The sequence below is a fragment of the Neobacillus drentensis genome (assembly GCF_021560175.1).
In the GTDB taxonomy this organism is placed as follows: Bacteria; Bacillota; Bacilli; order Bacillales; family Cytobacillaceae; genus Neobacillus; species Neobacillus drentensis_A.
Window position 1 is genome coordinate 667,672 of record NZ_CP091110.1, and the last position, 57,671, is coordinate 725,342.

The 57,671-nt window shown below is 39.4% G+C and carries 44 protein-coding genes, 1 pseudogene and 2 riboswitches (2 of these 47 only partly in view); of the genes and pseudogenes, 38 read left to right on the top strand and 7 right to left on the bottom strand.

Annotated elements, in window-relative coordinates; all coding sequences use genetic code 11:
- The 8 genes from L1999_RS03235 to L1999_RS03270 form a co-directional block, all read left to right on the top strand.
- Positions 1 to 400, top strand: the end of a protein-coding gene (locus L1999_RS03235) for a multidrug effflux MFS transporter (protein ID WP_235742195.1). The gene continues 842 nt to the left of window position 1, outside the view; the window shows 400 of its 1,242 coding nt (coding positions 843–1,242); its start codon lies beyond the left edge, outside the window; it ends in the stop codon at positions 398 to 400.
- 485 nt (positions 401 to 885) lie between these two features.
- A complete protein-coding gene (locus L1999_RS03240; protein WP_235742196.1) occupies positions 886 to 2,343 on the top strand; it encodes an aryl-sulfate sulfotransferase in 1,458 nt (485 codons plus the stop codon).
- 13 nt (positions 2,344 to 2,356) lie between these two features.
- Positions 2,357 to 3,376, top strand: a complete 1,020-nt coding sequence (locus L1999_RS03245) for an ABC transporter substrate-binding protein (RefSeq protein ID WP_235742197.1) — start codon at positions 2,357 to 2,359, stop codon at positions 3,374 to 3,376.
- A gap of 18 nt (positions 3,377 to 3,394) precedes the next feature.
- Positions 3,395 to 4,168: an ABC transporter ATP-binding protein gene (locus L1999_RS03250; protein ID WP_235742198.1), complete on the top strand. Its 774-nt coding sequence runs from the start codon at positions 3,395 to 3,397 to the stop codon at positions 4,166 to 4,168.
- An 88-nt stretch (positions 4,169 to 4,256) separates the two neighbouring features.
- Positions 4,257 to 5,009, top strand: coding sequence for an ABC transporter permease (locus L1999_RS03255; RefSeq protein ID WP_235744235.1), 753 nt, complete (start codon positions 4,257 to 4,259; stop codon positions 5,007 to 5,009).
- 209 nt (positions 5,010 to 5,218) lie between these two features.
- Entirely contained in the window at positions 5,219 to 6,457 is a 1,239-nt protein-coding gene (gene fabF / locus L1999_RS03260; RefSeq protein ID WP_235742199.1) for a beta-ketoacyl-ACP synthase II, read from the top strand.
- A gap of 205 nt (positions 6,458 to 6,662) precedes the next feature.
- Positions 6,663 to 7,841 (top strand): tryptophan synthase subunit beta, encoded by a 1,179-nt coding sequence (gene trpB / locus L1999_RS03265; RefSeq protein ID WP_235742200.1) that lies wholly within the window; start codon positions 6,663 to 6,665, stop codon positions 7,839 to 7,841.
- Between the two features lie 114 nt (positions 7,842 to 7,955).
- Positions 7,956 to 8,034, top strand: a riboswitch (ZMP/ZTP riboswitch).
- A gap of 145 nt (positions 8,035 to 8,179) precedes the next feature.
- Entirely contained in the window at positions 8,180 to 9,379 is a 1,200-nt protein-coding gene (locus L1999_RS03270; protein ID WP_235742201.1) for a phosphoglycerate dehydrogenase, read from the top strand.
- A gap of 148 nt (positions 9,380 to 9,527) precedes the next feature.
- Here the strand turns inward: L1999_RS03270 and L1999_RS03275 are convergent, their stop codons facing one another.
- Positions 9,528 to 10,871, bottom strand: a complete 1,344-nt coding sequence (locus L1999_RS03275) for an MFS transporter (protein ID WP_235742202.1) — start codon at positions 10,869 to 10,871, stop codon at positions 9,528 to 9,530.
- Between the two features lie 298 nt (positions 10,872 to 11,169).
- On the bottom strand, positions 11,170 to 11,934 hold the full coding sequence (locus L1999_RS03280) for an IclR family transcriptional regulator (RefSeq protein ID WP_235742203.1): 765 nt from the start codon (positions 11,932 to 11,934) through the stop codon (positions 11,170 to 11,172).
- Between the two features lie 256 nt (positions 11,935 to 12,190).
- Between L1999_RS03280 and L1999_RS03285 the strand changes: the two genes are divergently transcribed.
- The 3 genes from L1999_RS03285 to L1999_RS03295 are packed head-to-tail and all read left to right on the top strand — an operon-like array spanning position 12,191 to position 14,760.
- A complete protein-coding gene (locus L1999_RS03285; protein ID WP_235742204.1) occupies positions 12,191 to 13,141 on the top strand; it encodes a fumarylacetoacetate hydrolase family protein in 951 nt (316 codons plus the stop codon).
- A complete protein-coding gene (locus L1999_RS03290; protein ID WP_235742205.1) occupies positions 13,141 to 13,629 on the top strand; it encodes a DinB family protein in 489 nt (162 codons plus the stop codon). Before L1999_RS03285 ends, L1999_RS03290 begins: the two co-directional genes overlap by 1 nt.
- An 18-nt stretch (positions 13,630 to 13,647) precedes the next feature.
- Positions 13,648 to 14,760, top strand: a complete 1,113-nt coding sequence (locus L1999_RS03295) for a cupin domain-containing protein (protein ID WP_235742206.1) — start codon at positions 13,648 to 13,650, stop codon at positions 14,758 to 14,760.
- Between the two features lie 122 nt (positions 14,761 to 14,882).
- On the opposite strand, the gene L1999_RS03300 is transcribed toward L1999_RS03295, so the two are convergent.
- Positions 14,883 to 16,031: an MFS transporter gene (locus L1999_RS03300; RefSeq protein WP_235742207.1), complete on the bottom strand. Its 1,149-nt coding sequence runs from the start codon at positions 16,029 to 16,031 to the stop codon at positions 14,883 to 14,885.
- A 47-nt stretch (positions 16,032 to 16,078) separates the two neighbouring features.
- Here L1999_RS03300 and L1999_RS03305 point away from each other — a divergent pair.
- The 3 genes and pseudogenes from L1999_RS03305 to L1999_RS03315 all read left to right on the top strand — a co-directional run.
- Positions 16,079 to 16,477, top strand: a pseudogene (locus L1999_RS03305) (malic enzyme-like NAD(P)-binding protein); the annotation flags it as partial.
- 320 nt (positions 16,478 to 16,797) lie between these two features.
- Entirely contained in the window at positions 16,798 to 17,244 is a 447-nt protein-coding gene (locus L1999_RS03310) for a YaiI/YqxD family protein (RefSeq protein WP_235742208.1), read from the top strand.
- Between the two features lie 101 nt (positions 17,245 to 17,345).
- Positions 17,346 to 17,434, top strand: a riboswitch (cyclic di-GMP riboswitch).
- Between the two features lie 43 nt (positions 17,435 to 17,477).
- Positions 17,478 to 18,350, top strand: a complete 873-nt coding sequence (locus L1999_RS03315) for an amidase (RefSeq protein ID WP_235742209.1) — start codon at positions 17,478 to 17,480, stop codon at positions 18,348 to 18,350.
- A gap of 103 nt (positions 18,351 to 18,453) precedes the next feature.
- Here L1999_RS03315 and L1999_RS03320 read toward each other — a convergent pair whose 3' ends face one another.
- Positions 18,454 to 19,674 (bottom strand): glycerophosphodiester phosphodiesterase family protein, encoded by a 1,221-nt coding sequence (locus L1999_RS03320; protein ID WP_235742210.1) that lies wholly within the window; start codon positions 19,672 to 19,674, stop codon positions 18,454 to 18,456.
- Between the two features lie 262 nt (positions 19,675 to 19,936).
- Between L1999_RS03320 and L1999_RS03325 the strand changes: the two genes are divergently transcribed.
- Positions 19,937 to 20,635, top strand: coding sequence for a DUF421 domain-containing protein (locus tag L1999_RS03325; RefSeq protein WP_235744236.1), 699 nt, complete (start codon positions 19,937 to 19,939; stop codon positions 20,633 to 20,635).
- Positions 20,636 to 20,833: 198 nt separating this feature from the next.
- On the opposite strand, the gene ahpF is transcribed toward L1999_RS03325, so the two are convergent.
- Complete coding sequence (gene ahpF, locus L1999_RS03330; RefSeq protein WP_235742211.1) at positions 20,834 to 22,363, bottom strand: alkyl hydroperoxide reductase subunit F; 1,530 nt, start codon at positions 22,361 to 22,363, stop codon at positions 20,834 to 20,836.
- A gap of 229 nt (positions 22,364 to 22,592) precedes the next feature.
- Positions 22,593 to 23,156 (bottom strand): alkyl hydroperoxide reductase subunit C, encoded by a 564-nt coding sequence (ahpC, locus tag L1999_RS03335; RefSeq protein WP_235742212.1) that lies wholly within the window; start codon positions 23,154 to 23,156, stop codon positions 22,593 to 22,595.
- 531 nt (positions 23,157 to 23,687) lie between these two features.
- Here ahpC and L1999_RS03340 point away from each other — a divergent pair.
- The 9 genes from L1999_RS03340 to L1999_RS03380 all read left to right on the top strand — a co-directional run bounded on the left by L1999_RS03340 (position 23,688) and on the right by L1999_RS03380 (position 33,756).
- Positions 23,688 to 25,574: a V4R domain-containing protein gene (locus tag L1999_RS03340; protein WP_235742213.1), complete on the top strand. Its 1,887-nt coding sequence runs from the start codon at positions 23,688 to 23,690 to the stop codon at positions 25,572 to 25,574.
- Positions 25,575 to 25,874: 300 nt separating this feature from the next.
- A complete protein-coding gene (locus L1999_RS03345) occupies positions 25,875 to 27,059 on the top strand; it encodes an acyl-CoA dehydrogenase family protein (RefSeq protein WP_235742214.1) in 1,185 nt (394 codons plus the stop codon).
- Positions 27,060 to 27,107: 48 nt separating this feature from the next.
- On the top strand, positions 27,108 to 27,587 hold the full coding sequence (locus tag L1999_RS03350; RefSeq protein WP_235742215.1) for a flavin reductase family protein: 480 nt from the start codon (positions 27,108 to 27,110) through the stop codon (positions 27,585 to 27,587).
- Positions 27,588 to 27,608: 21 nt separating this feature from the next.
- A complete protein-coding gene (locus L1999_RS03355; protein ID WP_235742216.1) occupies positions 27,609 to 28,424 on the top strand; it encodes an FAD synthetase family protein in 816 nt (271 codons plus the stop codon).
- Between the two features lie 30 nt (positions 28,425 to 28,454).
- The gene (locus L1999_RS03360) at positions 28,455 to 29,438 is read left to right on the top strand and encodes a DODA-type extradiol aromatic ring-opening family dioxygenase (RefSeq protein WP_235742217.1); all 984 of its coding nucleotides are present in this window, start codon (positions 28,455 to 28,457) and stop codon (positions 29,436 to 29,438) included.
- A 79-nt stretch (positions 29,439 to 29,517) separates the two neighbouring features.
- Positions 29,518 to 30,408 (top strand): alpha/beta fold hydrolase, encoded by an 891-nt coding sequence (locus tag L1999_RS03365; protein WP_235742218.1) that lies wholly within the window; start codon positions 29,518 to 29,520, stop codon positions 30,406 to 30,408.
- Positions 30,409 to 30,508: 100 nt separating this feature from the next.
- Positions 30,509 to 31,300, top strand: a complete 792-nt coding sequence (locus L1999_RS03370; protein ID WP_235742219.1) for a 2-keto-4-pentenoate hydratase — start codon at positions 30,509 to 30,511, stop codon at positions 31,298 to 31,300.
- An 82-nt stretch (positions 31,301 to 31,382) separates the two neighbouring features.
- On the top strand, positions 31,383 to 32,684 hold the full coding sequence (locus tag L1999_RS03375) for an MFS transporter (protein WP_235742220.1): 1,302 nt from the start codon (positions 31,383 to 31,385) through the stop codon (positions 32,682 to 32,684).
- A gap of 85 nt (positions 32,685 to 32,769) precedes the next feature.
- Complete coding sequence (locus tag L1999_RS03380; protein WP_235742221.1) at positions 32,770 to 33,756, top strand: fumarylacetoacetate hydrolase family protein; 987 nt, start codon at positions 32,770 to 32,772, stop codon at positions 33,754 to 33,756.
- Positions 33,757 to 34,085: 329 nt separating this feature from the next.
- Here the strand turns inward: L1999_RS03380 and L1999_RS03385 are convergent, their stop codons facing one another.
- The gene (locus L1999_RS03385; protein WP_235742222.1) at positions 34,086 to 36,344 is read right to left on the bottom strand and encodes a beta-glucosidase; all 2,259 of its coding nucleotides are present in this window, start codon (positions 36,342 to 36,344) and stop codon (positions 34,086 to 34,088) included.
- A 422-nt stretch (positions 36,345 to 36,766) separates the two neighbouring features.
- Between L1999_RS03385 and L1999_RS03390 the strand changes: the two genes are divergently transcribed.
- The 14 genes from L1999_RS03390 to L1999_RS03455 form a co-directional block, all read left to right on the top strand.
- Positions 36,767 to 37,423 carry a YesL family protein gene (locus L1999_RS03390; RefSeq protein ID WP_235742223.1) on the top strand — a complete coding sequence of 219 codons (657 nt, stop codon included), beginning with the start codon at positions 36,767 to 36,769 and terminating at the stop codon, positions 37,421 to 37,423.
- Between the two features lie 67 nt (positions 37,424 to 37,490).
- On the top strand, positions 37,491 to 38,396 hold the full coding sequence (locus L1999_RS03395) for a carbohydrate ABC transporter permease (RefSeq protein ID WP_430540022.1): 906 nt from the start codon (positions 37,491 to 37,493) through the stop codon (positions 38,394 to 38,396).
- A gap of 30 nt (positions 38,397 to 38,426) precedes the next feature.
- Complete coding sequence (locus L1999_RS03400) at positions 38,427 to 39,260, top strand: carbohydrate ABC transporter permease (RefSeq protein WP_235742225.1); 834 nt, start codon at positions 38,427 to 38,429, stop codon at positions 39,258 to 39,260.
- Positions 39,261 to 39,311: 51 nt separating this feature from the next.
- Positions 39,312 to 40,676 carry an ABC transporter substrate-binding protein gene (locus L1999_RS03405; RefSeq protein WP_235742227.1) on the top strand — a complete coding sequence of 455 codons (1,365 nt, stop codon included), beginning with the start codon at positions 39,312 to 39,314 and terminating at the stop codon, positions 40,674 to 40,676.
- 127 nt (positions 40,677 to 40,803) lie between these two features.
- Entirely contained in the window at positions 40,804 to 42,612 is a 1,809-nt protein-coding gene (locus L1999_RS03410) for a sensor histidine kinase (protein ID WP_235742228.1), read from the top strand.
- Between the two features lie 4 nt (positions 42,613 to 42,616).
- Complete coding sequence (locus tag L1999_RS03415; RefSeq protein ID WP_235742230.1) at positions 42,617 to 43,879, top strand: response regulator transcription factor; 1,263 nt, start codon at positions 42,617 to 42,619, stop codon at positions 43,877 to 43,879.
- 259 nt (positions 43,880 to 44,138) lie between these two features.
- Positions 44,139 to 46,922, top strand: a complete 2,784-nt coding sequence (locus L1999_RS03420; RefSeq protein WP_235742232.1) for a glycoside hydrolase family 3 C-terminal domain-containing protein — start codon at positions 44,139 to 44,141, stop codon at positions 46,920 to 46,922.
- 301 nt (positions 46,923 to 47,223) lie between these two features.
- Complete coding sequence (locus L1999_RS03425; RefSeq protein ID WP_235742233.1) at positions 47,224 to 49,017, top strand: cache domain-containing sensor histidine kinase; 1,794 nt, start codon at positions 47,224 to 47,226, stop codon at positions 49,015 to 49,017.
- Positions 49,010 to 50,575: a response regulator transcription factor gene (locus L1999_RS03430; RefSeq protein ID WP_235742235.1), complete on the top strand. Its 1,566-nt coding sequence runs from the start codon at positions 49,010 to 49,012 to the stop codon at positions 50,573 to 50,575. Before L1999_RS03425 ends, L1999_RS03430 begins: the two co-directional genes overlap by 8 nt.
- A gap of 247 nt (positions 50,576 to 50,822) precedes the next feature.
- Entirely contained in the window at positions 50,823 to 51,782 is a 960-nt protein-coding gene (locus L1999_RS03435; RefSeq protein WP_235742237.1) for an ABC transporter permease, read from the top strand.
- A 14-nt stretch (positions 51,783 to 51,796) separates the two neighbouring features.
- Positions 51,797 to 52,699 (top strand): carbohydrate ABC transporter permease, encoded by a 903-nt coding sequence (locus L1999_RS03440; protein ID WP_235742238.1) that lies wholly within the window; start codon positions 51,797 to 51,799, stop codon positions 52,697 to 52,699.
- Positions 52,700 to 52,747: 48 nt separating this feature from the next.
- A complete protein-coding gene (locus tag L1999_RS03445; protein ID WP_235742240.1) occupies positions 52,748 to 54,418 on the top strand; it encodes an ABC transporter substrate-binding protein in 1,671 nt (556 codons plus the stop codon).
- Positions 54,419 to 54,513: 95 nt separating this feature from the next.
- Entirely contained in the window at positions 54,514 to 55,149 is a 636-nt protein-coding gene (locus L1999_RS03450; RefSeq protein ID WP_235742241.1) for a YesL family protein, read from the top strand.
- A gap of 19 nt (positions 55,150 to 55,168) precedes the next feature.
- On the top strand, positions 55,169 to 57,671 hold the 5' portion of the coding sequence (locus tag L1999_RS03455) for a glycoside hydrolase family 3 C-terminal domain-containing protein (RefSeq protein WP_235742242.1). The gene runs 305 nt beyond the window's last position; the window shows 2,503 of its 2,808 coding nt (coding positions 1–2,503); it begins with the start codon at positions 55,169 to 55,171; the stop codon falls past the right edge of the window.

The window sequence follows — 57,671 nt, forward strand, 5'->3', positions numbered from 1 at the left end:
TTCTAAGCTATGTCAACGATACGGAGAAAAGAAGGTACTTGTCAGCGGGTTAATACTTGCTGGTCTAGGAAGCTTGCTTTTGCTAATAATGATTCAGGTTGAGGCAGGGCTAATCGGGTTGCTTCCTCCGCTTTTTATAGTTGTTTCGTGTGTAGGTCTCATTGGTCCTGCCAGTACATCTTTAGCAATGGAGAGACAGGGTAAACATGCAGGGAGCGCATCCGCACTAACAGGATTGGCACAGATGGGGCTTGGCGCAATAGCAACACCGATAGTTGGACTTGGGGGCAGCAACACAGCGACTCCCATGGGACTAGTCATTATAATTTGCACTGTTTGTGCGCTTCTCTGCTACCTATTGTTGGTTCGAAGTTATAAACGAAGTTATGAAAAGGCGTAGGAATGTGGCGGGTGGATGGGTAAATTCTTCCCGAAATCAAAAAAAATAAAGAAAGTTCATTAAACCTACTTGATTAATAGGATTAATTATATTAAACTGCAAATAGTAAAACATTTTGAAAATTTTAAAAGTAAGATCCGATTGGTCAACCAAAGGATACAGAAATGATTTTTTTCATTTCTGTATCCTTTTTTATTTTTAGGCTGTGTTAATCTTGAATGTTGATTTCCGCTCCAGGGCTTCGCTTTCCGCGGGCGTGCAGGGGAGCCTTCGCCGCCTTCCGCTCCAACCAACATGCTAAAAAATCAACAAATAACTTTTAATATAGCCTATTTTTAAAAAATAGGAGGAGTCTTGTAATAATTTAACTAGTTAAATAGCAAACTTATCCAATTGGTCAACCAAAGGATATAGAAATGTTAGTTTCCTAATCATTTCTATATCCTTTTTATTTATTAAACTTTAAAAAACAAGGAGTGTTTAATTTGGGTCATCCATCTATTTATCCAACAGGAGCAACAGTTTTTAATCCCCAAAAAGCTTGGAGTGGTTACACGATTTTTCAAGCAGCAGATCATGGTGCCTTATTAATTGATATGAATGGCAAGGAAGTTCACTTGTGGAAAGGACTTCGCGGCTTTCCGAATAAGATGCTGCCAGGCGGTTATGTTTTGGGGCATACAAAACAACGGGATCCTAAATTTAGTTTTCAAGATGAAGCGGATTTAGTTCAAGTTGATTGGGATGGTAATATTGTTTGGAAATTTGACCGGCTCGAATACATAGAAGACCCAGGTCATGAACCACAATGGATGGCGAGAGCCCATCATGATTACCAACGAGAAGGCAATCCAGTTGGCTACTATGTTCCAGGATTGGAATCGAAAGTAGAAAGCGGAAAGACGCTTATCTTGGCTCACAGAAACGTTCATAAGCCTGAAGTCTCTGACAAACCTCTGCTAGATGACGTCATTGTCGAGGTCGATTGGGAAGGAACTATCCTTTGGGAATGGTCCGTAAGTGATCATTTCGATGAGCTTGGATTTGATGAAAGTGCCAAAAATGTACTTTTCCGTGATCCGAATTTACGAGGCTTTGGAAACGATACAGACGGAGATTGGATGCATATTAACTCCATGTCCACAATAGGGCCAAATAAATTTTACGATCAAGGAGACGAGCGCTTCCATCCAGATAATATTATCTGGGATGCCAGAGAGTCGAATATTATTGCGATTATTGATAAGAAGACAGGAAAAATTGTTTGGAAACTAGGACCGGATTATTCAACTCCAGATGTGAAACATATCGGATGGATTATCGGTCAGCATCATGCCCATATTATTCCGCATGGTTTACCGGGCGAAGGCAATCTGCTTGTATTTGATAATGGAGGCTGGGGTGGTTATGGTCTTCCGAATCCTTCCTCACCTTATGGTATAAAAAATGCGGTTCGTGATCACTCAAGAATCTTAGAAATCAATCCAGTTACACTTGAAATTGAATGGCAATACACTCCTACGGAAGCTGGATTCCAAGCTCCATTAGATTCGTACCGGTTTTACAGCCCGTATATCAGTTCAGCCCAAAGACTTCCTAATGGAAATACGCTGATAACCGAAGGAGCGGATGGAAGAATTTTTGAGGTAACCCGTGATCATGAACTTGTTTGGGAATATATCTCCCCTTATAAAAACGGCCGAAACTCGAATATGGTCTACCGTGCTTACCGTCTCCCATATGAATGGGTGCCACAGCTTGAAAGACCAGATGAAAAAGAGATTGTTCCACTCGACGTGGCATCATTTAGAGTCCCTAATGCGGCAGGTATCGGCACCGATTCGGTCGCTCTGGTTGCAGGCACTGAAGAATCATATGAAGAAGGAGCACTTTGCGTCGCAAGAATAGATGAAGCCATTATACGCCAATCAGATAACAGCTAAGGGGATGATGATAATGAATAAGATAAAATTTTCTATTATACTATTTTCGCTAGTTAGTAGTTTACTAATAGCCGGATGCTCTAACTCCTCGAATGAAACATCGGGGAGCGCAAAAGCAGCCAAAGATGAAACAAATACCATTCGAATGGCAATTGATACAGCGGCAGGAGGCTCGCTTCAGTTTAGGCAGGCAGAGAAACAAGGATATTTTAAAGAACAAAAGGTTGATGCTAAGCTTTCAAATTTTGCGATGGGTGTAGATACGATCAATGCGGTTTTAACTGAACAAGCAGATACGGGGATTGCGGCTGATTATGTTGCCATTAATTCATTAGCAAAAGGAGATTTGGTCATAGTAGCTACCCTTACCCGCGGAAATGACAAGACATCGAAGGCCAATCAACTGCTTGCGAATGACAATATAAAGAGCGCGGCAGATTTAAAAGGAAAAAAAATAGGGGTTAATAAAGGCACCGTTAATGAATATGTTTGGGCACAGTATTTGAAAGCCCATGATTTAAGCCAAAAAGATGTCACCTCTGTTCCCTACAGCACACCGGATGAAGCGATTGTAGGGGTGAAAAAAGGAGATATTGACGCCGTATGGGTGAGCGGTGCACTTTTAGAAAAATTTAAAAGTATTGAAGGCGTCCATCAAATTGATGACTTAACCGGGGCAGGTATAACGATTGATAGTTACCTACTTGCCAAAAAATCATTGGTTGAAGAAAATCCTAAAGCGGTTGAAAATGCATTAAAGGCTCTTAACGAAGGGGTCCAGTATGTCCAAGGTCATAAAGAGGAAACAGCCAAGCTGGCCTTTGAACAGTTGAAATTGCCAGAGGATGGTGTGATGAAGGATCTTGATAGAAACAATTATGTTCTTGGCTTTACCAAGGAAGATGCTTCCCATCTGGAGAATATGAAAAAGTGGATGGATGATAAAGGAATATTAAGTAAATCTTTTAGTTTAAAAGATAAATTAAGTTTAGATCCGATTAAGAAGGCATTACCTGAGTCTGTTACCTATTAAGAAAAGGGAGGGGACCTTATGAACACAGCCCTAAAAGAACTCGAAAAAAACTCTGTAATCTCCATTTCTGGGTTATCTCAATCGTTTAATGGCAATTCTACTTATATTTTAGAGAACGTTCATTTAACAATTGAACGCGGTGAATTTTATATTCTGCTCGGTCCAAGCGGGTGCGGGAAGTCAACATTGCTTAACATCATTGCTGGTTTTATCAAAAATACCGCTGGAGAAGTTTTAGTAGATAATGAAAAAGTCTATAAGCCTGGAAGAAATCGAGGCGTTGTCTTTCAGCAAGCGGATTCTGCCCTTTTTCCGTGGTTAACTGTTAAAGAAAACGTTGAGTTCGGGCTAAAAATGGAGAAGGTTCCAAAATCGATCCGTGAGGTAAAGTCCTCCTCCTTTATCGAACTTGTTGGCTTAAAGGGACATGAAGGGAAATTTCCAAAGGAACTATCAGGAGGAATGAAACAACGCGTCCAATTAGCGAGGGTCTTAGCCAATGACCCTGATATTCTCCTAATGGATGAGCCCTTTGGCGCACTAGATGCGATGACCAGGCGAACCATGCAGCAAGAATTGGTAAGAATATGGAAAGAGACAAATAAAACGATTATCTTTGTCACCCATGACATTCAAGAAGCCCTTTTACTTGGTCAAAGAGTTGGCGTAATGTCTGTTGGTCCATCGTCCAATATTTCTACTATCTATGAAATTCCTTTAGCCTATCCAAGAAATTTCACAGATCAAGAATTTCACCATATTTATCAACAGATCCAATCACATTTTGATTAAAAGGAGGGAAAAGTAAGTGTATGCACAAAGAAATGAATTAAAAAGAGATCAAGCTTCCCTGCCGAAAATTCGATTACAGTTTTCCTTTATGAAAATGATCTTAAAGAGTGGCATGTTAGGCTGGATTTTGGTTGTTTTGATATGGAGCATTGCTGCGGCTTTTTCTGATCCCCAGTTTTTGCCCAGCCCATTCGTTGTTTGGCAAGGAGCGGTAGATCTAAGTAAGGATGGCTCGTTAGTTACTTACATGGGCGCGAGCTTCCTGAGGGTGATTATTGGTTGGACGCTCGGGAATTTGATTGCTATCCCGATTGGTTTATTAATTGGCCGCTTTACAGTGCTTAGAGTGTTGCTCGATCCGATTATCAATTTTGTTCGCTTTATTCCACCCCTTGCCTTTATTACCTTATTCATGCTTTGGTTCGGGATTGGAGAGCAATCCAAAATCTTTCTAATCATGTATGCAACCTTCTTTATTGTGATCATCAATACTATTACTGGTGTACTGTTTGTCGAGGAAGACAAAATTCGCTCTGCTAGAAGTATGGGGGCTTCAGAAGTCCAAATTATGTTTCATGTTATTATACCTGCATCACTTCCTTATATCTTTACAGGAGCTAAACTAGCCATGGGCTCCTCTTTCATGGCCATCGTCGGAGCTGAAATGGTGGCAGCGAATGAGGGAATTGGCTACATGATTTGGAATGCAAGACTCTACTTTAAAACGGATTGGATCTTCGTAGGCCTCGTCTTACTTGGCTTAATGGGATATTTTATGGATCGTGTCCTTACTTTATTTGGGAAAAATGTGCTAAAACGATATAATGTTGTAAAAAAATAATCACCTTTCGATAAGGTTTAAATTAAAGCCAGCAGTCACACAAGCAAACAAAGGGACGGTTCTTCTGCTTCGAGAAGCAATAGAACCGTCCCTTTGTTTGCTCCTTATTTGTCCAACACCCCTATTTTCGTTAGAATAGAAGGGATGGACGAAGGGAATAAAGGTATTTGTGATACTTTTTAATAAAAACGGGTGGGGGAGAACGTTTAATGAATAGAGTTGTGATTACAGGTATTGGAGCCGTCACTCCTTTGGGGAATGATGCTTTCACTACATGGGATAACATTAAAAATGGAATTTCAGGTGTTGGTCCTGCAACATTATTTGATATCGAAAAAGTGGATGTGAAAATTGCTGCTGAAGTAAAAGACTTTTCCCCAGAAGCATTTATGGATCGAAAAGAAGCTAGAAGAATGGGACGTTATAGTCAGTTTGCTGTGGCCGCAAGTAAAATGGCTGTCCAGGATGCGGGCATACAAATAGGTGAGGATATTCAGCCTGAACGAGTCGGGGTTTGGATTGGATCTGGAATTGGCGGTTTAGGTGAGTTTGAGGAACAACATAAGAAATTTATTGAAAAAGGCCAAAGAAGAGTTAATCCATTTACGATTCCAATGTTTATCCCGGATATGGCGGCAGGTCAAGTTTCCATCGAACTCGGTGCAAAGGGAATCAACAATTGTTCCGTTACCGCTTGTGCATCTGGTGCCAATTCAATCGGCGATGCCTTCCGGGTGATTCAAAAAGGCGATGTGGATATGATGATTGCCGGTGGAACAGAAGCAACGATTACAGAGATGACCGTTGCCGGCTTTTCTAACATGACTGCTCTTTCAAAAAATCCAGATCCAGCTACAGCAAGCCGGCCTTTTGATAAGAATCGTGATGGTTTTGTGATTGGTGAAGGCGCGGGGATTGTCGTGTTAGAGGAATTAGACCATGCTTTAGCCCGTGGTGCTCACATCTATGGAGAACTAATCGGCTACGGGGCTACAGGAGATGCACATCATATTACAACTCCTGCACCAGACGGCGAAGGGGCCCAGCGCGCAATGAATTTAGCCTTAGCGGATGCTGGAATAGAACCGAAACAAGTGGACTATATCAATGCCCATGGGACATCCACTTATTATAACGATTTATACGAAACATTAGCGATTAAAGAAGTGTTCAAGGACCATGCTTATAAGCTTTCGGTCAGTTCGACAAAATCAATGACAGGCCATTTATTGGGGGCAACGGGGGCAATTGAGGCGATTTTATCTCTTTTAGCGATTAAGGAAGGGATCATCCCACCAACCATTAACTATGAAACACCGGATGAACAACTAGACTTAGATTATGTCCCTAATGTGGCAAAGACGAAGGATGTACAAGTCGTTCTTTCAAATTCATTAGGTTTCGGCGGACATAATGCCACATTGATTTTTAAAAAATTCACGGCGTGACTAAATTAGTGCTTGATTATCTTTAGGCCAAATCATTTTATACTAAAGTACCTTTGGGAAATTTCCGAAGGTACTTTTCTTATTTAGGAGCTATGACCATCCTGATTAAAATAATTTGCTAGAATCGAGTAAAATGTTAAAATAGTAGTTAGAATATTCAGTATTAACTGAACTGAAACATAGATTAGAAGGAGACGAGGAGAGCATGGAAAAAGTTAGAGCAGAGAACAAAGGATATTTTGGTGAATTTGGAGGAAGCTTTGTTCCAGAGGATTTGCAAACCGTGATGAACGAGTTGGAACAACAGTTTTTGCGCTATAAGGATGATCCTGAATTTATTGAAGAATATAAATACTATTTAAGAGAGTATATTGGCAGAGAAAATCCTTTAACCTACGCTGAAAATTTAACGGAAAGAATCGGCGGAGCAAAAATATACTTAAAGCGAGAAGACCTGAACCATACAGGAGCGCATAAGATCAATAATGCGATCGGGCAAATTTTATTAGCCAAGCGAATGGGTGTTAAGCGGATTATCGCAGAAACAGGAGCAGGCCAGCATGGCGTTGCAACGGCAACAGCATGTGCAATGTTTGGAATGGAATGTGTCATTTATATGGGCAAGTTAGATACCGAACGGCAAGCACTTAATGTCTTTCGAATGGAATTACTTGGTGCCAAGGTCGTTCCTGTTTCAAAAGGACAAGGCCGCCTGAAGGATGCAGTTGATGAGGCTTTAGGCGATTTAGTCCAAAACTATAAAAATACGTTTTATTTATTGGGGTCTGCTGTTGGACCACATCCGTATCCAACGATGGTCAAACATTTTCAGGCGATTATTAGTGAAGAATCCAAACGTCAGATTCTGGAAAAGGAAGGAAAACTGCCAACTGCAGTCATTGCTTGTGCGGGCGGCGGAAGTAATGCTATTGGGGCATTTGCTCACTACATTGACGAAGAAGATGTCCGGCTGATCGGGGTAGAACCAGCGGAGGCTCCGACCCTAAGTGAAGGGGTACCAGCCGTCATCCATGGGTTTAAATGTTTAACGTTATTAGACGAAAAGGGAGATCCCAAACCAACCTACTCGATTGCCGCTGGGCTTGATTATCCTGGTGTGGGTCCAGAGCATAGCTATTTAAAGACAAGCGGCAGAGGTGAGTATGTAACGGTTACGGGACAGGTAGCCTTAGATGCATTTCTATTACTTAGTAAGACAGAAGGGATTATTCCAGCACTAGAGAGCTCTCATGCAGTAGCCTATGCAGTTAAACTCGCAAAAGAATTAACAGCGGATGACCTGCTGATTGTGAATTTATCGGGACGAGGCGATAAAGATGTGGAGCAGGTTTTTGGTATGTTGAAAAATAAAGAGAATAACTGATGCCCATAGATAGTCAACATTGCTAATCTTTAAAAAGTAAAAACATTGTTTTTAATATGTTTATTTTACAATTGAAAAGTATTAGAATATTTGTTAAAATACAAATAAATTAAAAAGACCTTGTGTAACTGGCGAAACACGGATAACCGTGAGGGAGCACATGGTGTCGGAGCCGTTCGCCTGGGCAGAGGTAAGGGAAGAATAGACTTCCCTTACCTCTTTCTATATACCAGGAGGCGGTCTTCCATAATATTATAATTGTGAAATTCTGTACAATGTAAAGTTGATTTAGATTTAATATTTTCATAAATTATCCTATCTAAAGAGAGGTATACCAAATGAGCACACTAGTAGTAGACAACGTGAAGACAATTAAAACATTAAATAGCATCGCGGAAAGCGGGCTAAAGGTATTTAATAAAGGGAATTTTACCATTGATAATGACAGTGAGAACCCGGATGCTATTGTTGTTCGCAGTTTTAATATGCATTCACTGGATTTCGGAGATAACTTAAAAGCAATTGCACGTGCTGGGGCTGGTGTCAATAATATTCCCGTCGACAAATGTACCGAGCAAGGAATCGTTGTTTTTAATACACCTGGTGCCAATGCGAATGCGGTAAAAGAGATGGTATTAACGTCATTGATTTCTTCATCTCGTAACCTTTTTGCAGGTGTATCTTGGACAAAGACATTAGAAGGCGAAGGAGACCAGGTGCCTAAGCTTGTTGAAGCAGGCAAGAAGCAATTTGTCGGGAAAGAAATCAAAGGAAAAACGCTGGGGATTATTGGGTTAGGTGCAATTGGTGCACTTGTAGCCAATGATGCGCTCGATTTAGATATGGATGTGATTGGTTTTGATCCGTTCATCTCTGTTGACACAGCTTGGAACTTGTCTCGTAATGTACAGCGTGCCATGACAATTGAACAATTATTTGCTGAGTCAGACTATATTACGGTTCACGTGCCTTTAACTAATGATACAAAAGGAATGTTCAATAAAGATTCCTTCGGCATTATGAAGCCTGGTGTTCATATTTTGAATTTCTCACGCGGTGAGTTAGTGAACGAAGTCGATATGGCGGTGGCATTGGAAGAAGGAGTTGTCGGTAAGTATATTACGGACTTCCCGAATGAAAATGTATTAAAAATGAAAAATACAATTTCCATTCCACACCTTGGTGCTTCTACAGCAGAATCTGAGGAAAATTGTGCCATCATGGCAGCTCGTCAGGTGAAGGAATTTTTAGAAACTGGAAACATCAAAAACTCTGTTAATTTTCCAAACGCTGAACTTCCTTACACAGGAAAACGTCGTGTGGCAGCTTTCCACCGAAACATTCCGAACATGGTTGGGCAGATTACTTCAGCTATTTCCAGCTATAATTTAAATATTGCTGACATGGTGAACAGAAGCCGCGGCGAATTTGCCTATACCATGATCGACATTGAAAATAAAGTCAATGGGGAAGTGATTCCTGGGTTGGTGGAAAAAATCAGCCAAATCGAGGGAATTGTCACAGCCCGAGTAATCTAAGGCTGCTTTTCAGATAAGTTTATCGAAATAGGATTGAAAAAGGCATGCAGGGATGATATTTCCCGGCATGCCTTTTTTGGTGAGGAGGCAAAGGGACGGTTCTCTTGCTTCGTAAGCAAGAGAACCGTCCCCGTGATTCCTCGTGATTCTAAGATACTACTTTTAAATTTTTTCTTGCCCTAATGGATTGCGAACTATACTTTTCACGTACCAGCAGGATGGCTATTGCAGAGATGATGCATGGAATGGCAAATGCTAAGAAATTTACTTGAAGGGGGAGCTGTGAATTTAACAGGAATCCTCCTAAGGTTGGACCAAGGATTCCGCCAATTCGGCCAATTCCAAGCTCCCAGCCTACTCCTGTTGATCTTATTTCATTAGGATAGTATTGGGACACATAGGCATTCATAATAATTTGTGTACCTGTTGTAGCTCCTCCTGCAATGAAGAGTAGCACATATAACAAGAACATGTTTGGCTTGAAGCTTAACAGGGTTAAGGCCAAAAATCCTGTAATGAAAAAGGATAGTAAGACAAGCCTTGAACCAAAGCGGTCGGCAAGTTTTCCTCCAAAGATCGCCCCAACAATAGCCCCGACATTTAATGTAATTAAGAAAGTCAAGCTTGACCCAATAGGGAAGCCAGAGGCTTGCATGAGCTTCGGAAGCCAAGTACTAAGGCCGTACATAACAAGTAAACACATAAATGCGGCAATCCAAAACATGATGGTACTAAACGCACGCTTTTCACTAAATAATTTTTGAACAGTAAAGGTAGAATCCTTACCAGGTATATCAGAAATAAACTCATCTGTAGAGCTATACTTGCTGTTGCCATCAATTCGATTAAGCAGCTGGGCTAATTTATCCTTTTTATTTTTCAAAATATAATATCCAAACGATTCCGGAAGTGTTTTATAAAGAACTGGGATAAATAAAACCGGAATGGCCGCAACCCATACGACTGCACGCCAGCTATATAGAGGTAAAAGATAGAGTGCTCCTAAAGAAGCTGCAACACCGCCGGCTGCATGTCCGCTGAACATGATAGAAACAAGCGTGCTTCGAAATTTCTTTGGGGCATATTCTGTCACTAGTGCAATCAGGTTTGGCATGACCCCTCCAAGTCCTAGTCCCGCAAGAAATCTTTGAAAACCAAAAGACGCAGGTCCATTTGAGAATCCCGAAGTGAAGGTGAAAATTGTAAATATAGCACAGCAAAATAAAATTACGTTCTTCCTGCCCATCCTGTCAGCGAGGGGACCAAAAACCAAGGCCCCAAGCATCATCCCAAATAAGGCATAACTACTCAATTTACCCGCTTCAACAGGATTAATTCCCCAATCCTGCATTAACGATGGCAAAATAGCCCCTAACATAAACATATCGTAACCATCACAGACAATGATAAACAAACAGCTAATGATTAAAACTAAATGAAAGCGGTTAAATTTTTGGTTATCAATAAAGGTATTGACATTAACCTTCCTCATTTGAAATTCCTCCCCTTTGTTTTTCCTCATTTTCCATCCCTAGTTGTTAAAAAAACAGCTTAATTAATTTAAACATGGTAGCAATAGTAATAATTAGTGATGCATCTCCTCCAATCTTTAAAAATCATCGTTAATGATTGCGTTTGCAAAATCCAGTTAATTATCCACCAATAGTTAACTTAGTTATCTAAAAGTGATTATAATCGTGATAGAATTATTTTTCAATAAAAAATTCTGAATAATGAATCATGGGGACGGTTCTCCTGCTTCCGAAGCAGGAGAACCGTCCCCATGATTTTTATGATTTGTAGCCGAAGCTTGCAGATATCTGCCGGCTGATTTCTAAAATAAACTCGCTGTGAGGATCTTGATCGTTTTTTGGTATCTGATCGGAAAAGCCGACAATGGCCACCGCACCTAAAAGATCTTTTTTGTAATTTAAAACGGGAAAAGAAACGGAGGAGACGGAAGGAACGAGAGGTTCTTTTGCAAATGCAATTTCTTTTTCCTTAATGGTCAAAATCTCTTTTTCCAATTGTTGAAGCTGTTCTTGGGGGATTCTTTGGCTTTCACTCTCTTTCCAGCTCTGGATAATATCCTCATTCGAGAATGCCATAAAGATTTTACCTGCAGCGGAAAAAAGCGGCAGCAGTGTTCCAATCGTTGCTCCAATATTAAAGCCTTGGCTTACATTAAACATTCTAATAACCATTGGACCATTATTCGTCCAAATAGAAAACAACACCGTACTGGAAGTTTTGCTATTGAGCAGTTCTAAGTATGGCGTTATCCGATCAAGGACATTTTCCTGGTCGACCGCCGCCATACCATATTCTACTAATTTGCTGCCAAGTAAGTAGGCACCAGATCCCTTATCTCGATAAAGAATTCCCAAATTAGTAAAGGTGTTCAGATATTTATAGAGGTTGCTCTTTGTTGTCTGAGAAAGCTCTTGAATTTCTGAAAATTTTATTGGCTTTCCATGTTTAGCAATTAAATCAATAATCCCCATTCCAATTTCTAAGGATTGAATGGTAGCCCCTTTTTTGACGACAGTTTCCATATTGCCCTCCAATACATCTTCCAATAGTTTATATGTTTTAAAATAACAAACTCCATCTTACTTTTAAAGAGACAGACTTAAGATTAACTCCAAAAATTATTTTTTTAAGTGTTAATATTGACAATTGTCAGAAATCTATTTTATCATAATAGTGACCATTGTATCTTAATGGTGGATATAGTGAATGCCAAGTTACACATACGTCATTTAGAAAACATTAAATCACACATAAAAAACAAAAGGGGAGAACCGACAAATGAAATTGATAACGTTTGCAAGAGAAGGGGTTTCACGGGTAGGAGTAGTAGAAGGAAATAATGTAATTGATTTAAATCTAGCTTACCAGTCGCTGCTAGAATCTGAGGGACAACTTCGCTATCAGCAAATTGCTGAAGCCTATGTACCTGCAGATATGAACGGTCTTCTTCAGGGGGGCAAGGACAGTTTAGGAAAAGCAGAGGAAGCAGTGCAATATGCTTTGAAAAACAAGGAGGACAAAGGCCGCAAACTTGTTCTTTCTATTGACGAAGTAAAAGTGGAAGCACCTGTTCCTAACCCAGGGAAAATGATCTGCGTAGGTCATAATTATCGGGAACATATTTTGGAAATGGGTCGTGAAATTCCACCATACCCTGTTGTATTTGCAAAGTTTGCCAATACTGTGATTGGTCCGCAAGACGATATTCCATTCTTCCCAGTTTCAGAGCAGCTAGATTATGAGGCGGAATTTGCGTTTGTTATCGGGAAAAGAGCACGGAATGTATCACAAGAAGATGCCTTAGACTATGTGGCAGGTTACACGATTGTAAATGATGTTACTTACCGAGACATTCAGCGCCGTACCCTTCAGTGGCTTCAAGGGAAAACAGTTGAAGGTAGTGCTCCAATGGGTCCATGGCTGATTACATCTGATGAATTGACAAACCCATCTGGTTTGGAAGTTGTTTTAACCGTGAATGGTGAAGAAAGACAACATACGAATACTGCTAACCTTGTATTCTCAGTTCAATACTTAGTTGAATTCTTATCCAACTTAATGACACTTGAACCAGGAGATGTCATTTTAACAGGTACCCCAGGCGGAGTAGGGTTTGCAATGAACCCGCAAACCTTCCTTAAAGATGGGGATGTCGTTAAAATCGAAATTGATCAAATTGGTTCACTAGAAAACACGGTCAAAAAAGTGGCTGTTGAGGTGAAATTATAATGTCAATGACCACGATTCAGCCATCTATCGAATCGGTTCAACAATCGTTAGAGCAAATGATTCAAACAACCAACAGCCTTTCAGAGGAGACCATTCGCTGGAAACCAAGCGAGGAAGAATGGTCCATCATGGAAATCTTATGTCATGTCTTAGAAGCTATTCCCTATTGGATTAGTGAAATAAACTATTTAAAAGCCAATCCTGGAGCGGAATGGGGAAGAAATCACCTGCAGCAAGCACGTCTAGATGCAGTTGCAGCTGCGGATCAGCGAAGTGTGGAAGAAATCGTTAACGAACTTACTAGATTAAAAGATCAAGTGGAAGTGGAATTTAGCAGCTTAGATAGCGCTGACCTAGCAGCGGAAGCGCCAAGCCGCAATCCTAATTTTGGAACAAAACCAATTTCGTTTATTGTGAACCACTTAATTGTGGAGCATGCGAGTAAGCATTTTGGACAAATTCAACGCAATCTATCGAAACTAGGTTAGTATAGGGAGGGTTTTTTTATGGCTGAGAAAACAGAATTTATGATTAGTAAACTAGTATTGGACTTTAATAAGGATCTTGAACAATATAATCTGGGACCTCTTTGGGAGGCAATTCCGGCTTTAATGCATAAACAGCCAGAACCACAGGCACAGGCTTATTTGTGGAAAGGCGAAGTGATTTATAAAAAATTAATGGAAGCTTCCACGATCTTCACTCCTGATCGCGGCGGAGAAAGAAGAGCGATTTATTTCCAAAACCCAGGCTTAACGTACCGTCAGCCTTGGGGCTGGGCTTCGACGACACAAACTCTTTATGCAGCAGCACAATTAATCTTACCAGGAGAGAAAGCTCCATCCCATCGTCATTCACAAGCCGCCCTGCGTTTTATTACACATGGTGAAGGGGCTTATACGATTGTCCAAGGTGAGCGGATTTTCATGGAAGAAGGAGACTTCTTGATTACCCCAAAGAATCTTTGGCATGGTCACGGTCATATAGGTGATAAGCCAATGATTTGGATGGATGTGCTGGATATCCCAGTAATTTATTCCATGGGTGGTACCTTCTTTGAGCCATATCCAGAAAAACTAGAAGAACCAAAAGTACCAGATAACATCTCTTCTCACCGCTATGAGGGTGGAATGGTTCGGCCAATCAGTGACCGCTATCCAAAGTCTGCTCCGCTTGGTGCATATAAATGGAACAAAACAGAAGATGCGATTATCGGTTTAAGCAGGTATGAGCCAGATCTTTATGATGGATATGCAGTAGAGTACATTAACCCATCAACGGGAGAAACGGCGAATAAAAATATTGCATCCTGGATGCAGAAGCTTCCGAAAGGATATCATTCTAAAGCACATCGCCACACCCATGCGACCATTTATAATGTATATAAAGGGTCAGGATACAGTGTTATCAACGGTGTCCGTTTTGACTGGTCAGCAGGAGACTATTTTGTCGTTCCAAACTGGGCATGGCATGAGCATGTAGCAGACGAAGATTCCTATCTATTCTCAGTCAGTGACCTGCCAATCATGGAACAATTTGACCTTGAGCAATCACAAGCATACGAACAAAATAAAGGCCATCAAACCATCATCGGAGAATTCAAACCAAAATTAGCCTAACATGAAAAGCCGTACCTTCCATTATATCGAAGGACGGCTTTTCTTTTAGGACAGGTGAAAGCACGGGGACGGTTCTCTTGCTCCAGAAGCATTAGAACCGTCCCTGTGCTTTTCCTGTGCTTTTATAGATTGGTGACTTTCATAACAGATTCTAAAGTGGTATCGCTTTCATGTTTGTGGGCATTCTTTGCTGGTACTAATGCAAGGGCCAATGCTGCTATTAATCCTGGAATGGCGAATGCAATGAAATTCATGTGTATAGGTAAAGTAATCGATAGGAGGAATCCCCCTAATAGTGGTCCAAGCATACCGCCAATTCTGCCAATACCAGATGCCATCCCTAAGGCAGTGGATCTGACGTATGGAGGGTAGTATTGGGATACATAGGCCTGTACAATATTTTGTGCACCAATTGTCGCAGCACCTGCAATCGCTACTAAGAGGTAAATCAAAAAGGAATTTCCTCCAAATCCCAGGATGGTCAATGCAATTGCACCTGAGGCATACATGGGAACAAGCATCTTTTTGGCACCGTATTTATCACAAAGTCGTCCGATTATCAGCGTTCCAATAATGGCTCCGCCTTGAAGAGCAATTAAGAAAGCTAAACTTGAATTTAGTCCATATCCAGCTTCAATCATTAATTTTGGAAGCCATGTATTTAAACCGTAAACCATCAATAAGCAGCTGAAAAAGGCCACCCAAAACATAAGGGTACTTAATCCCCTCTTATTTTTAAATAGATCAATAACTGGAAGGCTAGACTCTTTTGATTTCATTTCTACAAATTCATCATTCTGATTCAATTTCAATTCTGGATTTAACCTTGCAAGAGTGGAAAATAATTTTTCTTTTTTATCTTTTCGAATCAAGTAACTAGCCGTTTCCGGTAATTGCTTATGAATAAACGGCAATAGTAATAGAGGCAGGCCTGCAAACCAGAAGATAGATTGCCAGCCGAAATTAGGCATTAAAAGAATTCCTAATAAAGGAGCGAGGATTCCTCCGACCGAATAGCCGCACAGCACAATGGAGACGACCATACTTCTCATTGTTTTTGGGGCATAATCGGTCAGCAATGCGATGACATTCGGCATGATTCCTCCCAGTCCTAATCCTGCAAAGAAGCGTAAGGTTGAGAAAACAGTAGGTGTATTGGCAAAGCCGCATAAGAATGTAAATAAACTAAACAGAATTAACGTAATACTAATAACGCTTTTCCTTCCAATACGATCGGCTAGTGTTCCGAAGAGTATGGCACCGAACATCATCCCGTATAATCCATATGTTCCAATCGCACCTGCTTCGACAGGAGAAAGGTGCCATAACGAAAGAAATGGTTCGTACTATGAAGCGTAATCCGATTATCTTTGCCATGGCCAACCCGGTACCTGAGATTATGCCGGAAGAAGCAAAACAAGCGGGAGCCTTGGTAGTAGGCACAGGGCGGTCTGACTATCCAAATCAGATCAATAATGTTTTAGCGTTTCCGGGAATTTTCCGCGGGGCATTAGATGTTCGGGCAAAAGAAATCAATGAGGAAATGAAGATTGCAGCTGTCCATGCGATAGCTGGTTTAATTTTAGAGGAAGAACTAAATGCGGATTATATCATCCCAAATCCTTTTGATCAGAGGGTAGCAGCACATGTTGCAGAAGCCGTTGCTGCTGCTGCAATGAAAACAGGCGTTTCAAGAAGGATGGGTGTATTGATTTAGTGATACATAGTCTTGGGGGCTTTTTATATTAAAATATTCCTGAAATGTTAATGACAATATGAACAAAAAGAGGGACACCAATACATTGAATTCCCATAGGACAGGGACCGCGGCTCCACTCTTCTCTGGCGATCAAATGGATCTTTTACTTAGAAAAATCAAAGGCACAACTAGCTCATTAAACTAGTTGTGCCTTTTTGCGCGCAAAACTTCCGATTATCCGCTATGAGAACCGTCCCTTTACTTACATTGTTTGACAAAAGCTCAATTAATCAATAGTATCACTAGTATTCGAACTTCTTTAGGGGAGAGATATACAGATGAAAATTTATGTGGATGCCGATGCTTGTCCGGTAAAAGATGTTGTTATTTCTGAGGGTAGGAAGGTAAATATTCCTGTTATTCTTGTTACTAGCTTTTCTCATTTTTCTAATGCAGAGCAACCTTCAGGTGTGGAAACCATTTATGTTGATTCTGGAGCAGATGCGGCCGATTATCGGATCATGAAGCTGGCAGAAGCTGGGGATATAATTATTACGCAGGATTATGGTCTTGCTTCGCTAGGTTTAGCAAAAGGAAATATAGTCCTCCATCATAAAGGGTTTCGCTATACAAATGAAAACATTGACCAATTATTACAAACACGCTATTTTAGTGCAATGGCTCGAAAAAGCGGAAAACGAACAAAAGGACCAAAGCCCTTTACAGCAGAGGATCGCGAGCAATTTAGGATGCTTTTTAAAGAGGTTATCTCTAGTTTGCAATAACTAAGAGAAAGTTCATATTTATTTAAAAATCTTTATTTCGATAGATAGAAAATTATTATATAATTTAGACCTGAACACAAGATGTATGGTAGAAAAAATAATTCTGATAAAGGCAAACTTCTCCGAAAGGGAAGGACGCAAAGCTATGAGCCTAACCGCAATCTTAGCGTACGGTCGTCTGGCTGCCAGGTTCCATTCTGTGAGCCATGGGTGACAGAGTGGAGGGGAAAATAGTGAAAAAACTAGTAATCTCAGTAGTTGTCTTTTTCTCGATTTTTGCTGGCGGTTTAGGATGGAATGTCAAAGCATCGGATACAGAAACGCTGGCTACATGGCTTTGGAATCCATGGAAAGTGGTGAATGATGAATCAGGTACTCTCGCTTTCCTAGAAGGAAAGCACGTGAACAAAGTCTATTTGCAAATTGACCGTGATATCCCGCTAACCGTTTACCGAAGTTTTATCGAGAAGGCTTCTGCCAAAGGAATGAAGATATACGCCCTAGATGGCGGACCTAACTGGGTGGCGCCAAAAGGCGACAGAAACGTAGACCTATTAATGAATTGGCTAAAGACTTATCAAAATGGATCATCTTCTGATCAAAAATTTGCTGGTGTTCACTTAGATGTTGAACCTTATTTATACAGCGGCTGGTCAACCAATCAGGCTGCTACGGTAAAATCCTATCAATCATTATTAATAAAAGCGAACAGCAGTGCAGTTTCGTTAACACTTCCTTTAGAAGCAGACATCCCTTTCTGGTTTGATGAGACTTCCTATAAAAACATTTATGGAAAAGGAACACTTGCTGAATGGGTGATCGCCAATACAAATGGCGTCACTATTATGGCTTACCGTGATTCAGCACCCATGATTATTGACTTAGTCAAAAATGAAATAGCCCTTGCGGGAAAATACAATAAACAGCTTGTTATTGGTGTAGAAACAGGACAGACTGATGAAGGTGGAGCAATCTCCTTTTTTGAAGAAGGCGAAGCATACATGAACCAGGAATTGGCGAAAGTAAAAAGCTTCTATACCGGTACGCCTGGGTACAGCGGAGTAGCTGTTCACCATGTTGGCAGCTGGGAGACAATGAAACCATAAAAAAATAGCAGCGTCCGTCAATGTTGATGGGGCTGCTATTTTTTGTTTGTTTTTATATAAATTCAGCGTAATTAGAAAGCCGAATAGCAATTATCATACATCACTATTGGCCTTTTGCTGTTTTCTCAGGTTCTGTTTGAAACGAACCGGTCACATAATATTGGCTAGAGACCGCATGAGCCCGGTAATAATATTTTGTACCAGGCTTTAATCCGACAAATTCAACACTTACGATAAAATCATGCTGATCATCAGCATGGCTGGTTTTATCAAGAAGATTTGTTTTAAAATGGCTGTCAGTTGAAATTTCAAATTGTACTCTTGTATCTCCATTGGTACGAGCCCACAAAATAGCGGATGAGTTGGTAACTTGACCGTTGGCTGCTCCATGTGAGATAAATGGCTTTTCTAGTAAATCCACGAGTTGGTCGGTCGTATTGGTGAACTCACCGTCCACACCAAGCGAAAGCAATGAAACCATTTCATACTGAGAATTGACGGTCCACGGATGGACGAGAAGGTGATTCTGATGAGCGGCCTTCATCAACTTCCGAGACACAAACCCCTTATAGGGACCGATTCCAGCAGCATATTCCGAGATTCGCTTGAATTCTTGGTGCAAATTCTTACCTGCAAGCGTCCTTCCTTTATAAAGCTGAATCACTTTTACTTTAGGAGCGAGGCTAATCAATTTACGAAGACTTTGTTCACTGAATGATTCCAAAAAAAGATTCCGGTCATCGAGAACATCGGTCTTTTTTAAAGTTTCTATTACTTTCTCTTCCATACCAGGGTACACGCCCGGTGTTTTTGTTTCAATATAAATACCGACTCTTCCATTTCCATACTGTTTTACAAATTGGATGGCTTCCTCAAGGGTGGGGACATGCTGCCCAATGTATTCTGTTTTTGCCTGAGCGGGATATGCTCCATTAAACCAAGAGCCTGCATCCAAACGTCTGATTTCTTCGAGTGAAAAATCGTTTACCCGCCATGGAGAACGATTCGGAAAAAGTTTTTTGGCATTGGTCGTCCTTGCCAGTGCTTCATCATGCATGGCAATTAACTGGCCGTCCTTCGTCATTTGTAAATCTAATTCTATATAATCAGCCTTCATTAGTATTGCCTGCTTATAGGTTGCTAGTGTATTTTCCGGTCCGTAGGCAGACGCCCCTCGATGAGCAATAACAATAACATCCGTCGAAATAGGGCGCAAGTCCATTTGTCTATAGTTAATCTTTGTGCTTTGAAGTGACTGTGCTAAAACGAAGTAGGGAGAAGCTGTAATAAGACAAACTAGACCAGCAAGCAAGCTTTTTTTCAACCTCATTCAACTCCTAAAAAACAGCGTCTATTTCTATCATGAGCAGAATAATTTTCACAATGACAAAATAACTAAACAGTTAAGTATCTGGAATATTATCCTATCCAAGAAAGGATTACATTATTAGGTCAAGGGTTGTTAATTTAGCGGCCCTACAGATTATTTTGAGGCTAGCGTTTAATGGGAAATAAATAATAAGTAAGAAAAACAAGGATAGGATATGATTAACAATCGATAATCGGGGTGGGAAGATGCCTGAACAATCGAAGTAATTTTGAGGTCAATTACTTCTTTTAGTTTATTACTTATTGGAGCAAGAATATTAGGTAAACAAACGATATCGCAAATGACATTGTTTGATTTTGTTGCAGCAATTTCGTTAGGAGCCATTTCAGCAAATTTAGCCTTTAATACTTCTATAAAGGTACATCATACCATTATTGCATTTACTATATATGTAGCAATTATTTTTTTGATTGCTATTATTTCATTAAAAAATAGAAAAGGTAGAAAATTTCTAGCTGGTGATCCAACCATTGTGATACAAAATGGGAAAGTATTAGAAGGAAACATGAATAAAATGCGTTATACCTTGGATTATTTAAATCAACAGCTAAGGGAAAGAGAAGTTTTTAACATCGAAGAAGTTATCTTTGCAATCGTTGAAACGAATGGGACATTAACAGTGTTAAAAAAGCCGCAATTTAGAAATGTAACAAGACAGGATTTAATGATTGCGGTAATGCCTGAGCAAAAGTTACCTATTGAACTTATTATGGATGGCGAAATAATTAAAGAAAATTTAGAACAAAATAATTTAACGTTTTCATGGCTAGAATCGGAGTTAAAAAAGCGTAATTTAACAAAGCAAGATGTTGTTTATGCAGTAATGGCTGCAAATGGTAATAAGTATGTTGATACATTTAGGGATCATATCTATTCTCCGATCGATAAAGAATAGTGAATCCCGTAAACCGGTAAAACGGTAAAGTATAATAAATAATAGGGATGACGTAATCGCCCCACCATACAGCGTGATTTTATCCATCTGATGGTGCATGTCGAAATCTATCTTTGATTGTAAAAATAAAATTCTACAGTCACAAGGGAATTGGCGCCAGCCAATTCCCTTAATGTGTACGTATAGTAAATGCAAAAATTAATTTCTGATCAGATAATCGAATGCCCCTAAAGCGGCCGTAGCACCTGATCCCATTGAAATAATGATTTGCTTATACGGGCTATTTGTACAGTCTCCTGCCGCAAACACTCCAGGGACGCTTGTTGCGCCATGATTATCTACAACAATCTCACCCATGCGTGTACGTTCAAGTGTTCCTTCCAGCCAATCCGTATTTGGTACAAGACCAATCTGAACAAAAATCCCTTGCAATTCAATGTGGTGTTCAGCACCTGTTTCACGCTCAATATAAGAAATGCCATTTACCTTGTCAGTACCGGTAATTTCTTTTGTCTGAGCGTTCTTTATAACCGTTACATTAGGTAGGCTGTAAAGACGTTCCTGCAGGACCGAATCAGCTTTTAGTTCCGGCGCAAATTCAAGCACGGTTACGTGCTTCACAATACCTGCGAGGTCAATGGCTGCTTCAATACCGGAATTACCGCCGCCAATAACAGCAACATCTTTTCCTGCAAACAATGGACCATCACAGTGAGGGCAGTAGGCTACCCCTTTGTTCTTAAACTCTTTTTCACCAGGGACACCAACATTACGCCAGCGTGCACCAGTTGAAAGGATGACCGTTTTACTTCTTAAAACAGCACCGTTTTCGAGTTCAACGGCAATAAAGTCTTTCTTCTCTAAACGTTTAGCACGCTGTAGGTTCATGACATCGACAGTGTACTCTTTTACATGCTCTTCAAGACTTGCTGCTAGTTTAGGGCCTTCTGTATATTTTGTACCGATAAAGTTCTCGATTCCTAGAGTGTCCATAATCTGACCGCCAAAGCGTTCAGCGACAATACCAGTACGAATCCCTTTACGTGCCGCATAGATCGCTGCACTTGCACCAGCAGGGCCGCCCCCAATAACAAGGACATCAAATGGTTCTTTGTCAGAAAGCTCGGATGCATCTGAACCACTGCCCATCTTGGCGATGATTTCCTCCAGTGTCATACGGCCGCTGCCGAATGATTCCCCATTTAGGAATACAGTTGGTACAGCCATGATGTCTTTGCTTTCTACTTCTTCTTTAAACGCTGCTCCATCAATCATCGTATGCGTAATTCCAGGGTTTAGCGTACTCATGATGTTTAAAGCTTGGACAACATCTGGACAGTTGTGGCAGGTAAGACTGATGTAAGATTCGAAATGATATTCGCCTTTAATGTTTTTTACTTGGTCAATAAGCTTCTGATCAACCTTAGGAGCTCTGCCGCTGACTTGCAATAGAGCTAATACTAATGAAGTAAATTCGTGTCCAAGCGGCACACCAGCAAAAGTGACTCCAGTATCTTCACCGGCACGATTTACACTAAAGCTTGGTGTTCTTTGTAATTCGGTTTTCTCGACTTTAATATGGGATGACATGTTGGCCAATTCGTCTACCAAATCTAGCATGTCGCGAGACACCTCATCGGAACCTGCACTTACTTTAAGCAGCACGTCTCCCTCCATAAGTTGAAGATATTGGGCTAATTGAGCTTTTATTTCTTTATCTAGTATCATAATCTCACTCCTTAAATTTTTCCTGCGAGTCAGTTGAGTAGTAAGTAAATAATAATAATTCTAATTCAATAATTATTATCATATAAAAATTATTACCAGTCAAGAGAAAAATCCCAATATCACTAGGTTTTTAAAAGGTATGCTGTAAATCCAAAATAGTAGTTTTCATTATGTACTAAAAAAGGGAATTGGAAGCTTCCAATTCCCTTAGATTTTTTAAATGTACTGCTTAGATTTTACCTACAAGGTCAAGGCTAGGCTTTAATGTTGCAGAACCTTCTTGCCATTTAGCTGGGCAAACTTCTCCTGGATTGTTGCGAACATATTGGGCTGCTTTAATCTTGTTAATTAGTGTGCTTGCATCACGGCCAATGCCATCTGCATTAATTTCAATAGCTTGGATAATACCATCCGGGTCAATGATGAATGTTCCGCGGTCAGCTTGTCCTAGTTCTTCGATAAATACATCAAAGTTACGAGATAGAACATGTGCAGGGTCACCAATCATAGTATAGGTAATTTTACCAATTGCTTCTGATGAATCGTGCCATGCTTTATGTGTGAAATGAGAATCTCTTGAAACAGAGAATACTTCTACGCCAAGTTCCTGAAGTGTAGGATATTGATTTTGAAGATCCTCAAGCTCCGTTGGGCAAACAAAGGTAAAGTCCGCTGGATAGAAGCAAACGACACTCCATTGACCTTTTAAATCTTGATCGCTAACCTCGATAAATTCACCGTTTCTGTAAGCTTGTGCTTTGAATGGTTGTACTTCTTTGCCGATTAATGACATAATCAAATTCCTCCTAATATGGTTTAATAGTTGTTTGTTAACTATAATAATTCTAATTCAATAAGTATTATCATATACAATTTATTGTATTGTCAAGTAGAACGCACTCAACTTCTTAACTTTGTTGGTAATAGCTGTTTATTAAGTTAACTATAGTGGAATCACTAAGTTGATTTCATTGTTAAAGAAAATTACTTAATCCATAAGATTCTCTATTATACATTATAATTCTCATTTAGACTTTTGTCTGTTACTTTGAACTTTCATTCAAAGAAGCAAGGGGACGGTTCTCTTGCTTCTTGTGATGGAAGTGTATGATCTTTAAGAAAGCAAATGTTAAATTCCCCCAAGTTTTTAGATTATCAGAATAGGAAAGGACAGTCTTGCCAGTAAAAGGATTTGAAGTAATCGGATTTTTTTAATAGAATAATATGTGTGCGCTTACATTATAACTTAGCGGCTGAAGGCTTGATAAAGTACTGTTACAATTACATACCTTAATGTTAAATCTATCAAACAGGATGTGTTGGCATGACCGTTAAAATCTCAGAAGAAAGTTTTAGCCAAGATCATGTTACAGCTGATCGGAAAATAATCACATCTGCTTCCGTTTTTGGGATTCTGAGGGAACAGCTGGTTAAAAATATTGGCATCAAAAGGATAAAGGGATTTTTATTTCATTATGGCTGGGAAATGGGAGTTAAAGTGGCCAATGAATCACTAAGGACGGAAACCTCTTTAGAAAATCTCATCCGGTTTGGACCAATCCTCCACATTCAAAATGGCCATATTAGTGGGATTAAACATGATTGCACGTATAAACTAATGGAAAATAAAAAGATTCAATCTTTTTATTCATCTGGAACTTGGTACGATTCCTATGAGGCCGAGGAGCATCTTAAACGCTTAGGACAGTCAAAAGGACCCGTTTGTCATACGCTAATTGGTTTTGCGAGCGGTTTTATGTCTACCGTATTTGAGGAGCCGCTTTTGGCTAAGGAAATTGCTTGTGTTGGCAGAGGGGATTCGGAGTGCCGCTGGGTAATGAAGCCAAAAAACGAATGGGAAGAGGAATCTCAGGAAGAGGAATCTCAGGAAGAGGATGGACTTGATTTTTACAATGAAACACCGATTGTAAAGGAACTTGAGCTAACCTACGATCAATTACTTGACCAAAAAAATGTGGTTACCCGCTTGGCCCATTTCCAAAACCAATTAACAGAGGAGATTATCAATGGCAGCGACTTGCAGACAATCGCTGATATGGTTTATGAAATGGTGCAGATTCCTATTATCGTAGAAGATACGCTTCATCAAACGATTACCTATTCGGGGCTGGACCAGGAAAAATATATGGTTATCAAACCAGATATGGAAAGTTATCTTCAAAAATTACAATTAATCACAAAGCCGCCGCATTTACCTTTTAGAAAAAAAATCATCAAAACCTCCATACAAGAACGTCTGATTACCCCAATCCTTTTACAAAAGGAGGTAATCGGTTATTGCTCCTTTCTCTATGAAGATATGAAAAATCATTATCATGAAGAAGATTATTTATTTTTAGACCGATTTGCCAATGCGGCCTCTCTGATTCTATTAAATGAAAAAACAAGGTTTGAAACATTTGAAAGAATGAAAGGCAGTTTTCTTGAACAAATCCTAGAGGGCAGTCTGCCTGCAAGTGAAGTCATCAAGCGGGGGAAGTATACCGGTGTTAACCTGGAGCAGAAATATTATATAGCAGTGATGGAATATCGGAAAACTCAAGGCTCGATAGAAGATGACTTCCTTTTGCAAGAACAAATATTTGAAACGACATTCCGTTATTTTAAGGACAAAAAACATACTATTTTGGCTGGGCACCGTGAAGGCAGCATGGTGTTATTAATGACAATTGAAACATTTCAAAAGAAGACGATTCAAAATGTGATGCAGGAATACTTCGATTTTTTGAATCATACCTATCCCAAGGGTCTATTTAAACTGGGCATCAGCCGCTTAGGGGAGGATATAGGTCAAGCTTCTCGATGCTATGAGGAAGCAGCCATTGCGTTAAGATTAGCAGTCAAGCAGAAGATGGTTTCGTTTCAATCATTAGGGATCGTAGGGGTGTTAATCAATTCAAAGAATATTAGTGGAATCAAAATGATCGCCGCGCAGGAGCTGGGACCATTGAATAACATTCAGGATCCCAAAATGCTGGAACTGTTGAAAACGTTATATAGCTTTTTGCTGAACGGAGGCAAGCTTGAACAAACCATGATCGATCTAGCCTTATCGATGAGCGGGCTCCGGCATCGGATCAGCCGGATTGAAGGCTTGCTCGAAAAAGATCTTCGTGACCCAAATGAGATGCATCAATTGTTGTTAATCATTAAATCGTTAATTGCTATAGGGGAAATTACGTTTGACTAGACGCCATCCGGCTTAAGCCGGGTGGTTTTTTCTTAGTCCTTTTTCGCAAATCTAGGGGCACCGGAATGGGGCGCCGCAACAGTACTTTTGGGGTGATGAACAATAAGTGTCTATTTATTATAAAAACATGAACATTCTCTGCCCTAGATGGAATATTTCGAATTGTATTAAACTTTATTTACAAGTTACAAACAGTGGTTACTTTGATGAACCGCAAATGTAAGCGATGCCAAAGATTATTTATGCAACGGACATGGTCCATAACCTATTAGTTTTAATAAACAAGAAGGGGTGTAGAAAATGACAAATCAAGTATTAAACGAAACACCTGTCACTGTTGAAGATTTACTAGAAGGCGCAGAACGAATCGGTAAATTAGCTGAGCAGGAGACGGCTGAGGCAGAAAAAAATGCCACCATTTCGCAAAACGTGGTGGATCTCATTAAAGAAACTCAAATTTCACGAATGATGCTTCCAAAGAAATATGGCGGTCCGCAGGCAGATTTGAAAACGTTTGCTAAGGTCGTTCGCAAGGTAGCTAATTATAATATTTCAGCAGCATGGCTGACCTATCTCTATCCGCTTCACAACATGCTCCCGGCTTTTCTTCCTGAAAAAGGTGCAGATGAAATCATCAATCAGGGCGGATTGATTGCCGATATCTTTGCTGCGTTAGGCAAAGCAGAACAGGATGGCGATGGTTACCGCATTAGTGGAAAATGGAGCTTTGTCAGTGGCATCAACTATAGTGAATGGGTTGGTGTCGGGGTCATGATTCAATTCCCTAACAGTGAGAAACCTGTATATTGCCTGCCAATGTTGAAAACTTCTGAAGTAGAAATCGTTCGTAATTGGGACACATTCGGGTTAAGAGGATCAGGAAGCAATCAGATTATTGCTAATGATGTATATGTGCCAATGGAACGTATTCTACGGTTAGATCAAGCGGAACTAACAAGAAGACCGCCTTTAGATGAATATGATACGAATTATCCTTTCTATCATGTCCCATTCTTTCCTTCTTTCTATATTGGATTTCCATACATGGCCCTTGGCGGAGCAGAGCGGATGCTGAAAGAATTTAAAGCACTCACGGAAAAACGAGTACGCTTAATGGATGGGGTAAGGGAAAGTGAGTCACCAAGAAGCCAGCGGGTATTAGCCGAAATGACGACTGATTTCCAAATCGCCGAAGCATTAATGGATAAGTATATTGATTTGCTAGTGGACTATGAAAAGAATGATTGTCAAACACCGCCTTCTGAATTTTTTGCTCTTCGCACCAAAGCGATTAAGCTTTGTGTGGATATTGCCGTTAGATCGCTGTTGACGCTGGGCGGTGGTGCGTTGTATAAAGGCGGACCAATGGAATTGTTCTTAAGGGATATCATGGCAGTTGCTACACATAAAACGTCTTTATATGAAGATGCTGTTGCTGCATACGGGCAAGACTTATTTGGTTTTGAAAGCGGCGTCAGAGGATAAATTGAAAAAATCTTGATAGAGAAATTTTACTAAGGGAGGATTTTTATAATGGACGATCGTCAATTTCGCACAGCAATGGGCAGGTTTGCAACTGGGGTGACTGTTATTGCAACAGAGGTAGAGGGAAACATTCATGGAATGACTGCAAATGCGTTTATGTCGGTATCACTCGACCCAAAGCTGGTCGTCATATCTATCGGCGAAAAAGCAAAAATCTTAAACAAAATCAAAGAAAGCAAGATTTTTACAGTTAATATCTTAGCAGCTGAACAGAAAGAGCTTTCGATGATTTTCGCAGGCCAATTGAAAGAACATCAAGAAGTGGAGTTCGCACGTCTTGATGGGAAACCAGTATTGCCTGGCTCTGTGGTACAGGTTGCCTGCGAAGTATCTGCTGAGCATGTGGAAGGTGACCACACCTTGTTTATTGGCAGGGTAACCGATATTCATCTTGAAGACAAAGAGCCATTGCTATTCTACAGCGGCAAGTACCGTTCATTAGTGGAAGAACAGCCCGTTATGCTTTAAAAAACTTGAGAGGAGACCAGTATGAAAACCATTCATATAAACCAGCGTAATTTGGCATATTGGCAGAAAAAGAAGAGTCCGATTGTAATGGCACTTGGTTGTTTCGATGGTCTCCATCATGGACATTGTGCTGTTATCAGCACTGCATATCAAAAGGCAAAGGAAAGACAAGTGCCGTTAGCTGTCATGAGTTTTTTTCCTCATCCGAAGACCGTGGTATCAAAAGGAAAAGTTCAGGTGCATTATTTAATGCCGCTTGCGGAAAAAGAGGCAAAGCTTAGGGATATGGGCGTCGATACCTTCTTTATTGTTGAATTTAATCAAGAGATGGCCAGTTTATCGCCAGAGCAGTTTGTATCGGAATACCTGAATGGTCTTGGTGTAGTTCATGCAGTTGCTGGATTTGATTTTTCCTATGGTTCCCGCGGTGCCGGCAATCTGGAGCGTTTGAAGCAAGACTCAGGCGGCCGGATTGATGTAACAAAAGTAGCTAAAGTAGAAATAAGGGGCGAGAAAATCAGTTCTACTGGTATCCGTGAACGGCTGTTAAACGGAAAGGTGGCTGAACTGCCTGAGTTTCTCGGCCAATACTATGAAACGCTCTGCGAATGGAACGGAGAGGCATTGACACCCTATCCTTATTACACACTTCCGGGCCCCGGAAGCTACGAGGTCAGATTGAAAAATAACAATGGTTCCGTTCATCGGGACATCACAATCATGAACGATGGAACCACGATGAAGTGTGAGGATGAAATTCCTTTATTTTTAAAAGGAAAACTTTCGATTGTCTGGCAAAAGGAAATCGTTGATTCTAGGAAATTACGTATATCTTAAAAACGATTAAATAAGAAAGGTGTGAATTGAATGGCTAAAATTATTGCAGGTGTGGCAATGTCACATAGTCCGATGATCATGACAAATGAAGCCAGTGGCGGCGAAAAAGGGCAGCGGTTCCTTCAAACAGTGGCTGAAATGAGGAAATATCTCGAAGAGTCAGGCGCGGATGTCATTGTATTAGTGTCTGATGACCATTTTAACAGCTATTTTTATGACCATATGCCTTCCTTTACAATTGGAACAGGCGAATGTGAAGGCTGGGGAGATTGGCAGCTGCCAAAATACAACATTCCCGTACAACAAGAATTAGCAAAACATATTCTTCACACCAGTCTGGAAAATAATATTGATTTTGCTTTTACGCTAAAAATGAAGGTTGACCACGGTCACACACAAGGAATTTACTTTTTAAACCCGGATCTCCAAATTCCTGTGGTTCCGATTGCTGTTAATACCTCGGCACCGCCATTGCCATCGATGGACCGCTGTTTCCAAATCGGTGAAGTGATCCGTAAATCGATTGAATCTTGGGATCAAGATTTGAAGGTGGCAATTGTTGCTTCAGGTGGACTATCTCACTGGGTGCCAATTCCAAAGATTGAGAGTGAAAAACCGGAAGATCAATTCTTAATTAATGTTTTAAAAAATGGACGTCAGGAAATCGATCAGCTCGATGAATATCTAAAATTACGGGAAACGAATGTAACCCGAATTAAATCAGGTCCTGTTAACGAGCAGATTGACCGGGAATTTTTACGCCTGGTCACCGAAAAAGATTATACAACATTAAGAAACTGGAGTGCCGCTTATATTGAGGAGCATTTAGGCAACGGAGGTCAGGAAATTCGTAACTGGCTTGTCCTTCTTGGTGCCCTGAAGAACTTTGATGCAAGTGTTGCCTGCTATGAACCAATACCAGAATGGGTAACAGGTATGGCCATCGTTCAGTTTAGTCAGCCGGTTGGCCCAGAAAATCGCAAAGCATCATCTGAACAAGAAGTGAGCATTTAATTTTTATGTTGAGAGTAAGAAGTTCAATGGGGGATCAACCTCCATTTCTAAGGATGATTTATTAAAAGGGGGATTTTAAATGACAATTTGGACAGACTTAGCTGATTTGGAATATAAACTTTATTATTTAGATGCAAATGGTATTAAAACACGAGTACTGGAATCCGGAACGGGGGAGCCATTAATTTTGCTTCATGGTACCGGAGGTCATATTGAGGCGTATGCACGGAATATCCGAGGTTTGAGCGAGCATTTCCGCGTGATTTGCATCGATATGGTCGGACACGGCTACACAGCAAAGCCAGATCGTCAATATGGTATTGATTATTATAGCGAGCATTTATTAGGCGTGATTCAAGCATTAGGTTTAACAAACGTGTATCTTTCAGGGGAGTCGTTAGGCGGCTGGGTGGCTGCATGGTTTGCGGCTGAGCATCCGGAATATGTGAAGGCGATGGTGCTGAATACGCCTGGTAACGTTAATAATAAACCTGAAGTCATGCAGCGTTTGAAGGATTCTACGTTAAAAGCGGTTCTTGAAGCAAACTATGAAAATGTTAAAACAAGACTTGAGTGGTTAATGTACGATAAAAGCTTGGTAACAGATGAATTGATTGAATCCCGCTACAAAATTTATACTCAAGCCTCTTATCAAGAAGCGGTTCATCATATCGTCTGCTTGCAGGATATTGAAGTACGAAAGCTGTACAGCTGGGATCCGTCATGGTGTGGAAAAATCAATGTTCCAACATTGCTTGCTTGGACAGACCATGATCCAACTTCTACCGTTGAGGAAGCAAAGCCTATTCAGGATATGATTCCAAATAGCGAGCTGGTTGTAATTAAAGATGCAGGACACTGGCCGCAATGGGAAAAGCCGGAGGAGTTTAACACTATTTTAATTGACTTCCTATTGAAAAATGGGAAAGAAACAGCTAAACAAGAGAATCCTGCATTAGCATCTAAATAATAGAAACAGCCGTTGAGAGCGCAAATTGAATTGATTCATAGCTTACATATTTTTGAATCTATCAATTAGCGCTCTATTTTTTATAAAAGGAGTTATTACTATGAGTAACCAGGTCATTCATCGAGTTCAGCATGTATACGAATTGCTGCAACAGGCAGAAGTCTCGAAAGAATCCATTACACCACTAACTAAACAATATCCAGATTTGACCATTGATGAAGCTTATCAGGTCCAGCTCCGAATGATTGATCAAAAAGTGCAAAAGGGACAGAAAATTGTCGGGAAAAAGATTGGGTTAACCTCTGTTGCGATGCAGCAGCTGTTAGGTGTTGATCAGCCGGATTACGGGCATCTGTTAGACTCAATGGAAGCAAGTAATATGGGAACCATCCATTTAGATGAACTTTTTCAGCCAAAGGTAGAAGGTGAGATTGCGTTTGTGCTCAACAAGGATTTGACTGGACCAGATGTCACGGTTGAGGATGTGCTTGATGCAACTGAGTACATCTCACCCGCATTGGAAATCGTCGACAGCCGGATTACCGATTGGAACATAACCTTAGCAGATACAGTAGCTGATAATGCGTCAAGCGGTATGTTTGTCATTGGGGATGAACGGTATTCGGTAACAGATATTGATTTGCCATCGATTGAAATGAATTTGTTTAAAAATGGAGAACGGATAAATACCGGCTATGGTTATGATGTGTTAGGCCATCCTGCCAAATGTGTTGCCTGGCTGGCTAATAAATTATCCGAATACAATGTTGCTTTGAAGGCGGGAGAAGTTATTTTATCAGGTGCATTATCAGCAGCAATCGCCGCCGAAAAAGGGGATCGGTTTACGGCTGGATTTTCACATATTGGTAAAGTTGAAGTTATGTTTAAGTAAGGAAACAAGGACCTATCCATTGGGGAGTGGACAGGTCCTCATCTAATCATTAAATATGGGAGAAATTTGAGGAGGTCCTTATATGGAGCAAAAGAAACGTACGGTATCAAAAAAAGCATGGGTTATCATTTTCTTATTATTTTTATTGACTGTTATTAGTAATGCAGATAAGGCCATTATCGGGTTTGCTTCGGTGCCGATTATGAAAGAATTAGGATTAACTCCACAGCAATGGGGTGTTGTCGGAAGTGTTTTCTTCTTGCTTTATTCGCTTTCAGCTATTTTAGGGGGAAGCTTGGCGGATAAAATTGGCGCAAAAAAAGTTATTGCGATTATGGTTGCCGTTTGGTCGATCGTTCAATTTTCAACGATTTTTGTCAGCAGTTTTACTTATTTGTTAGTAACCCGAATTATCTTAGGGGCTGGCGAAGGACCTTCTTACTCCTTAGCAATGACTGCTGCCTCAAAGTACCTTCCAAAGGAAAAGTTGGGGATTGGATTAACACTCGTTTCAATTGGAGGACCGCTCGGTGTCGCTGTTTCAGCACCTGTTTTAATGCATCTTATCATGAATTTTGGCTGGCGTTCAGCGTTTATCACAACAGGGGCAGTTGGGTTTCTTTGGATTATAGCATGGTTATGGACAGCTAAAGAGAAAACGGTTACACAAGGAGGGCCTGCCCCGGTCAAAAATACATCAATTGAAGCCACTGTTGGAACAGAAACAAGATTCACCTCGGTTTTGTTTTCGAAAAATTTCATCTTCGTTGCTTTATGCGGTTTTGCCACTTATTGGTCGTTTACGATTGGATTGAACTGGCTGCCAAACTATCTGGAAAATGTCCGCAAACTGAGTGAAGAAACCTTAAGCATAGTCGTAGCATTGCCTTGGATTATGATTACTCTGTCACAGATTACCTTTTCATTCATTTCAGATCGGATTTATCATAAGACAAAGAGCGTGGTGAAGGGACGGATTTTTGTCCTGGGACCTGTCATGGCAGCAGGAGCCATCTGTTATTTCTTAGGAGCTATTGTCAGCTCGAATATTTTATCGATTGCTTTATTATCACTGGGGTTAACATTTGGATGCATCACCTTAGTGATGGGACCAGCTATTTTAGTTGATTTGGTTTCCCCTCGACATCAAGGGAAGATTCAAGGCTGGTTTATGGCTTTAACTTCATTGGGCGGTATTGCCGGTCCATATGTAACGGGGTGGTTGATTGGAAACTCAGCCAGCCAGGAGACAGGCTTCCAACACGCATTCCAATTATGCGGACTGATTCTACTTGTATTTGGCGGTTTGGTGTGGTTAACAGTTCGTCCGGAAAAATTTGAAGATTCTGCAATATTAAATGCGAAATCATCTAATGTCATGTAAAATAAAGTAAACAGGGTGAAAAGTGAGCAGCCCCAGGGCTGTTCACTTTTGGTCTTAATCTATTAAAAAGTGAGGGGTTTTGCTGATGGGTATGCAGGTGGTTCGTTTCAATCAGAATGGGAAAGAGCAGTGGGGCGTTGTAACAGAGGAAAGGATTCTCGTGTTACCAAATGCTTATCAGAGTTTAGCTGAATTCTTAGAACAGGGAATTGAAGAGGCACGAAAAGTAAAAGAAACAGGTACTGATGAGACCGTTTCATTGGCGGATGTGGAGCTCTTAAGCCCTGTCACCAAGCCGGCAAGAATTATCTGTCAGGGGACAAACTATGCCACTCACCGTTCAGAGGCAGGACTTGATGCCAAGAGAGCACCCTTTAATTTGTTTTTTAGCAAAGCGGACAGTGCGTTGTGCGGGGCGGACAGTGAAATTGTCCGTCCTGAACATGTAAAATTATTAGATTATGAGATTGAACTGGGATTGATTGTTGGCGGAAATATTACCGGACCCGTCGAAGTGACAGATGATAATCTCCATCAATATATTGCAGGTATTGTGATTGTGGATGATGTTTCCGCCCGTGATGTTCAGTTTACGGAAGGCCAGTGGTTAAAAGGAAAAAGCTATCGTACATTTGCTCCCACCGGTCCTTTCCTCTATTTGCTAGATCCAGAAGAAGTGCCACAGATCCATAACCTGGAGTTAAACCTATGGGTGAACGATGAACTGCGCCAATCAGCCAACTCCTGCCAGTTGTTGTATAAACCTGCTGAAACTTTGACCGAGCTCTCTGAAATCATGGATCTATCAAAAGGTGATTTGATTCTAACCGGGACAACCGGCGGCGTTGCCCTAAATATCACACCAGAGGTCAACAATCGTCTAGCTGACTCCACTCTAACTGCGCAGCAAAGAGCGGATATTATTATAGAAAGCCAGCAAAAGAATAACGAACGATACCTCAAAGAAGGCGATATCATCCGCTGCCAGATCAAAAGCCCAGATGGAGCCATTGATTTAGGCCAGCAGAGAAATAAAGTTGTCGCAGCAAGCAAGGAGCCTGTGGGGCTATAAAGAAGCAGAGGGACGGTTCTCTTGCTTCCTTTTGTGGAGGAAGAGAATATCTATTTATCGTTGGTTAACAAATTAGTGGATTTAAAATGGGTAACTAGAGGCGATCAATTCAAGGTGAGATTATCTTGAATTGATCGCCTCTTATACTTTTTGAATTTAAGGAGGAAGCTCAGTCAACTGGAATCTATTTAATCTAAATTTTTTTCTAGCTCATCCACTCAAAACAAGACATTCCATTATGGTTTGAGTTATAACTTAATGAATTAAAAATAGGACGAAGAAGACTCTCCGTCCTATTTTTATTACTCTTTCATTAATAAAGGTGAATCTTATTTACTATGCCCCGCTGGAGTCCGCACGTTGATGGAATCGATCAAAGTAATGTTGTCGGAAGAGTTGCCAACGTACACCTTGTACTCACCATCTAAAGTTTTCCAATTATCAGCATTGGAATCCCAAATGGACAACGGATGGTTGCTTGCTGCTGGATCAATCGTAATAGTCACACGTTTCTTTTCACCTGGTTTCAGCCAGACTTTTTCAAATCCAACTAGCCGTTTAGGCGGTTCGTTCGCCGCTTTAGGCAGACCTAGGTAGACTTGCGGCACTTCCGCCCCGGCTGTTTTTCCGGTATTTTCGACAAAGAAGGATACCTGAACTTTATTAGATCCATCCGTCGTCTTCGGAGTGACAACTAGTTTAGAAATGTCGAAGTTCGTATAAGACAAACCATGACCAAATGCGAAAAGAGGTTTGATTTTTTTGGCATCGTACCATCGGTATCCCATCTCAAGTCCTTCAGAATAGTACACTTGAGGGATCTCTTTGCCGGTACCGTCGAGTAGACCTTTATTAACCCCAGGATAGCGTTCTTCCGTGCTGGTTGGTGTGTCCGCTTTTGAAACCGGATAGGTCACAGGAAGCTTTCCAGATGGATTAGCGAGCCCAAATAACAAGTTAGCGACAACATTGCCGTCCTCCTGGCCTGGATTCCATGCTTCTAGGATAGCTGGGACATTGTTAACCCATGGCATAAGCACAGGATCACCATCTTTAAGCACTACAGCTGTTTTCTTGTTTGCTGCAGTAACAGCAGAAATCATCTCATCCTGGCTTTCAGGCAGCGACAAACTTGGGCGGTCACGGCCCTCGCTGGTTACAACCCCAGCCATCAAGATAACAACGTCTGCATCCTTCGCGGCGGCTACCGCTTCGTTGAGATTACTATTGTCAGCAGCCACTGTTACCTTGGTAATCGCGGCGTTAGAACCTAGTTTTTCTAAAGTATTCTGAAGTCCCTGCTGTGGTGAAACAGTGTAAAGCGGACTTACCCGCGAACTGCCTCCTCCACCTGCAACGGCTGCGTCAACAAAGGTCGACTTACCGATTAAGGCAATAGAATCAACAGATGGGTTAAGAGGAAGCAGGTTACCCTCATTCTTAAGCAATACAGCAGTCTGTTCGGCAATATCACGCGCTTTCGAACCATTCGTTTCTGCGTCTATAGTGCCTCGTACAATTGGACGATCAAAGATTCCATATTTGAACATTTGGACATACCGGCGGCTGAGAGCTTGATCAACAGTATTCATTGTTAAGCTGCCATCCGCAAGTGCTGCCTTAATGTTGTCATTTGTGAAGAATTTTGCACTCTGCATTTCTAAATCCAATCCAGCGTTAAGCGCTGGTGCAGTCGAATGGGTGGCACCAAAGTCAGATTGAACGTAGCCTTTGAATCCCCAATGATTGCGCAATACGGTATTCAACAGATACTCGTTCTCACAGGCATAGGTTCCGCCTACCCGGTTGTAGGAACACATAATGGAACCTACTTTACCATCTTTAACCGACATCTCAAATGGAAGAAGGTAAAGCTCATGAAGTACATTTTCGTCAATGTTAACGTTCACAGACATGCGGTTTTGTTCTTGATCATTAAGTGCGTAATGTTTTGACATGGCGATAATATCATTATCTTGGATACCCTGAATTTCTTTAGAGGATAATACTCCAGCGAGATAAGGGTCTTCACCCATGTATTCGAAATTGCGGCCGTTCTCGCCCAAGCGAGCAAGATTCATACCTGGTGCTTCGAGTTCGTGCAGCCCAAGTGTGCGGGCCTCACCACCCATTAGGTCACCGAAAGCGTAGGCAAGACTTGGGTCAAAACTGGCTGCAAGTCCAATCGCCACAGGTAATGCAGTTGCCTTATCCTGCGGACTGCAGTCTCCACCGCCTAGTCCTACAGGTCCATTGGTAATCCTAAAAGTTGGAATCGCAAGTTCAGGGATTCCAGGAATGTGCCTGCCAGGGCTTCCACATTCCACTAACTCCGGAATTACTCCGCGCATTCCGGCCAGCTGTTTGACTTTCTGGTCTAGCGTCATGGCATCAATCAGCAGTTCAGTACGTTTTTCAGGCGAAAGCGACGTATCCATCCATGGCAGCTGGGATGAAACAGATGCTTGTTCAGCGTTCGCCTGTGTTGGCTGTGCAGAAAATGCACCGCCCGCAATAGCTGCCAAAGCGACACTCGATACCAGTGTAGACCAAACAAATTTCTTGAGTTTTTTCCCTACATTAAACACTTTCCAACCCCCCATAAAATGTATTTAAGTGCTAGCTTTCTACTCACATTCCACCTCCGCCTTTTTTTATTTGAGAACGCTGTCACAATGATGTCAGTCCCATTATAAGGAAACACCTCAAGATTACATTTGTGGTATTTTTATGATTGTTTGTATTTTTTTTATTTGACAATTTAAAATATTAAAAATGATCATTTGGTAATAGGAGAGATTACTTATTTAAAATTTCTCAAGGGAAGGTTTATCTCATAATGTAAGGTAATTAAACTCTGGCTACTAATACCGTTTAAACTATTTTGAATTTTAAAAAATGTCAAAATATTTTCAAATGTGTCAAAAAAATCTATATAAATACTTTTATAATTTTCTTACAATTATTAATATAGTTACTGAACAAAATAAAAACCAATAGGAGAGGAAAGATGGAATCTACTAGACTGATTAATAATATAAATGTTGCTTGTGACTGGGTTGTTAAATTACTATATCTTAATCTCCTATGGATCCTTTTTACTATGGCAGGACTAATAATAGCTGGGATCTTTCCGGCAACAGCAGCCATGTACACAGTCATAAAAGGTTATCAAGCGAGTGAAAATGTAAGTGCTTTCAAGTTATTCAAGAAGGTATATAAGGAGGAATTTAGCAGGGCAAACCAGTTGGGGATTGTGCTAGTAATCATACCGGTTATATTTTATACTGATTGGCTATTTACCAGCTATTTATCCGGAACCATGGAAATGGTGGCCAAAGGAATACTCCTTGGCAGTGCTTGCTTATATGGAATTACGTTACTATATGTGTTTCCAGTTTACCTGTTGAACAGAAATGTCTTTACTTCGATAAAAATGGCATTCCTAATCGGAATCACTTATCCGTTAAATACATTTATGATGCTTATATCGATAGCTTCTTTATTATTTTTATTTGTTTTCCTTCCAATGGCAGGTTATCTCTTTTTATCAAGTGGTTTAGCATGTATTGTAACATTTTTTTCGTTAAGAGTATTTCAAAAAGTAGAGGTTCAAGCAGGAGACAAACAAAAGCAGCGTAAGTCTGAATGGGTGATGAATAGCTAAACAATTAAGTGGGGTGAGAGATTTGAGTGTCGAAGCAAAAACAGTACTAGAAAATGTTGAGCATCCGGTGAAAGCCAAGAAAAAAGGTAAAAGTGCCATTCAAATGCGAGAGAGTTGGACAGGGGTTTTATTTGTTTCCCCCATGCTAATTGGAGTCAGTATCCTAACGTTGCTGCCAATTTTAGCCACATTTATGTTAAGTTTTGCAGATTGGAATTTTATTGTGGGCTTTAAATCGATCAAGTGGGTTGGATTGGACAATTTTAAAGCACTCTTTGAGAATGATGTGTTTCTTAAGTCTGTGATGAACAATTTACTTTTTCTTCTGACCGTTCCACTAACAATGATGTTCGCATTGATCATTGCCATCGTCATTGATAAACACGTGTATGCAAAAAGTTATTTTAAAGTTGCCTTTTTCATGCCTTATATTTCAAGTATCGTGGCCATTGCTGTAGTTTGGCAGGTTCTATTTAATCCAACAGAGGGGCCAATCAATCAAGTTTTACTTTCACTTGGCATTAAAAATCCACCGACTTGGATCGCGGATCCTGATTTCGCACTTTTCTCTGTAATGATCATTCAAATTTGGGCATCCATTGGGTTTAGCATGATCATTTATTTAGCTGGATTACAATCGATTCCAAAAGAGTTATATGAAGCAGCCGATATGGATGGGGCAAGGGCATGGGATAAATTTAAACATATTATGCTGCCAGCCTTATCTCCGACAACATTTTTCCTATTAATTACCGGAATTATTGGTACTTTTAAAGTATTTGATTTAATTGCTGTGTTAACCAAAGGTGGTCCGATTAATTCTACTACTATGCTTGTGTGGCATTTATACGAGAGTGCGTTTGTTAATTTAAAAATTGGGTATGCCTCAGCGATTGCGGTTGTCCTATTCGTCTTCGTACTCATCATAACCTTAGTGCAGTGGGTAGGACAGAAAAAATGGGTGAATTATTAAGAAATGATAACTGAACGAGGAGGGATATCCATGAAGAAAAAAATAAATATCAGAAAGATCATTATTACGATTACTTCCTTTATCGTAAGTATAGCCTTTTTGCTGCCATTTTTTTGGATGCTGTCGACTTCATTTAAGATTGAAGCAGATGTATTTAAATTTCCAATTGAATGGATTCCCAAAAGGTGGCACGGTATCGAAAACTATCAAGAAGTTTGGTTAGGAAAATACCCTTTTGCCTTATATTATTGGAATTCTATTAAAATTACCGTGATTACAACACTTATTTCCGTAACCGTTTCCGCAATGGCTGCTTATGGGTTTTCAAAAGTGAACTTTCCAGCGGGGAAATTTCTTTTCATTATAGTGTTGACAACCTTTATGGTACCGCAACAATCCATCTTAGTACCCCAGTTTATTTTATATCGTTATTTGGGCCTTTTCGATAGTCATTTAGGATTAATCCTTTTGGGAAGCTTTAGCGTTTTAGGAACGTTTATGTTAAGACAATTTTTCATAGGAATTCATTCGGATTATATCGATGCAGCTAAAATTGACGGGGCCGGTCATCTTCGGATTTTTTGGTCAATCGCCTTGCCTATCGTCCGCCCAGCCATCGCCACATATGCAATTTTACGTTTCATATGGACATGGAATGATTATCAGAATCCATTAATTTTCTTACGGACTGATGGATTATACACTATACAGTTAGCTATGCAAAAGTTTACTTCATTAAATGGAGAATTTTATTCATTAATCATGGCTGCTGCCGTATCATCAATCCTTCCTCTTATTATTGTCTTTATTATCGGTCAGAAGCAGGTAATTGAAGGTATCGCACTTGGCGGTGTTAAAGGTTAATTCGGTTTCACAGTTTCAAAATATAAATAAAAACTAGTAGGGGGTAAGAGAATGAAAAAAGTTTTATTATTGTTTTTAAGCCTTAGTTTAGTTGTAGGCATTCTGGCAGCCTGCAGCGGTCAGAAACAATCCTCCAGTTCAGGTGAAAAAGGGGAACAGGATCAAAAATCGAAGGAACCAGTCACAATTAGGTTCTATACACACGGTACTGAAGATGGCTATGCTTGGAATAAGACAATCAGTGCTTTCGAAAAGAAATATCCAAATATTAAAGTAGATGTGGTTCAATTAAGCGAAAAGCAGGATGGACAGGAAGCATTGAAAAAGATTGATTTAGCAGCAGCTTCTGGCGAAGAAATGGATGTCGTCATGTTCACCAATACCCCTGAATATGCACAACGCGTGAATTTAGGAATGCTTGAGCCCCTTGATGACTTTATAAAAAAAGACGGCGGCTATAAAGTAGCAGATGAATATAAACTTAACCCAATAGTTAATGGTAAATACTATGGCCTTCCAGGGAAGTATGTTTCATGGTTTGTCTTATTAAATAAAGATAAGTTGGATGCAGCTGGCCTTGAAGTGCCAAAGAGCTGGACATGGGATGAATATATGGAATATGCTAAAAAGCTAACAAAAGATGGAAAGTACGGAACCTATTTTCATGGTCCATGGCAGGGTGCGTGGGCAAACTATATCAATTTAAGAATGCAATCCGAAGAACAAGATGCTGGTTTCTTGAAAACAGATGGCAATTCAAATATGGATAGTCCTCTTTATAAGGAATCTTTAGCCATGCGCTTAAAAATGGAGAAGGAAGATAAATCAGCCGTTCCATATTCTTCCATGATATCTCAAAAAATGAATTACCGTGATCAATTCTTTACACAGCAAGTAAGCATGATTGTAACGGGTACCTATATGATTGCAGAACTTGGAGGATCAGAGCGATTCCCTGCTGAGTTTAATGTTGCCGTTGCTCCATTCCCGCAAAATAAAGTTAATGAAAAAGGGGCATACTCGCCAGCTGACGGGGATATCCTCGGCATTTCGGCTAACTCAAAACATAAAGAAGAAGCATATAAATTTATAAGATGGTATACAACAGAAGGACAAGTTGCTCAAGGAATTAATATCTCATCATGGAAAAAGACAACAGAAGATCAAACAATCAAATTAATCAATGATACCATTGCAGGAGCTCAAAATCCTGAGAAGGTAGATAAAGATTCTTTAATCCACTCTGTTCAAACAACGATTACAGCAAAAGGTGGAAAACCTGTACCATATCAGAAGGAGATTGATTTGGCACTATCGACAGAGTTTGAAAAATTATTCTTAGGTAAACAAAGTCTTAATGAAACAGTCGCAAGCTCTAAGAAGGCCGTACAAGAGATTATCGCTAAAAATAAATAAATAGAAAATCTCAACTTTCTTACATGCAGATATTAGTATTTTATCACTTTGAAAGTTGAGTATATAATAAAGACAGGGGCGATGCCGCTTTTTCAGCCCCAATCATTCCTTACGAGGAGGTTGGTGGATGAAAACGCATATGAAACGAATGGCATCGTTCCTGTCTTTTCGTGATAAAGTGCTGATTATAGCGATTACATGCTTAATCCTGCCTGCGATTATTACGTTTACAATCTATAACTATTTAACAAAAGACGCTGTAAAAGAACAGGCTAATATCAGTGCTCAAAATGAGTTGAAATTAACAGATGAATACTTAAAAAAAGTATTCGAAGATATGCTGTATACACTTAACTTTATTCAGCTTGATACAGAGTTTAATGCCATCTTAAAAGATTCAATCAATAATAATATGAAACATGATGTGGCTGCCGATTATGAAAAGTTCATTAATGATCAGAAAATCCAACAAACATTGGATACGATTACATTAAAAGATCAAGAAGTATATATAACCATCTTGCTTAATCATGAAAAGTATTACACGAACTACTCCTTTCGTGAATTTAATCCGCTCGACATAAAAAAAGAATCATGGTTTATTATTTTAAATAGACTGAAAGGTTATCGTTCCATTTGGATTGCGCCCCAGCCGACTATGATTGTATCGGAGAGGAAAAATAATTCCTTTCAACTATCTGTTGCAAGACCATTAAGGGATAGTAATTCAGGTGTCTATGGGTATGCCATGGTAACCATAATGGGAAATAGAATTAACGAAATATTAAGCAGTGAAAATGCAGATCATAATATGCTGCTGCTAAATGAACAAAATCAGCTCATTGCAAAGAATCAGCCATTTCATTTGAATTTGTCTAAGCAATTGAATGAAATAGCGGAGAACTCTTCAAAAGATGTAATGACGATAGAGGGAAAAGAGTATTTAATCAATACTCGTGAACTATCGATTACGGGTTGGAAATTAATCTCGCTTATCCCTTATGATCATGCGATCTCAAAAATTAATTCAATATTCAAACGAGTATTTCTTTTTCAATCTCTTTTTTTTATTGCATTTTTACTGTTACTTATATACCTTTTAAGCAGATTATTGAATCGTTTGGTTGAGTTACGAAATGTAGCGAAAAAAGTCCAAAAAGGTGATTTGTCCATACGATCAATCGTAAAGGGGCATGATGAAATAGCAACGCTCTCTTCCTCATTTAATCAAATGCTGGATAAGGTAAATGAAGTAATTGAGGAGAATACGCTGACACAGTCAAGAAAGCGGGAAGCGGAATTAGCCATGTTACAGGCTCAAATCAATCCACATTTTTTATTTAATGTTTTAAATTCTATTAGAATGAAAGTTTTATTAAAACGTGACCCTGAAAGTGCGGAAATGATTAGTTCCTTATCAAAACTTTTAAGAATGACGTTTGATAAACATAAGGAAATGATTACTTTTCAAGATGAACTAGAGATTAATAAAGATTATATTCGCATAATGAATATGCGCCAAAGAAACCAAATCGAATTAAGAATGGCTGTTTCGGTTGAAACCTATCCTATCAAAGTTCCCCGATTAATCCTCCAGCCTATCATTGAAAATGCCATTATTCATGGATTAAGTGACCGTGAGGGGTTTATTTTAATAAAAGGGAATTATCTAAATGGTGTATTGATGGTTGAGGTTGATGATAATGGTGCAGGTATGAAGATGGAGCAGCTTTCCGCCATTAGAGAAACTCTCAATAAATCAGTTCCTGACACATCTACGTTAAGTGATTCTGGAAAGGGCTTTTCGAGTATTGGGTTAACAAATGTAAACGAAAGAATGAAATTAACATTTGGTGAAGCCTTTACCATGCATGTGGATAGTGAATTGGATAAGGGAACCAAAGTAACCATGTATATCCCAATTAGAGAGGAGTAGAATCATGTATAAGGTGATGTTAGTAGATGATGATTATCCTGTACTGGAATTCCTTTCAGATATGATTAATTGGGCAGAACTTGGGCTGATATTACAAAGTATCCATGTAAATGGATTGAGTGCTTTACATGAAGCCGAAGAAGATATGCCGGATATCCTCATAACAGATATTGGTATGCCGAAGTTAAATGGGATTGAACTTACAAAAATATTAAAGGAAAAAAATCCTTCATTACTAGTGACGATTCTTTCGTGCCATAATGAATTTAAATTTGCTCATCAGGCACTTAAATTAAATGTCCAGGAATATATTCTAAAAGATACATTGGATATAGAAGAAATTATTGTTTTGCTGCGCAAGTGTGTTCAACTCCTTGATAAAGAAAATAACAGTAAAAAGAAGCAGTTACAAATGAAAAGAACCATTGAGCAAAATAAAGGATTAATGAAAGAAAGATTTATAAATAAAACAGTTTATCAACCCATCCACAGCGTGGAAGTATGGCAGGAAGAAGCTCAATTGCTAGGGTGGGAGCCCAATCAAACGTATATGATTATCAAATGTACAATAAATAATTACCACCCTGTCCTACATTATTTTCAATCAGTTGCATTAATTAATTATTTTGTTCATTCTGTTATAACTGAGATAATCGAACAAGAAGCGGCAGATGCAGTTTATGGCCATTTTGAAAAAGAGATTTCCTTTCTATTTGTTCCGCTAAGATCAGCTCCGGAAAAGGACATGCTAAAAACAAAGAGGTTGATGGAAAAGATAAAGATTACCTTTCAGGACACATTTGATATAGCGCTTTCATTTGTGATAGGAGGTCCTGCTGCAAACCCCTTAGATATAAAAATCCAAATGGGGAAACTGATTGAGCTAAATATTTCAAAAATCAGTTCTAATGCTGAAATTGAAAATGCCTGTAAATATATTTTTGAAAATTTGCATCGAAGAATAACGTTAGAGGAAGTAGCAAATTATCTGCATCTTAATTCCAGTTATTTTAGCAGGTTGTTTAAAAAAGAAGTGGGCGAAAATTTTGTTAAATATGTTGTTAAACAAAAAATGAATCGTGCAAAGGATTTATTAGACCAAACTAACTATTCCATTCTTGAAATTAGTGATATGTTAGGTTATGAGAATCAGAGTTATTTTAATAAAACCTTTAAAGGCAGCGAAGGGATTTCTCCGATTGAATATAGGGGTCTCACCAACAAAACGCGAATTTTCAACGGTAAGGAAGCTGAATACAAAAGGTAGTGGGTTTAGAAAAATGAAAAGAAGAAGGTGTCCCAAAAGTATAACTTTTAGGGCACTTTTTTTTTATCACTAATTTTTACATGATTAATCGTTTAATTTTATATGTTTTTAATGTAAGCGATTTCTGATAGGGTGTAAAAGAAGGTATCCTACCGAAATTAATTGGTAGTAAGATCATTAACTATCTCAAGAAGGGTTTATCAATCCTGAATCTAATATGGATAACTTCATCTAATACATAAAAAACGGAGGGGAGAAAGTGAGCACACAAACTATTGGTGTTCCTTTAAAAGGTTTTGCTGAGTTTAGCAGGAAAGCTGCCGCTGAAGGAGCAGTTTTATTAAAAAATGATCGGCAGACTCTTCCAATAAAAAAAGGCGAAACGGTTTCTATTTTTGGCAGAACGCAAATCAACTATTACAGAAGCGGCACTGGTTCAGGTGGAAGTGTAAATGTTAACTATACTACTAATCTGTTAGATAGTCTTAGAAGCAAGAAACAGATCAATGTAAATGAAGATTTGGCAGCTATTTATGAAAAATGGATAGAAGATAACCCATTTGATAACGGCGGAGGCGGCTGGGCAGCCGAGCCATGGCATCAACAGGAGATGCCATTAACAGATGAGATTGCTCTAGAAGCAAGAAACCAATCCGATAAGGCGATTATTGTGATTGGAAGGACAGCCGGAGAGGATCAGGATAATGCAGCCGAACCTGGCAGCTACTTATTGACAGATGATGAAAAAGCAATGATTAAGCTTGCCGCCACATACTTTGAACAGACAATAGTTGTCCTTAATGTATCCAACATTATTGATATGAGCTGGATCAATGAATGTTACCAAAATTCGATTACCGGTTTGATTTACACATGGCATGGAGGTATGGAGGGAGGAAATGCTGCCGCCGATATTATCGTTGGTGACGTGACCCCAAGCGGTAAATTAACCGATACAATTGCTTATTCGATTGATGACTATCCATCTTCAAGGAACCACGGAAGTGAGCATGGAAACTATTATCAGGAAGATATTTATGTAGGATATCGCTATTTTGAAACTTTCTGCCCCCAAAAGGTTCAATATGAATTTGGGTATGGTTTGTCCTATACCAATTTTAAAATAGAGCCGAAAGAAACAAAAATTGTTACGAAAAATAGAGAAAAATATTTTGAAATAGAAGTGAAAGTGACAAATGCAGGAGCAATATACCCAGGAAAAGAAGTGATTCAGGTTTATTATGAAGCGCCGCAGGGCGAATTAGGGAAACCTGCTAGAGTTTTAGGAGCATTTGCGAAAACGAATTTGCTGCAACCGGGTGAAACAGAAACTTTGATCATTGAATTTCCTGTTAGCCGTATGGCCTCCTACGATGATGGCGGGGTAACAAGTCACCGCTCTGCCTTTGTATTAGAACCGGGGCTATACAATATTTATGTAGGAAACAGTGTGCGTAATGCCATAAAAATCGGAGTGGACGGAAAAACCGGTTATCTGGTAGAAAGCCTTAAAATTATCGATCAATTGGAAGAGGCATTGGCTCCAACGGAAGATTTTACAAGGATGAGACCAGGCCTTCGAAATGAAGATGGAACCTATGAATTAACGTTTGTTCCCGTGCCTAAACAAACGATTTCCCTAGTAAAACGCATTGAAAAGAATCTTCCGGCAGCCATTGAGCAGAAGGGTGATTGTGGTTTTACCTTAAAGGATGTATATGATGGGAAAGTAAGTATGGAAACCTTTATTTCCCAGTTAACGAACGAAGACTTGGCTGCCATTATTCGCGGTGAAGGAATGGGCAGCCCGCTTGTTACTCCAGGAACGGCTTCAGCTTTTGGGGGTGTAAGTGATCATTTGTTTAAGCTGGGAATTCCGATTGGCTGTACAGCAGATGGCCCATCAGGTATTCGGATGGACAGCGGGCATAAGGCTACGCAGGTTCCAATTGGTACATTGCTTGCTGCCACCTGGGATATCAAACTAATTGAAGACCTTTATGAACTCGAAGGGCAAGAACTTGTAAGCAACCACATCGATATGCTGCTCGGACCGGGAATGAATATCCGGCGCAGTCCATTAAATGGCCGTAACTTTGAATACTTTTCAGAAGATCCGCTGATTACAGGTGCTTTTGCTATCGCAACAGTACGTGGGATCAAAAGAGGCGGCTCCAATGCAACCCTGAAACATTTTGCCTGCAACAGTCAGGAAAGAGAACGACATAACGTGAATGCGATCGTCTCGGAACGGGCTCTTCGAGAGATTTATTTAAAAGGTTTTGAAATGGCCGTGAAAGTGGGAAGCGCCCAAGGGATTATGACCTCTTATAATCCTATCAATGGGCATTGGTCCGCATCGAACTATGATTTAACAACCACTGTCCTCCGCAAGGAATGGGGCTTTAACGGAATTGTTATGACCGATTGGTGGGCCAAAATGAATGATTGTATAAATGGGGGACCTTCAGATACGAAAAATACCGGCTTTATGGTTAGGGCCCAAAACGATTTATATATGGTAGTTCCAAATTATGGGGCAGAAATGAATGCTTCAGGCGACAATACGCTGGAATCTTTAAAAAATGGTTCACTAACCCTTGGGGAGCTGCAACGCAATGCGATGAATATTTGCCGATTCTTAATGGAGGCACCGGTATTCTTCAGAAAACAACAGAGTGGGGAAGAAGTTATTCAGTTTAAAGCCAATTCTGATCTTAGCCCGGAGAAAGCTCATCGTTTGTCACAGGATGGGAAAGTGTATCCTGGTGTGGAAGCATCAGCCTTGATAGATGTAGAGAAAGCCGGCATGTATCGTATTTTTGTTAAGACTAAGTCGGAGAATAAACAATTATCTCAGAATGCTTGCAATGTAACGTTAAATGATCAATTCCTGACAACCATTCAAACGAATGGAACAGATGGAAAATGGGTGACTCAAAGGCTGGTAAAAATTGAGCTGGAAGAAGGATTATACAAGTTAAAACTCGATTTTATCAAGCCGGGACTGCAGGTTGAGTGGATCGAATTTAAGCAAATTTAAAGACGAATTATAAAAATATTTTACTCAGGGAATAGTTCGTAAGAAAAGTCCCTATACTTTTTTTGATAGGCTTCCCCTAAGCAGACAGATAAAGTAAAAAATCTGTTTAGCCTTAGGGGTGCTTTTCATGGCGGATAAATTGGTTATGGCCCTCAAATTAAAAAAATTGTCGGAATTTTGGATATAAACACTTTAGTTTGTATTATAATTGTTTTAAAGTCTTAATTTTAGTAATAAGGAAGACTAAGTATTTGTGTTTTCTGGAGAGCAAGATTAAAAAAAAGTTATTGGACTGGTAAGGATGAGAAAAAGAGTTCTTCTGAAGTACTTAACAAATATTAACGATCTCAGTATCCGAAAAAAGCTGGTATTTTCTTTTTTTATAGTCGTTTTTATTCCCATTATGATTACGGGCTATTATTTAACACACCAACTACGGCAAATCTCCATAAATGATGCGATGAAGCAAAGTTTAGATGATAATAAAAGGATTGCCAAACAGGCTAACTCTTTATTGCAAATTCCTATTAGTATATCAAGTCAATTATTAATAGATAACCAACTAGAGGAATTCGCTAACACAAAATATGAAAATAAATCTCAATATGTTTCCGCATTTCAGCAGTATAAGCGTTTCGACGAATATATGGATCTTTATGATTTTGTTTCTAATATTCGCTTTTATATGAATAACCCAACCATGATTGATAATTGGAGAGTCATCCAACCCGATGGAATAGAGCAAAAGAAACCATGGTATGCAGAAGCAGTCAAACATCGGGGCTATATTGGATGGTATTACGCTGAAGATTTCACAAAAAATAATCGAAAATATTTAACATTGGTAAGAAGAATTGACTTTCTGCATGACAATAACTATGGACTGCTGGTTTTAGATCTTGATCATTCCTACTTTAATACGATTCTCGATGAGTATACTTCTCCTACGATTATTATAAATGGAAGCGATATCATCACCGCTAGCAAAAATGACCTGATAGAAAACGACATAACCCCGCTGCCTTCTAAATTACTAAAGAATAATGGGACATTTGACTTAAAGGTTCATAATCATTCTTATAAACTTGTTATCTCCAGTTTAAAGCCAGAATCCAGTTACAATAATTTTAAAATCGTAACGATTGTTCCTGTTAAAACGATTACTAAAGTGGCCAATCAAGCAAGCATGCTTGCTTTTGTATTCATTTTAATCAGTAGTATTATTGCGATCATCTTAATCTACTTTTTTTCTAAATTCTTGTCCAATCGGATTTCCCGTTTAAGTATACAAATAAACGAGGTAACCAAAGGAAATCTTGATACCAAATTAGATTTGGCGGGTAATGATGAAATTGGTAAGCTTGCGAATCAATTCAATTTTATGATCGATAATATAAAGAATTTATTGAACGATATTAAGGAAGCTGAGGCTCTGAAAAATTTGCAGGTAATTAGGGAAAAAGAGATAAAGTTTAAAATGCTGGCCAGTCAAATTAACCCTCACTTTTTATATAATGTTTTAGAATCAATAAGGATGAAAGCGCTAATTAATGGGGACAAAGAGACAAGTGATATAGTAAAAAAACTTGGATACCTGATGCGCAGAAATTTAGAGGTCAGCAGCTCGGACGTACCGGTAAAGAGTGAATTTGAAATGGTTGAAAGTTACTTGGCCATCCAGAAGTTTAGATTTGGAAGCCGCCTATCCTATGATATCTATATGGACCCCTTAGCAAAAACAATCAATATCCCGCCGCTTTCTGTTCAGCCATTAGTGGAAAATGCACTGATTCATGGATTACGAAATAAAGAAAAAGATGGATTTGTTTCTTTAAAAGCTAGATTGATAAATAATGAATTACTTATTGAGGTGGTTGATAATGGACAAGGTATCAGCCAAGAAAAGCTGAAAGAGATTAAAGAAAGATTAAATGAGATGAATGATCTTGATGGAAAACATATTGGATTGAGTAATGTTCACCAAAGGCTTCTGCTCGCATATGGAGAAAATTATGGCATAAAGGTAGAATCTGAGCCAAACTTCGAGACAAGAGTATACTTCACTATACCTTTAGGGGGAATTAAGAGTGCATAATGTGTTAATTGTCGACGATGAACCAATGATTCGAGAAGGCTTACAGCTAATTATTCCTTGGGAAGAATATGGTTTTTACATTTTTGATACTGCCTCGAGTGGTACGGAAGCATTAGAAAAGTATAACCAATATCAAGAAAATATTGATCTGATGATCGTTGATATTCAAATGCCCGGAATAAATGGACTCAGATTAATTGAGGAAATCAGAAAAACAAATCAACATCTGCACTTTATAATACTCAGTGGGTTTGCTGACTTTAGTTATGCGAAAAAAGCGATGTCCTGGGGAGTGGAAGATTATATTCTTAAACCAATAAATGAGAATGAATTGGTAACCAGTTTAGAAAAAATAAAAAAAGCTCTCAATGAGGAGAAACAGAAACAATTGTTGTTGGAAAAAACTTTCCTGGCGCGAAAAGAACAACTGTTTTCCTTTTTATTAACAAAAAATGAGGCAGTTGATGATGATACTTTCCTAAGTGAGGCGACGAGTCTTGGCTTAGTTTGGGATTCCTATCAGTTGATCCTGCTTCAGGAATTACAGCAGAATAATTTATCGAAACAAGAAACCGATTTAGAAGAGTTCTTAAAAAACTATTTTGAGGATGACAACAGAGGTATTTCAATTATTTATACATCTACCATTTATATTCTGTTGAATAAACAAATAACCAAAAACAAGAATTTGAAGTTTCTGTATATTGAATTAATGGAATTGTTAAAGCCGTATGGAGATTTTTGCTTTATTGCAGGTTCAGAAGTCAATCAGCTACCCGAGATAAAAAAGTCATTAGATGCAGCTCAGGAATTGCTGAAGAGGAAATTTTTCTATACTGAGAATACACCCATCAGTCCTGATACCGACATTAACCCAAAGTTGACTTCGGTTCCGAATGTTCATACAAAGAATGAAAATGAACTGATCGATAAGCTTGTTTATGGATTAAAAATAGGCAACAAGGAAGTAGTTTTAAAAATGGTCGAACAGGATTTTCTTGCTTTTATGGAGAATAGGGAAACTGAAATTGCGATTAAAAAGAGATATATTCATTTAGTTTCCTCTGCTGTAACCAAGTTAATCAGCGCTGATTCAACCCTCTCTTGGCTAGAGGGAGAATATCCAAACCTTGTCGAGCAAATTTATCATTCCACAAGCTTTAATCAGCTTGAAGCCGGCATCATCAATTTCTTTTCTATGATTTTAAAAGAGATGAAAATGGATACAAAAGAGGTGCAAATTGAAAAATTATTTGCATTCATTCATGAAAACTATCACAAAAATATAAAATTGGAATTGCTTGCGGAGATATTTAATTATAGCAGCCCCTATTTGGGGAAATTAATTAAAAATACAACAGGTGAATCCTTTAACACCTATCTTGATCATGTGAGAATCCAAAAAGCAAAAGAACTTTTAAAGAAAAATACCAAAGTATACAAGGTTGCTGAACTTGTTGGATACACGAATGTAGATTACTTTTTTAGCAAGTTTAAAAAATATGTGGGGGTTTCTCCTTCGGCCTTTAAAAAAGAAAAAGAAAAAGGATTGGCTTGATAAGACGTTGTAGGTATAGCTCCAAAAAATTTTAAAATAGAATAAGAGAGCCAGGTATCGTTAAAAAGGTACCTGGTTTTTCTATTTATTACATGAGTTTTGGTTCGGGCAATCTATTATTCATAGAAAATAAAAATTAAACTTTAAAATCATTAAAAACTATATGAAAAGTGTCTTAATTTTTCAGGTTTTTATATTATTACGATTCCATTACTATAGTTACATAGACATGTAGGAGGTGAGGAAAATGAAAGCGCAACCAGTAAAAGCGCAAAATCCAATAGTTTTAAAAACGAATCATTCAATTTGGGCCCAGATCCTAAACAAAAAGTATTTAATTTTAATGTCATTTCCTTTTGTGATTTGGGTTTTTGTCTTTTCCTATATTCCGATCTGGGGATGGACAATGGCATTCCAAAATTATAAGCCTGGGTTGCCGTTTTCACAGCAAGAATGGGTGGGCTTGCTAAACTTTAAACAATTATTTCTTGACCATGACTTTTATCTAGTCATGCGAAATACTCTAGCGATGAGTATCATGGGGTTGGTTGTTGGTTTTATATGTCCGATTGTTCTTGCCGTTCTATTACATGAGTTAAAAAATCAAGTTTTCAAGCGGACAGTTCAGACAATTTCCTATTTACCCCACTTTGTTTCTTGGGTAGTTGTTTCGGGAATTGTCATCCAGCTGCTATCTCCAGAAGATGGAATTGTGAATCAAATTCTTGTAAACCTTCACATTATCGATAAGCCGATACAATTTATGGCAAAGGAGAATTGGTTCTGGCAGATTGTCACAGCTGCGGATGTTTGGAAAGAGATTGGTTGGAATACCATCATCTATTTAGCTGCTATAGCTGGAATTGATCCGCAGCTGTACGAAGCAGCCAAAGTAGATGGTGCTTCAAGATTTCGCCAAATTTGGCATATCACCATACCCGGAATTCGTACTACCATTACTATTCTATTAATATTATCGATTGGTAACTTAATTAATATTGGATTTGAAAAGCAAATGCTGCTAGGAAATCCTCTGGTTCAAAGTCATTCCAATGTGATTCAGCTTTACGCATTAAACTACGGTATTAGTTTAGGAAGATTTTCATATGGTACAGCGGTTGGTATTTTCAACTCGGTTGTTAGTATTATTTTACTGTTTACATCCAATGCGATTTTCAAAAAGACAACTGGCGAAAGTGTAATGTAAAGGGGGGGATTACCGTGGCGAAGAAGAGAAACTCCTTACCTACGAGTACCTCTGATCGAATCTTTGATACATGTAATATTATTTTCATGATTATTGTAGTTGTTGTTATGCTATACCCGTTTTTAAACGTTCTGGCGATCTCGTTTAATCAATCACAGGACACTGTTAAAGGCGGCATTACGATTTGGCCTCGTGCTTTTACTCTAGATAATTATAAAAAGATATTAGAATACGATACATTGTTAATCGGATTAAAGAATTCCGTTTTAAGAACAGTGCTTGGGACGGCTTTGGGAGTCTTTTGTGACTCCATGATCGCCTATACACTAAGCAGAAAAGATTATCGAGCCAGAAAATTCATTTCTACCTTTTTGGCAATGACTCTCTATTTCTCTGGCGGACTTGTACCAGGTTATATGCTCATTCGTGATCTTCATTTGATGAATACATTTTTAGTGTATATCATACCTGGAATGGTGAGCGTCTTTAACATTTTCATCATTCGCTCATTTATTGATGGATTGCCAATTTCACTGCAAGAATCTGCAAAGCTTGATGGTGCAAATGATTTTGTCATTTATTGGCGGGTCATCTTGCCGCTTTGTAAACCAGTTCTTGCAACGATTGCTCTTTTTATCGCTGTAGGCCAATGGAATTCGTGGTTCGATACGTACCTTTATAACTCCATGAATCCCAATTTAACCACCTTGCAATTTGAGTTAGTGAAAATTATGCAAAACACGAACTCCACCACGAATGTGAACGCGCAAACTGCAGAAAAACTAGCCAATATGGTAACACCGGAATCAATAAAGATGGCAGTTACAATTTTTGTTACGGTACCAGTATTACTTATTTATCCATTTTTGCAAAAGTATTTTATGCAAGGAATGATACTTGGTGCTGTAAAGGATTGATGAAGGCCAGTTTTTTGAAATCGTTTTATAAAAAAGGGAGGTTCAAGTATGAAAGTCAAAGGAAAAGTTTTAGGTTTAGCTGCGGCCGCCATGCTGTTACTTGGCACCACTGCCTGTAGCAGCGATACAAGCTCCAGTGCCCAAAAAGAAAAAACAAGTACTGGTCCAATTACACTATCTTATTTTAGTGCAGACCCTAACCCAACCTGGAACAACATGAAGGACGAGGTAGGGAAGGAAATTACGAAAAAAACCGGTGTTACATTAAAAGCATCTTTCCAAGTGGGAAATGATGACAAGGTTGGCTTAATCGCAGCGAGCGGTGAGTATCCTGATATCATTAGCCCCAAAGGATCTGCTGCCAAAATGGTGGATGCAGGTGCAATGGTTGATCTAAAACCATTAATCGAAAAATATGCTCCAAATCTCAAAAAAATGATTGGTGACAACTGGGGACGTTTAAAGTACAGCAATGAGGATCCAAAAGTTTATTTCATTCCAACTTATGATTCAGTTGGACAAACCTATTTTGATTCCGGCGGCGGTATGGAGCTTCAACATGCAGCTGTCAAGGAAGCTGGTTATCCAGAAATCAAGACGCTGCAGGATTATGAAAACGTTATCTCTTCCTATGTGAAAAAGCATCCAACAGTCGATGGAAAACCAACAATTGGTATGTCTTTGATTGGCAGTGACTGGCATTTCCTTATTACCGTAACCAATCCAGCCTTTGGTACGACTGGAAAACCGGATGATGGTGAATATTATATTGATCCAAAAACCTATAAAGCCACTTTCCATTCAAGACTTCCGGAAGAAAAAGAATACTTCAAATGGTTGAATCACATGAATGATATTGGTTTGCTAGATCCACAAAGTTTTGTACAAACCTATGACCAATACCAGGCAAAAATTGCTACTGGACGCATTGTTGGGTTAGCTGACCAATCATGGGATTATAGCAGTGCTGAAAACAGCTTAAAAGGTGCAGGCAAAGATGATCTAACATATGGTCACTATCCAGTTGTATTAAATGACCAGTATAAACGTGCTGATTTCCAAGATATTGGTTTCTCCGGCGGTTGGGGAGTTGGTATCACAACAAGCTGTAAGGACCCTGTTCGTGCGATAAGGTTCCTAGATTTCTTAGCGTCAGATGAAGGACAAATCCTGAATAACTGGGGTATTGAAGGCAAAGAATATAAAGTTGAAAATGGAAAACGTGTGATCCCCGCAGATGTTCAAACAGAAAAGACAAAGAACAATGCTGAGTTTACAAAGAAAACCGGTGTTGGCATGTATAACATGTCTATGAGATTCGGTGATGGTATGAAAGATTCGACTGAAAATTACTATACGACGAATTTCCCAGAGAACGTTGTGCAAAACTATTCTGCTTCTACAAAGGATGTATTAGCGCATTATAAGGCTACAACTTGGAAGGATTTATTCCCAGATAAAGACGAGTTCCCTGTTAAAGCATGGGGCGCAGCTTGGAGCATAAATGCATCTAGCAATACTGAATATGGAGCAATTTTCCAAAAAGCTGAAGACACTGCAAAAGCGTATATTTCAAAAGCAATTCTTGCAAAACCTGCTGATTTTGACAAGGAATGGGATGCTTATTTGAAAGCTCTTGACCAAATCGGCGTGAAGAAGATGGAAGATGAATATACAAAACTAGTTAAAGCTCGTGTTGATTTATGGAGCAGCAAATAATTTAAATCTTAATTGGAAAAAGGGCCTGAAAGTCACAATAAGGTCCTTTTTTCCTAAAAAAGCAAAAATTTGAACCAGAAGGGTGGGAAAAAGAGATGAAGCTAAACGGGAATTTATATAAGTACTGCGATTGGATTATGAAATTCGGTTATCTAAATTTATTGTGGATGTTGTTCACATTGACTGGCCTCATCATTTTTGGATTTGTACCGGCGACTATTTCTTTATTTACTATCATACGGGCCTGGATTAGAGGAGATTCAGATTTACCGATTTGGTCAACATTCTTAAAAGTATACAAGTCCGAGTTTGTTAAGTCGAATAAAGTGGGACTTGTCTATTTACTTGGAGGCTATATTTTATATATTGATGAAAGATTTTTAGTTCAATCACCAGGTAATCTTAATACGGTGATGGTTATTTTGCTGCTGATCGTTGCGTTGTTATTTTTCATTTCCTTTATGTACTTTTTCCCAACCTACGTACATTTTAAATTAAATCCACTTGCTTATATAAGGTATTCCATCATGATGGGCCTGTCACAATTTCCTTATACGACCATCATGGTTTCCGGGGTATGGTTCTCTTATATCCTTTTGCGTTATCTTCCTGGTGTCTTTCTATTTTTTGGCGGCAGTATCCTAAGCTATATTGTCATGTGGTCTGCCAATAAAGCTTTCGAAAAAGTCCAGGTTAAGGCTATGAAACTTCAAAAATTAAACACATTATAAATGAAAGAAGTGAAGATGGATGAATAAAACGTTGCTTTTTAGAGATGAGACCCAGCCTTTTGAGGATCGAATAAATAATCTAATAGAAGAGCTGACTTTAGATGAGAAAATCAGCTTGCTATCCACTTCAGGAAGTGCCATCCCCCGCCTTGGAATTGAAGAATATCATATAGGCGGTGAAGCGGCGCACGGAGTAGTGGACCGCTCGGGCGGGAAAACAACAGTCTTCCCCCAGCCCATTGGTTTGTCTAGTACCTGGAATAAAGAATTGCTGAGAAGAATCGGGGATGCTATTGGGGATGAAGCCCGTGTTTTTTACCAGCTCAATGATCGAAAGCACGGTTTAACTTTATGGGCACCTACCATTGATATGGAAAGGGATCCACGCTGGGGAAGGACAGAGGAAGCTTACGGTGAAGATCCGTACCTAACCGGGAAACTTTCAACGGAATTAATTCGCGGTATGCAGGGGGATCACCCTTTTTACGTAAAAATGGCAGCAGCACCGAAACACTTTTACGGAAATAACAATGAGTATGGTCGTGGACATATTTCAAATAGTATCGATCCTAGAAATCGTAACGAGTATTATTTGAAGGCATTTGAGCCGGCATTCAAAGAAGGCCACGCTCTATCATTAATGACGGCTTATAACGGAGTGAACGGCATTCCGTGTATGCAGATTCATGAAATTAGGAATGTCCTGAAAGATGAATGGGGTATGGATGGGTATGTTGTCAGTGATGGCGGGGCACTTACACTTAACGTAACAGAATACCATTATTATGATACACCTGCCGAAGCACTAGCGGATGCGTTGAAAAAGGGAATTGATTGTTTTGTAGATGACAAGGAGCTGGTGGAAAAGTCTGCTTACGAAGCATTGGAAAACAATTGGATATCAGAACAGGATATTACGGCAGCAATCAGAAATATATTGAGAGTAAGATTTCGCCTTGGCCATTTTGACCAGGATGTGTCACTCAATCCTTATCATGAAATCCCGGTTGAAAAAATGTGCAGTGAAGAACACGATGATCTTGCATTCGAAGCGACAAAAGAATCCATCGTGTTGTTAAAAAATGACCATGTTTTACCTCTCGATGAAAAGAAGATTCATAAAATTGCTGTTATTGGACCGAATGCAGATGAGGTTTACAAGGATTGGTATACAGGCTATGCACAGCAACTGGTGACCCCATTACAAGGTATTATCAATAGATTAAAAGATAAAGAGGTTGTATTTGTAAAAGGAAATGACGAAATCGCCTTAAAGTCTATTAAAGAAAATGCTTATTTATCTGTAAATGATGAAAATAGAGTAGTCGCAAGCAGTTCTACTATTGGGCAAAATGAAGTCTTTGAATTAGAAGAATGGGGCTGGGGCAGTAATGTCCTAAAAAGTGTGGCCCAGCAAAAGTATATCAGAAAAGCGGAAAAGGGGGCTTATTTTTCAGCTGATAAAAAGGAAGTATTTGATTGGTTTATTCGCGAGAAAGTCTCTTTCACCCCATTCAATCAAGGTACCCACTACCATTTATCAGCATGGGAAGGTGAACCATTAGCCGTTTCTGAAACAAAAGAACTGATTGCTTCTTCAAAAGCCGAGGAGTTTGAAAAAGTAGTCATTTCATCTGGAATTGATCGGGCAGTGGAAGCCGCACGGCAATCGGATGCAGCGGTTGTTGTTGTTGGAAATCATCCGATGCTTAATGGCCGTGAAACAGAAGACCGTCCGGATATCGTATTGCCAGAACACCAAGAAAAGCTGATTCAGGAGGTGTTTAAAGCGAATCCAAATACGATTGTTGTCATCGTCGGAAGCTATCCATTTGCCGTTAACTGGGCAAATGATCATATCCCTGCCATTCTATACACCTCACATGGTTCACAAAGGCTTGGTGATGGTATTGCCGCTATTCTTTTCGGAGACGAGGCACCATCTGGAAGATTAAGTATGACTTGGTATAAGGATGTTTCGCAGCTTCCATCCATCTTTGATTATGACATCATTAAAGGCAATCGAACTTACCTGTATACAGAGGGGGAAGTGCTTTACCCGTTTGGACATGGTTTAAGCTATGTACAATTTAACTATTCAGGTTTGGAAGCAGATACTGATACATTATCCCAAGTAAACTCGATCACCTTATCATTTAAGATTGAAAATTACAGTGATATAGAAGCTAGTGAGGTCGTTCAGTTATATGCGACGATAAAAGACTCTTCAGTAAAACGTCCATTGAAACAATTAGTTGATTTTGAAAAAATCAAGCTAAAACCTGGAGAAACAAGAAAGCTTTCCTTAACCGTGAAACCAGAACAGCTATCTTTTTGGGATGTGAGCCAGGAAAGCTATTGTTTAGAAAATGGCCAATGCATACTGTCTGTTGGAAGCTCCAGCCAGGATATTCGTTTAAGCACTGAAATCAGAATTAATGGTGAAACAGTACCGCCAAGAAATTTAACTCAGGTAACAAAAGCGGAAAACTATGATGACTATGAAAATGTGTTCCTCAATA

Excerpts from the sequence above, each read along its gene's own strand:
- trpB (WP_235742200.1), top strand. The coding sequence starts at position 6,663 with ATGGAAAAAGTTAGAGCAGAGAACAAAGGATATTTTGGTGAATTTGGA.
- L1999_RS03340 (WP_235742213.1), top strand. The coding sequence starts at position 23,688 with ATGACCGTTAAAATCTCAGAAGAAAGTTTTAGCCAAGATCATGTTACA.
- L1999_RS03400 (WP_235742225.1), top strand. The coding sequence starts at position 38,427 with ATGAAGAAAAAAATAAATATCAGAAAGATCATTATTACGATTACTTCC.
- L1999_RS03365 (WP_235742218.1), top strand. The coding sequence starts at position 29,518 with ATGACAATTTGGACAGACTTAGCTGATTTGGAATATAAACTTTATTAT.
- ahpF (WP_235742211.1), bottom strand. The coding sequence starts at position 22,363 with ATGATACTAGATAAAGAAATAAAAGCTCAATTAGCCCAATATCTTCAA.
- L1999_RS03405 (WP_235742227.1), top strand. The coding sequence starts at position 39,312 with ATGAAAAAAGTTTTATTATTGTTTTTAAGCCTTAGTTTAGTTGTAGGC.
- L1999_RS03415 (WP_235742230.1), top strand. The coding sequence starts at position 42,617 with ATGTATAAGGTGATGTTAGTAGATGATGATTATCCTGTACTGGAATTC.
- L1999_RS03435 (WP_235742237.1), top strand. The coding sequence starts at position 50,823 with ATGAAAGCGCAACCAGTAAAAGCGCAAAATCCAATAGTTTTAAAAACG.
- L1999_RS03445 (WP_235742240.1), top strand. The coding sequence starts at position 52,748 with ATGAAAGTCAAAGGAAAAGTTTTAGGTTTAGCTGCGGCCGCCATGCTG.
- L1999_RS03375 (WP_235742220.1), top strand. The coding sequence starts at position 31,383 with ATGGAGCAAAAGAAACGTACGGTATCAAAAAAAGCATGGGTTATCATT.
- L1999_RS03380 (WP_235742221.1), top strand. The coding sequence starts at position 32,770 with ATGGGTATGCAGGTGGTTCGTTTCAATCAGAATGGGAAAGAGCAGTGG.
- L1999_RS03300 (WP_235742207.1), bottom strand. The coding sequence starts at position 16,031 with ATGATGTTCGGTGCCATACTCTTCGGAACACTAGCCGATCGTATTGGA.
- L1999_RS03390 (WP_235742223.1), top strand. The coding sequence starts at position 36,767 with ATGGAATCTACTAGACTGATTAATAATATAAATGTTGCTTGTGACTGG.
- L1999_RS03410 (WP_235742228.1), top strand. The coding sequence starts at position 40,804 with ATGAAAACGCATATGAAACGAATGGCATCGTTCCTGTCTTTTCGTGAT.
- L1999_RS03250 (WP_235742198.1), top strand. The coding sequence starts at position 3,395 with ATGAACACAGCCCTAAAAGAACTCGAAAAAAACTCTGTAATCTCCATT.
- L1999_RS03245 (WP_235742197.1), top strand. The coding sequence starts at position 2,357 with ATGAATAAGATAAAATTTTCTATTATACTATTTTCGCTAGTTAGTAGT.
- L1999_RS03355 (WP_235742216.1), top strand. The coding sequence starts at position 27,609 with ATGAAAACCATTCATATAAACCAGCGTAATTTGGCATATTGGCAGAAA.
- L1999_RS03295 (WP_235742206.1), top strand. The coding sequence starts at position 13,648 with ATGGCTGAGAAAACAGAATTTATGATTAGTAAACTAGTATTGGACTTT.
- L1999_RS03360 (WP_235742217.1), top strand. The coding sequence starts at position 28,455 with ATGGCTAAAATTATTGCAGGTGTGGCAATGTCACATAGTCCGATGATC.
- fabF (WP_235742199.1), top strand. The coding sequence starts at position 5,219 with ATGAATAGAGTTGTGATTACAGGTATTGGAGCCGTCACTCCTTTGGGG.
- L1999_RS03280 (WP_235742203.1), bottom strand. The coding sequence starts at position 11,934 with ATGGAAACTGTCGTCAAAAAAGGGGCTACCATTCAATCCTTAGAAATT.
- L1999_RS03255 (WP_235744235.1), top strand. The coding sequence starts at position 4,257 with ATGAAAATGATCTTAAAGAGTGGCATGTTAGGCTGGATTTTGGTTGTT.
- L1999_RS03370 (WP_235742219.1), top strand. The coding sequence starts at position 30,509 with ATGAGTAACCAGGTCATTCATCGAGTTCAGCATGTATACGAATTGCTG.
- L1999_RS03310 (WP_235742208.1), top strand. The coding sequence starts at position 16,798 with ATGAAAATTTATGTGGATGCCGATGCTTGTCCGGTAAAAGATGTTGTT.
- L1999_RS03350 (WP_235742215.1), top strand. The coding sequence starts at position 27,108 with ATGGACGATCGTCAATTTCGCACAGCAATGGGCAGGTTTGCAACTGGG.
- L1999_RS03290 (WP_235742205.1), top strand. The coding sequence starts at position 13,141 with ATGTCAATGACCACGATTCAGCCATCTATCGAATCGGTTCAACAATCG.
- L1999_RS03450 (WP_235742241.1), top strand. The coding sequence starts at position 54,514 with ATGAAGCTAAACGGGAATTTATATAAGTACTGCGATTGGATTATGAAA.
- L1999_RS03270 (WP_235742201.1), top strand. The coding sequence starts at position 8,180 with ATGAGCACACTAGTAGTAGACAACGTGAAGACAATTAAAACATTAAAT.
- L1999_RS03345 (WP_235742214.1), top strand. The coding sequence starts at position 25,875 with ATGACAAATCAAGTATTAAACGAAACACCTGTCACTGTTGAAGATTTA.
- L1999_RS03425 (WP_235742233.1), top strand. The coding sequence starts at position 47,224 with ATGAGAAAAAGAGTTCTTCTGAAGTACTTAACAAATATTAACGATCTC.
- L1999_RS03285 (WP_235742204.1), top strand. The coding sequence starts at position 12,191 with ATGAAATTGATAACGTTTGCAAGAGAAGGGGTTTCACGGGTAGGAGTA.
- ahpC (WP_235742212.1), bottom strand. The coding sequence starts at position 23,156 with ATGTCATTAATCGGCAAAGAAGTACAACCATTCAAAGCACAAGCTTAC.
- L1999_RS03275 (WP_235742202.1), bottom strand. The coding sequence starts at position 10,871 with ATGAGGAAGGTTAATGTCAATACCTTTATTGATAACCAAAAATTTAAC.